The sequence below is a fragment of the Mycobacterium sp. IDUB_28 genome (genome assembly GCF_055419285.1).
Window position 1 is genome coordinate 113,354 of the sequence record NZ_JBVAXK010000004.1, and the last position, 54,212, is coordinate 167,565.

61 protein-coding genes, 4 tRNA genes and 1 pseudogene (2 of these 66 running past the window's edge) are annotated in these 54,212 nt (G+C 65.4%); 33 read left to right on the forward strand and 33 right to left on the reverse strand.

Annotation, left to right across the window (positions count from 1 at the left end; genetic code table 11):
- The 6 genes from ACZYZ9_RS09965 to ACZYZ9_RS09990 form a co-directional block, all read left to right on the forward strand.
- Window positions 1-23, forward strand: the final stretch of a protein-coding gene (locus tag ACZYZ9_RS09965; RefSeq protein WP_463826104.1) for a WXG100 family type VII secretion target. The gene continues 268 nt to the left of window position 1, outside the view; 23 of the gene's 291 nt are visible here — the last part of the coding sequence; the start codon falls outside the window, past its left edge; the stop codon is at window positions 21-23.
- The gene (locus ACZYZ9_RS09970; protein WP_463826105.1) at window positions 20-307 is read left to right on the forward strand and encodes a WXG100 family type VII secretion target; all 288 of its coding nucleotides are present in this window, start codon (window positions 20-22) and stop codon (window positions 305-307) included. Before ACZYZ9_RS09965 ends, ACZYZ9_RS09970 begins: the two co-directional genes overlap by 4 nt.
- A 3-nt stretch (window positions 308-310) precedes the next feature.
- Window positions 311-1,771 (forward strand): HNH/ENDO VII family nuclease, encoded by a 1,461-nt coding sequence (locus ACZYZ9_RS09975; protein WP_463826106.1) that lies wholly within the window; start codon window positions 311-313, stop codon window positions 1,769-1,771.
- A 55-nt stretch (window positions 1,772-1,826) separates the two neighbouring features.
- Window positions 1,827-2,258 (forward strand): ankyrin repeat domain-containing protein, encoded by a 432-nt coding sequence (locus ACZYZ9_RS09980; protein WP_463826107.1) that lies wholly within the window; start codon window positions 1,827-1,829, stop codon window positions 2,256-2,258.
- Between the two features lie 79 nt (window positions 2,259-2,337).
- Entirely contained in the window at window positions 2,338-2,736 is a 399-nt protein-coding gene (locus ACZYZ9_RS09985; protein ID WP_463826108.1) for a YbaB/EbfC family nucleoid-associated protein, read from the forward strand.
- Window positions 2,737-3,104: 368 nt separating this feature from the next.
- A complete protein-coding gene (locus ACZYZ9_RS09990) occupies window positions 3,105-4,364 on the forward strand; it encodes a DUF5631 domain-containing protein (RefSeq protein WP_463826109.1) in 1,260 nt (419 codons plus the stop codon).
- Window positions 4,365-4,378: 14 nt separating this feature from the next.
- On the opposite strand, the gene ACZYZ9_RS09995 is transcribed toward ACZYZ9_RS09990, so the two are convergent.
- Together ACZYZ9_RS09995 and ACZYZ9_RS10000 are read right to left on the reverse strand one after the other, a co-directional pair.
- Entirely contained in the window at window positions 4,379-5,497 is a 1,119-nt protein-coding gene (locus tag ACZYZ9_RS09995) for an IS110 family RNA-guided transposase (protein ID WP_463826110.1), read from the reverse strand.
- Between the two features lie 535 nt (window positions 5,498-6,032).
- A complete protein-coding gene (locus ACZYZ9_RS10000; protein WP_463826111.1) occupies window positions 6,033-6,263 on the reverse strand; it encodes a helix-turn-helix domain-containing protein in 231 nt (76 codons plus the stop codon).
- Between the two features lie 286 nt (window positions 6,264-6,549).
- On the opposite strand from ACZYZ9_RS10000, the gene ACZYZ9_RS10005 reads away from it, so the two are divergent.
- The 3 genes from ACZYZ9_RS10005 (at window position 6,550) to ACZYZ9_RS10015 (ending at window position 7,749) form a co-directional block, all read left to right on the forward strand.
- The gene (locus ACZYZ9_RS10005) at window positions 6,550-6,933 is read left to right on the forward strand and encodes a DUF2510 domain-containing protein (protein WP_463826112.1); all 384 of its coding nucleotides are present in this window, start codon (window positions 6,550-6,552) and stop codon (window positions 6,931-6,933) included.
- 28 nt (window positions 6,934-6,961) lie between these two features.
- Window positions 6,962-7,315: a DUF732 domain-containing protein gene (locus tag ACZYZ9_RS10010; RefSeq protein WP_463826113.1), complete on the forward strand. Its 354-nt coding sequence runs from the start codon at window positions 6,962-6,964 to the stop codon at window positions 7,313-7,315.
- Between the two features lie 227 nt (window positions 7,316-7,542).
- Window positions 7,543-7,749: a hypothetical protein gene (locus ACZYZ9_RS10015; RefSeq protein WP_463826114.1), complete on the forward strand. Its 207-nt coding sequence runs from the start codon at window positions 7,543-7,545 to the stop codon at window positions 7,747-7,749.
- 313 nt (window positions 7,750-8,062) lie between these two features.
- On the opposite strand, the gene ACZYZ9_RS10020 is transcribed toward ACZYZ9_RS10015, so the two are convergent.
- The 5 genes from ACZYZ9_RS10020 to ACZYZ9_RS10040 all read right to left on the reverse strand — a co-directional run bounded on the left by ACZYZ9_RS10020 (window position 8,063) and on the right by ACZYZ9_RS10040 (window position 13,457).
- The gene (locus tag ACZYZ9_RS10020) at window positions 8,063-8,743 is read right to left on the reverse strand and encodes a hypothetical protein (protein ID WP_463826115.1); all 681 of its coding nucleotides are present in this window, start codon (window positions 8,741-8,743) and stop codon (window positions 8,063-8,065) included.
- A 34-nt stretch (window positions 8,744-8,777) separates the two neighbouring features.
- Window positions 8,778-9,098, reverse strand: a complete 321-nt coding sequence (locus ACZYZ9_RS10025; RefSeq protein ID WP_463826116.1) for a hypothetical protein — start codon at window positions 9,096-9,098, stop codon at window positions 8,778-8,780.
- 346 nt (window positions 9,099-9,444) lie between these two features.
- Window positions 9,445-11,631, reverse strand: a complete 2,187-nt coding sequence (locus ACZYZ9_RS10030; protein WP_463826117.1) for an AAA family ATPase — start codon at window positions 11,629-11,631, stop codon at window positions 9,445-9,447.
- Between the two features lie 883 nt (window positions 11,632-12,514).
- Window positions 12,515-12,733 carry a hypothetical protein gene (locus ACZYZ9_RS10035; protein ID WP_463826118.1) on the reverse strand — a complete coding sequence of 73 codons (219 nt, stop codon included), beginning with the start codon at window positions 12,731-12,733 and terminating at the stop codon, window positions 12,515-12,517.
- Window positions 12,734-12,914: 181 nt separating this feature from the next.
- A complete protein-coding gene (locus tag ACZYZ9_RS10040; RefSeq protein ID WP_463826119.1) occupies window positions 12,915-13,457 on the reverse strand; it encodes a hypothetical protein in 543 nt (180 codons plus the stop codon).
- Window positions 13,458-13,860: 403 nt separating this feature from the next.
- On the opposite strand from ACZYZ9_RS10040, the gene ACZYZ9_RS10045 reads away from it, so the two are divergent.
- Window positions 13,861-14,508, forward strand: coding sequence for a helix-turn-helix domain-containing protein (locus ACZYZ9_RS10045; protein WP_463826120.1), 648 nt, complete (start codon window positions 13,861-13,863; stop codon window positions 14,506-14,508).
- Entirely contained in the window at window positions 14,492-15,622 is a 1,131-nt protein-coding gene (locus ACZYZ9_RS10050) for a tyrosine-type recombinase/integrase (RefSeq protein ID WP_463826121.1), read from the forward strand. Before ACZYZ9_RS10045 ends, ACZYZ9_RS10050 begins: the two co-directional genes overlap by 17 nt.
- A 36-nt stretch (window positions 15,623-15,658) precedes the next feature.
- On the opposite strand, the gene ACZYZ9_RS10055 is transcribed toward ACZYZ9_RS10050, so the two are convergent.
- The 3 genes from ACZYZ9_RS10055 to ACZYZ9_RS10065 all read right to left on the reverse strand — a co-directional run bounded on the left by ACZYZ9_RS10055 (window position 15,659) and on the right by ACZYZ9_RS10065 (window position 16,763).
- Window positions 15,659-15,748: transfer RNA gene (locus ACZYZ9_RS10055), tRNA-Ser, on the reverse strand.
- 29 nt (window positions 15,749-15,777) lie between these two features.
- Window positions 15,778-16,245 carry a nucleoside deaminase gene (locus tag ACZYZ9_RS10060; protein ID WP_463826122.1) on the reverse strand — a complete coding sequence of 156 codons (468 nt, stop codon included), beginning with the start codon at window positions 16,243-16,245 and terminating at the stop codon, window positions 15,778-15,780.
- Window positions 16,242-16,763 (reverse strand): tRNA adenosine deaminase-associated protein, encoded by a 522-nt coding sequence (locus ACZYZ9_RS10065; RefSeq protein ID WP_463826123.1) that lies wholly within the window; start codon window positions 16,761-16,763, stop codon window positions 16,242-16,244. The genes ACZYZ9_RS10060 and ACZYZ9_RS10065 overlap by 4 nt, the downstream gene beginning before the upstream one ends.
- Before the next feature lie 76 nt (window positions 16,764-16,839).
- On the opposite strand from ACZYZ9_RS10065, the gene ACZYZ9_RS10070 reads away from it, so the two are divergent.
- Entirely contained in the window at window positions 16,840-17,799 is a 960-nt protein-coding gene (locus tag ACZYZ9_RS10070) for a prephenate dehydrogenase (protein ID WP_463826124.1), read from the forward strand.
- Here ACZYZ9_RS10070 and ACZYZ9_RS10075 read toward each other — a convergent pair.
- From ACZYZ9_RS10075 to ACZYZ9_RS10095, 5 genes are read right to left on the reverse strand one after another with little or no spacing between them, the layout of a single operon-like run.
- Window positions 17,762-18,316 carry a putative glycolipid-binding domain-containing protein gene (locus ACZYZ9_RS10075; protein WP_463826419.1) on the reverse strand — a complete coding sequence of 185 codons (555 nt, stop codon included), beginning with the start codon at window positions 18,314-18,316 and terminating at the stop codon, window positions 17,762-17,764. The two genes, ACZYZ9_RS10070 and ACZYZ9_RS10075, sit on opposite strands and share 38 nt — an antisense overlap.
- Before the next feature lie 46 nt (window positions 18,317-18,362).
- Window positions 18,363-19,097, reverse strand: coding sequence for an ABC transporter permease (locus tag ACZYZ9_RS10080; RefSeq protein ID WP_463826125.1), 735 nt, complete (start codon window positions 19,095-19,097; stop codon window positions 18,363-18,365).
- On the reverse strand, window positions 19,094-19,762 hold the full coding sequence (locus ACZYZ9_RS10085) for an ABC transporter permease (RefSeq protein ID WP_463826126.1): 669 nt from the start codon (window positions 19,760-19,762) through the stop codon (window positions 19,094-19,096). The genes ACZYZ9_RS10080 and ACZYZ9_RS10085 overlap by 4 nt, the downstream gene beginning before the upstream one ends.
- On the reverse strand, window positions 19,762-20,853 hold the full coding sequence (locus ACZYZ9_RS10090) for an ABC transporter ATP-binding protein (RefSeq protein WP_463826127.1): 1,092 nt from the start codon (window positions 20,851-20,853) through the stop codon (window positions 19,762-19,764). The genes ACZYZ9_RS10085 and ACZYZ9_RS10090 overlap by 1 nt, the downstream gene beginning before the upstream one ends.
- Entirely contained in the window at window positions 20,850-21,779 is a 930-nt protein-coding gene (locus ACZYZ9_RS10095) for an ABC transporter substrate-binding protein (protein WP_463826128.1), read from the reverse strand. Before ACZYZ9_RS10095 ends, ACZYZ9_RS10090 begins: the two co-directional genes overlap by 4 nt.
- Window positions 21,780-21,851: 72 nt before the next feature.
- On the opposite strand from ACZYZ9_RS10095, the gene ACZYZ9_RS10100 reads away from it, so the two are divergent.
- The gene (locus ACZYZ9_RS10100; RefSeq protein ID WP_463826129.1) at window positions 21,852-22,220 is read left to right on the forward strand and encodes a LapA family protein; all 369 of its coding nucleotides are present in this window, start codon (window positions 21,852-21,854) and stop codon (window positions 22,218-22,220) included.
- Here the strand turns inward: ACZYZ9_RS10100 and ACZYZ9_RS10105 are convergent.
- Window positions 22,217-23,263, reverse strand: a complete 1,047-nt coding sequence (locus ACZYZ9_RS10105; RefSeq protein WP_463826130.1) for a phosphotransferase family protein — start codon at window positions 23,261-23,263, stop codon at window positions 22,217-22,219. The genes ACZYZ9_RS10100 and ACZYZ9_RS10105 overlap by 4 nt on opposite strands.
- A gap of 76 nt (window positions 23,264-23,339) precedes the next feature.
- A complete protein-coding gene (locus ACZYZ9_RS10110) occupies window positions 23,340-23,948 on the reverse strand; it encodes a histidine phosphatase family protein (RefSeq protein ID WP_463826131.1) in 609 nt (202 codons plus the stop codon).
- A 49-nt stretch (window positions 23,949-23,997) separates the two neighbouring features.
- Between ACZYZ9_RS10110 and ACZYZ9_RS10115 the strand changes: the two genes are divergently transcribed.
- Genes ACZYZ9_RS10115 through ACZYZ9_RS10135 form a run of 5 tightly spaced genes read left to right on the forward strand, consistent with a single transcriptional unit; the run spans window position 23,998 to window position 28,725 of the window.
- The gene (locus tag ACZYZ9_RS10115; protein ID WP_463826132.1) at window positions 23,998-25,065 is read left to right on the forward strand and encodes a phosphotransferase family protein; all 1,068 of its coding nucleotides are present in this window, start codon (window positions 23,998-24,000) and stop codon (window positions 25,063-25,065) included.
- 1 nt (window position 25,066) lies between these two features.
- Window positions 25,067-25,831, forward strand: coding sequence for an SDR family NAD(P)-dependent oxidoreductase (locus ACZYZ9_RS10120; RefSeq protein ID WP_463826133.1), 765 nt, complete (start codon window positions 25,067-25,069; stop codon window positions 25,829-25,831).
- 16 nt (window positions 25,832-25,847) lie between these two features.
- Window positions 25,848-27,155, forward strand: coding sequence for an acyl-CoA dehydrogenase family protein (locus ACZYZ9_RS10125; protein ID WP_463826134.1), 1,308 nt, complete (start codon window positions 25,848-25,850; stop codon window positions 27,153-27,155).
- A complete protein-coding gene (locus tag ACZYZ9_RS10130; RefSeq protein WP_463826135.1) occupies window positions 27,152-27,754 on the forward strand; it encodes a TetR/AcrR family transcriptional regulator in 603 nt (200 codons plus the stop codon). The genes ACZYZ9_RS10125 and ACZYZ9_RS10130 overlap by 4 nt, the downstream gene beginning before the upstream one ends.
- On the forward strand, window positions 27,754-28,725 hold the full coding sequence (locus ACZYZ9_RS10135) for an NADPH:quinone oxidoreductase family protein (protein WP_463826136.1): 972 nt from the start codon (window positions 27,754-27,756) through the stop codon (window positions 28,723-28,725). The genes ACZYZ9_RS10130 and ACZYZ9_RS10135 overlap by 1 nt, the downstream gene beginning before the upstream one ends.
- 70 nt (window positions 28,726-28,795) lie before the next feature.
- On the opposite strand, the gene ACZYZ9_RS10140 is transcribed toward ACZYZ9_RS10135, so the two are convergent.
- Entirely contained in the window at window positions 28,796-30,670 is a 1,875-nt protein-coding gene (locus tag ACZYZ9_RS10140) for an alkyl/aryl-sulfatase (protein WP_463826137.1), read from the reverse strand.
- Window positions 30,671-30,822: 152 nt separating this feature from the next.
- Here ACZYZ9_RS10140 and ACZYZ9_RS10145 point away from each other — a divergent pair, with 152 nt between their 5' ends.
- Entirely contained in the window at window positions 30,823-31,299 is a 477-nt protein-coding gene (locus ACZYZ9_RS10145) for a lipoprotein LpqH (protein WP_463826138.1), read from the forward strand.
- On the opposite strand, the gene ACZYZ9_RS10150 is transcribed toward ACZYZ9_RS10145, so the two are convergent.
- From ACZYZ9_RS10150 to ACZYZ9_RS10165, 4 genes are all read right to left on the reverse strand, one after another.
- Entirely contained in the window at window positions 31,283-32,806 is a 1,524-nt protein-coding gene (locus tag ACZYZ9_RS10150) for a sensor histidine kinase (RefSeq protein ID WP_463826139.1), read from the reverse strand. The two genes, ACZYZ9_RS10145 and ACZYZ9_RS10150, sit on opposite strands and share 17 nt — an antisense overlap.
- On the reverse strand, window positions 32,784-33,488 hold the full coding sequence (locus ACZYZ9_RS10155) for a response regulator transcription factor (protein WP_463826420.1): 705 nt from the start codon (window positions 33,486-33,488) through the stop codon (window positions 32,784-32,786). The genes ACZYZ9_RS10150 and ACZYZ9_RS10155 overlap by 23 nt, the downstream gene beginning before the upstream one ends.
- A gap of 155 nt (window positions 33,489-33,643) precedes the next feature.
- The gene (locus ACZYZ9_RS10160; protein WP_463826140.1) at window positions 33,644-33,799 is read right to left on the reverse strand and encodes a DUF6131 family protein; all 156 of its coding nucleotides are present in this window, start codon (window positions 33,797-33,799) and stop codon (window positions 33,644-33,646) included.
- Between the two features lie 10 nt (window positions 33,800-33,809).
- Window positions 33,810-34,073, reverse strand: coding sequence for a hypothetical protein (locus ACZYZ9_RS10165; protein ID WP_463826141.1), 264 nt, complete (start codon window positions 34,071-34,073; stop codon window positions 33,810-33,812).
- Window positions 34,074-34,432: 359 nt separating this feature from the next.
- On the opposite strand from ACZYZ9_RS10165, the gene ACZYZ9_RS10170 reads away from it, so the two are divergent.
- Window positions 34,433-35,260 (forward strand): hypothetical protein, encoded by an 828-nt coding sequence (locus ACZYZ9_RS10170; protein WP_463826142.1) that lies wholly within the window; start codon window positions 34,433-34,435, stop codon window positions 35,258-35,260.
- A gap of 8 nt (window positions 35,261-35,268) precedes the next feature.
- Here the strand turns inward: ACZYZ9_RS10170 and ACZYZ9_RS10175 are convergent, their stop codons facing one another.
- Window positions 35,269-36,207, reverse strand: a complete 939-nt coding sequence (locus tag ACZYZ9_RS10175) for a class I SAM-dependent methyltransferase (protein ID WP_463826143.1) — start codon at window positions 36,205-36,207, stop codon at window positions 35,269-35,271.
- Window positions 36,208-36,336: 129 nt separating this feature from the next.
- Here ACZYZ9_RS10175 and ACZYZ9_RS10180 point away from each other — a divergent pair, with 129 nt between their 5' ends.
- Window positions 36,337-37,371, forward strand: coding sequence for a phosphotransferase family protein (locus tag ACZYZ9_RS10180; RefSeq protein WP_463826144.1), 1,035 nt, complete (start codon window positions 36,337-36,339; stop codon window positions 37,369-37,371).
- 234 nt (window positions 37,372-37,605) lie between these two features.
- Here the strand turns inward: ACZYZ9_RS10180 and ACZYZ9_RS10185 are convergent.
- Window positions 37,606-38,646, reverse strand: a pseudogene (locus ACZYZ9_RS10185) (DUF5933 domain-containing protein); the annotation flags it as partial.
- Window positions 38,647-38,735: 89 nt separating this feature from the next.
- Here ACZYZ9_RS10185 and ACZYZ9_RS10190 point away from each other — a divergent pair.
- On the forward strand, window positions 38,736-39,119 hold the full coding sequence (locus ACZYZ9_RS10190) for a YchJ family protein (RefSeq protein WP_463826145.1): 384 nt from the start codon (window positions 38,736-38,738) through the stop codon (window positions 39,117-39,119).
- A gap of 15 nt (window positions 39,120-39,134) precedes the next feature.
- On the opposite strand, the gene ACZYZ9_RS10195 is transcribed toward ACZYZ9_RS10190, so the two are convergent.
- Both ACZYZ9_RS10195 and ACZYZ9_RS10200 read right to left on the reverse strand, forming a co-directional pair.
- Window positions 39,135-39,207: transfer RNA gene (locus ACZYZ9_RS10195), tRNA-Arg, on the reverse strand.
- A gap of 32 nt (window positions 39,208-39,239) precedes the next feature.
- A tRNA-Ser gene (locus tag ACZYZ9_RS10200) sits at window positions 39,240-39,331 on the reverse strand.
- Window positions 39,332-39,414: 83 nt separating this feature from the next.
- Between ACZYZ9_RS10200 and ACZYZ9_RS10205 the strand changes: the two genes are divergently transcribed.
- Both ACZYZ9_RS10205 and ACZYZ9_RS10210 read left to right on the forward strand, forming a co-directional pair.
- Window positions 39,415-40,485: a histidinol-phosphate transaminase gene (locus ACZYZ9_RS10205; protein ID WP_463826146.1), complete on the forward strand. Its 1,071-nt coding sequence runs from the start codon at window positions 39,415-39,417 to the stop codon at window positions 40,483-40,485.
- Window positions 40,482-40,943 carry a DUF4334 domain-containing protein gene (locus ACZYZ9_RS10210; RefSeq protein WP_463826147.1) on the forward strand — a complete coding sequence of 154 codons (462 nt, stop codon included), beginning with the start codon at window positions 40,482-40,484 and terminating at the stop codon, window positions 40,941-40,943. Before ACZYZ9_RS10205 ends, ACZYZ9_RS10210 begins: the two co-directional genes overlap by 4 nt.
- Here the strand turns inward: ACZYZ9_RS10210 and ACZYZ9_RS10215 are convergent.
- Window positions 40,925-41,527: a TIGR03086 family metal-binding protein gene (locus ACZYZ9_RS10215; RefSeq protein ID WP_463826148.1), complete on the reverse strand. Its 603-nt coding sequence runs from the start codon at window positions 41,525-41,527 to the stop codon at window positions 40,925-40,927. The two genes, ACZYZ9_RS10210 and ACZYZ9_RS10215, sit on opposite strands and share 19 nt — an antisense overlap.
- A 23-nt stretch (window positions 41,528-41,550) precedes the next feature.
- Here ACZYZ9_RS10215 and ACZYZ9_RS10220 point away from each other — a divergent pair, with 23 nt between their 5' ends.
- Complete coding sequence (locus ACZYZ9_RS10220) at window positions 41,551-42,375, forward strand: crotonase/enoyl-CoA hydratase family protein (RefSeq protein ID WP_463826149.1); 825 nt, start codon at window positions 41,551-41,553, stop codon at window positions 42,373-42,375.
- Here ACZYZ9_RS10220 and ACZYZ9_RS10225 read toward each other — a convergent pair.
- A complete protein-coding gene (locus ACZYZ9_RS10225) occupies window positions 42,362-42,742 on the reverse strand; it encodes a hypothetical protein (protein ID WP_463826150.1) in 381 nt (126 codons plus the stop codon). The two genes, ACZYZ9_RS10220 and ACZYZ9_RS10225, sit on opposite strands and share 14 nt — an antisense overlap.
- 39 nt (window positions 42,743-42,781) lie before the next feature.
- Between ACZYZ9_RS10225 and lipE the strand changes: the two genes are divergently transcribed.
- Window positions 42,782-44,023: a lipase LipE gene (gene lipE / locus ACZYZ9_RS10230; protein ID WP_463826151.1), complete on the forward strand. Its 1,242-nt coding sequence runs from the start codon at window positions 42,782-42,784 to the stop codon at window positions 44,021-44,023.
- Between the two features lies 1 nt (window position 44,024).
- Here the strand turns inward: lipE and ACZYZ9_RS10235 are convergent, their stop codons facing one another.
- The 3 genes from ACZYZ9_RS10235 to ACZYZ9_RS10245 form a co-directional block, all read right to left on the reverse strand.
- Window positions 44,025-44,174: a hypothetical protein gene (locus ACZYZ9_RS10235; protein WP_463826152.1), complete on the reverse strand. Its 150-nt coding sequence runs from the start codon at window positions 44,172-44,174 to the stop codon at window positions 44,025-44,027.
- Window positions 44,175-44,735: 561 nt separating this feature from the next.
- Complete coding sequence (locus ACZYZ9_RS10240) at window positions 44,736-45,155, reverse strand: Hsp20/alpha crystallin family protein (protein WP_463826153.1); 420 nt, start codon at window positions 45,153-45,155, stop codon at window positions 44,736-44,738.
- 166 nt (window positions 45,156-45,321) lie between these two features.
- Window positions 45,322-45,408, reverse strand: a tRNA-Ser gene (locus tag ACZYZ9_RS10245).
- A 33-nt stretch (window positions 45,409-45,441) separates the two neighbouring features.
- On the opposite strand from ACZYZ9_RS10245, the gene ACZYZ9_RS10250 reads away from it, so the two are divergent.
- Window positions 45,442-46,419, forward strand: coding sequence for an NAD(P)H-quinone oxidoreductase (locus ACZYZ9_RS10250; RefSeq protein ID WP_463826154.1), 978 nt, complete (start codon window positions 45,442-45,444; stop codon window positions 46,417-46,419).
- A 2-nt stretch (window positions 46,420-46,421) separates the two neighbouring features.
- On the opposite strand, the gene ACZYZ9_RS10255 is transcribed toward ACZYZ9_RS10250, so the two are convergent.
- The gene (locus ACZYZ9_RS10255; protein WP_463826155.1) at window positions 46,422-47,351 is read right to left on the reverse strand and encodes an FHA domain-containing protein; all 930 of its coding nucleotides are present in this window, start codon (window positions 47,349-47,351) and stop codon (window positions 46,422-46,424) included.
- Window positions 47,352-47,423: 72 nt separating this feature from the next.
- A complete protein-coding gene (locus ACZYZ9_RS10260) occupies window positions 47,424-48,620 on the reverse strand; it encodes a cysteine desulfurase-like protein (protein ID WP_463826156.1) in 1,197 nt (398 codons plus the stop codon).
- 129 nt (window positions 48,621-48,749) lie between these two features.
- On the opposite strand from ACZYZ9_RS10260, the gene ACZYZ9_RS10265 reads away from it, so the two are divergent.
- The 6 genes from ACZYZ9_RS10265 to ACZYZ9_RS10290 all read left to right on the forward strand — a co-directional run.
- Entirely contained in the window at window positions 48,750-50,765 is a 2,016-nt protein-coding gene (locus tag ACZYZ9_RS10265; protein WP_463826157.1) for a DUF6541 family protein, read from the forward strand.
- A gap of 86 nt (window positions 50,766-50,851) precedes the next feature.
- Window positions 50,852-51,322, forward strand: coding sequence for a bacterial proteasome activator family protein (locus ACZYZ9_RS10270; protein ID WP_463826421.1), 471 nt, complete (start codon window positions 50,852-50,854; stop codon window positions 51,320-51,322).
- 3 nt (window positions 51,323-51,325) lie between these two features.
- Complete coding sequence (gene wzt / locus ACZYZ9_RS10275) at window positions 51,326-52,153, forward strand: galactan export ABC transporter ATP-binding subunit Wzt/RfbE (protein WP_463826158.1); 828 nt, start codon at window positions 51,326-51,328, stop codon at window positions 52,151-52,153.
- Window positions 52,146-53,060: a galactofuranosyltransferase GlfT1 gene (gene glfT1, locus ACZYZ9_RS10280; RefSeq protein ID WP_463826159.1), complete on the forward strand. Its 915-nt coding sequence runs from the start codon at window positions 52,146-52,148 to the stop codon at window positions 53,058-53,060. Before wzt ends, glfT1 begins: the two co-directional genes overlap by 8 nt.
- The gene (wzm, locus tag ACZYZ9_RS10285) at window positions 53,057-53,887 is read left to right on the forward strand and encodes a galactan export ABC transporter permease subunit Wzm/RfbD (RefSeq protein WP_463826160.1); all 831 of its coding nucleotides are present in this window, start codon (window positions 53,057-53,059) and stop codon (window positions 53,885-53,887) included. Before glfT1 ends, wzm begins: the two co-directional genes overlap by 4 nt.
- Before the next feature lie 104 nt (window positions 53,888-53,991).
- Window positions 53,992-54,212, forward strand: partial view of a PE family protein gene (locus ACZYZ9_RS10290; protein ID WP_463826161.1) — the beginning only. Its footprint extends 1,591 nt past the window's final position; only the first 221 of its 1,812 coding nucleotides appear in the window; it begins with the start codon at window positions 53,992-53,994; the stop codon falls past the right edge of the window.

Consider the following 54,212-nt stretch of genomic DNA (forward strand, 5'->3'; position numbering starts at 1 on the left):
TCGTCGAAGCGGACCAGCCATGAAATACACGGTCGATACTGACGAGCTGGCTGACTGGGTTGACCAGCTGAAGAGCTTCGACGCGAAAGCCGAACACGTTCTGGCCGACGTCGATGCCCTGGTCGCCAGACTGCACCTGGATTGGGAGGGGCAGGCGGCGCTGGCGCAGCAGCAGAACCACGAGCGTTGGGTCTGCGACCTCAAGACCATGCGGGACGCGGTGGTGGAAATCCAGAAGCGTGCGGCAAGGGCGCACAAGAATTACGAGACGATTGTGGCGACGAATCAGCGGATGTGGAACTTCTAGCCTATGGCTCCACGCACTGTTGATCCCGAAGAAATCAAGGCCGCTGGCGGCGGGCCCTTCATCCAGCTCTACGATGGGCTGGCCGGTGATGTTAACGCCTTGGCCAGGGTCCTGTCGGGCTTGGGCGGCATGGCCGGTTCCGACAAACCCGGCCGCAAGTTCTCCCAGGGGTTCGACCCGGCACTCGGCGGCCGCGGCGGCGAATACGGCGGTATGGAGTTCGCCAGCGACACCATCAACGGCTCATCGGCGATTATCGAGCTGATCACTGCCACGGTCGCCAACCACGCCGAGGGCGATGCCCAATCAGCTTTCGACCCTCAAGAGTCTGCTATGGCGTTCGGGCCTCTGGCCAAACCGACGTTTCTGTGCCCGAACGTTCCGAAGGCTTACGGCGGTGACGACAGCAACCCGCCGACCGGTTGGAGCTTGGTCGTCAACTACCTCGAGGGCGAGGTATGGCCAAATGGGAATCCCGGAAAGTTGCGACAGGCCTCGGCAGCGCTACGTGGCTGCGCCAACGCGTTCAACTCGCGCCAATCACTGGTAGACCAAGCCGTTGGCGCATTCCGCGCCCACACCTCACCCGACCTGGCTGTCGCTGCCGACAAGATCGCTGAAATGAAGGGCCAGCTGGCCGACGTCGGCGCCACGATGACCGATCTGGCCAACGCGTGCGACGACTACGCGCACAAGATTGACGACGCCCACAAGCAAATCACCGATGCCCTCAAAGAGTTGCTTGCGTGGACGATTGCCATCGAAGCCGTCGCCGGAATCGCCGCGTTCTTCACTGCCGGCGTCGCTGAGATCCCGGGTCAGGTCGTCGAGGTCGCACGCGTGGTCGCGACCGCCAGCAGGATCCTCGAAATAATCCGCGCGCTCGCTGCAGCAGTCGAATCCATGGGCACGATAGGCCCGGCGATGATGCGCATGGCTGCTGGCGGAACCCGGATGCGCGCGCTGATGGAGGCGCCGGTCCTGCTGGCCACCTTCGAGGGCAAGATGGCCTCCCTCCGGGAAGCAATGGAAGCGGCATCCAGAAATCAATACACACGACCAACGCTGCGGGAATCCACAAAGCAGATAGTCCGCGGTGCGGCAACGGTCGAAGAGCGCGACGGCGTCAAGTACTACGTGTCAGCGACTGACAGGGATGTGTTAATTCCGGTTTCAGGGGCATATCCGGAATCAGTCACGAAGCTGCCGATTCAGAACAATCCGAAGAGCGGCAAGCCGGAGTATTTCGTCGACGCCGCGACGGGATTGAAGTACCCGGTGAACCCGACGGCGCAGTTCGGGCACCAACCGGGCCAAGAGTATTGGCGGTTACGCGACCAGGCCATAGGTGAAGGTTGGACGCGCAAGCAGTTCATCGAGGAGTTCAACAAGCCAGAACATTTCTGGATCGAAGATGCACCAGGTAATTACAGTCACCGATACGAAGTGCCGCGGGCCAGATGATCGCGAATGCCGACCGCCACAATGAGGATCAGTGAACACTGAAGGACGACACTCCATGAATGTGCACGACCGTGACCGCGCTGGACGTACGCCGCTGCACTACGCGGCCGTCGACAAAAAACTTGACGACGTCAAGGCGTTGATCGCTGCGGGCGCCGAAATCGACGCTCGCGAGGACACAGGTGACTACACTCCGCTGATGTTCGCCGCGCAAAAAGACGACAACATCGAAGTCATCCAAGCCTTGGTGGAAGCCGGAGCAGATCTGAACCTCACCAACCGGAAAGGCGAAACGCCGCTGTTCATCGCGACGGCCTCGCCGGGCTACAACGGCACGCGAGGCGCCGACATTATCCGCTACTTGCTCGACCACGGCGCGGACCCGTATATCGCCGATGAAAGGGGCGCCACGCCAGTCTCATTCGTCAAGCGAGTCGAGGACAAATTCGGGCGCCGTGCCGCTTTCGGCTCTCTCCTCGACGAATAATGCGCAGATACATCTGCATCTCCTGCGCCTCACTGCCTGGTGAAGCCTCACCAGGTGATCTTTCTGCCGGGAAATGCCCGTGGATCTAGACGATTACTTCAACCCCTCCGAACTCGCTGACCTGTTCGCCGCAGTGGAGGGGGAAGCACAATCCGACGCTGGTCTGGTCACCGTCAGGATTGACAGCAAAGGCCGTGTCCGAGAGGTCACTCTGGATCCGAAGCTGAGCGGCGCTGACATCGATCAGCTCGCTATAGCCATCACTACAGTGTGCGGCAAGGCTTTTGATAACCGCACTGACCGCCTCGTCGATGTCCTTGATGACTACGAGCGCCGGCACGAGCTGCCGCCTGATGTGCTGAGCTTCCTACGCAACTCGGTCTCGAGCCTGCGTCCTACCCCTGCGGTTATCGACCAGGGTCCTGGTACCGATGGTGACGACGAAGACGGTCCCGTTCTCCAGTCGCTATTGCGTTAACAACCGAGAAACGGCTTCGGCTCTATGCTGGACTTGGTGTGTGGTGAGCTAACCCACAAGCAGTCCGGCATGACGTCGACGGCCTGCCTGGGTGTTGCGGCAGCAGAGTGGCCGTAGTCGTCGACCGTGGAACGTAGCCGGGGTGCCGCTGGATCACCTGCACCTGCGTGTCGGTCGGGATGCCCAAGACGCGCACGTGTGTCACCGCGGGTAGTCGGCCGGCCCGTCCCCTTTTCCACTGTCGCCGGCAAAATGCATACACAGCACCGCCCTCCCAACTGCCACGCGCCGAATAAGTGTGGATAGGGGCTAGGGGCGGGGCATGTTGGCCCGGCCAGTTCGGTAGCGAGGGCCGTTACTCTTAGCCGGTGGGGATCCTCAGTCGGGTAACGGCGCGCCAGCGACTGCGCCGGGCGACCGAGGAGTCCTTGACAGTACCCACGTTCAGCGCACCACTCGACTGCACACCGTGGGTGATCGGTGGTCTGTGGCCTTTGGAGTTGTCCCGCCGCGGTGTCGAAACCGATGCTCTTGCAAGCTATCTGAAGGCCGACCTGCATCGGATAGCCACGTCGGCTAACGACGATCTGCGAGCCATCGGACGGGCGGGAATGGAGTATTCGGCACGGCGCACCGCCGAAGCTCGAGTGATTGACCAAGCCCGCGCCCTGGCGGTGCGGCGGGTCGAGTCGACGAGGCGTCAGCTGCGTCAGCACGGGCCGCCGATGGATCCGCAGCCCAACCCCGGTCGTCCACCGACTCACGGTCCGGGCCGCGCCGATCCGGGTGCGACTCAGATTCTCCCGGCGGTGGTGCCGCGGGCCGCTGACATGGAGACGACGCAGGTCATCCCCACGGTCCGGGATGTGCCACCCGCGACCGATGCGGAGACCACGCAAGTCATCCCGGTCGTCCAGGACGCTCAACCCGTCTCCGGATCTGCCCCGGAGGTGCCCGATTCCGCCGAACTACCCCAGGACGACATCGAGCAGCGGTTGCAGCGCCTGCTCATGTTCGTCGTGCGCCAAGAACCCCGGCTGCCCTGGGCGGTCGGCGAGCGCGCCGACGGCACCGCGGTGGTCGTCACCGACATCGCACACGGGTGGATTCCCCCGGGGATCTCGATTCCCGAGGGAATGACGCTGTTGCTACCCGCCCTTCGGGGCGGCGGGGTTGTCGAGTTGCTGGGCGACACCACCCACACCGCGACCTATTTCCCGGGGGACGACGCCACGGGTGCGGTGGGCGAACCGGGTGCCGTCACCGCTTCCCTGCAGCCGCGAGAACTGCCGCCGGTCGCAGATCTGGGATGGGAGCTGGGGGTCGCCACACACTGGCGCGAAGGACTACCGCGATTAGCACATACGTTGGCCAAGGCCGCCGCGGCCGGGGACGACATCGTCGAGCAGGAAATCAACTTGCTGCGGGTGCACCTCGACACGGCTCGGTATCAGCTGCTGGCCCAGTACCCCGACATCAATCCCGCGGCGCTGATCAACTGCATGCTGCTAGCAGCGACCGAAGCCAGTGTGACGTCCGACGCGATCACCGCTAACTACCACTTTGCGTGGTTCCAGGAAGTCAGCGCAGCAAAGGGTGGCGAACCGGGTCCGGCGCGAACCAACTGAGCGGCCGCACCGGCTCAAACCGCCCCTAGTTTCCCTAGAGCCGTTGCCCACTCGTCATTGATCCGCTCTAGTTCGGGAAGGCGTTGAAGTTCTCCCGGTGCAGCTGGCCGGTTGGCGTAGTCAGAGCGGAGCCGGGTGAACACGCTGCGCACGATGCGTCGTTGCAGGCGGCGCCTGGCCACTGGCTTCGAGTCGTGCGCCTCTTCGCGGCGTCTCCGGTAATACACCTGACCCGGGTTGGGGTGGCTGATCTGCACCACCGCGATGCGATACAGGGCGGTGTTGAGCTGACGGTTTCCTGACCGGACCCCTTTCACCCGTACGCGACTGCCGCCCGAGGACCGTGGAACCGGCGCCAATCCGGCGTAGGAGGCGAACGCGGCCTCGCTGCGGAACCGGGACAGGGCCGCGGTCTCGCCGATGATCTTGGCCGCCGTCAACTCCGCGCAGCCATAAATCGTGAGCAGCGACGAAGCCACCGGTCGCACCCGCGCGGCGATGCGCCGTTCCAGGGCATTGATCTCCGCGGTGAGGAGTTTGATCTCGCCGAGCTCGGCCCGGGCCAATTCGGCGACCAACCCGGGTTCGGTCGTCAGCCAAGCGCTCAGGGTGATAACGGTTTTCGCCCGGCGCAACGATTCGGCCTTGGGTGCCTGCCCCGGGTCCAATTCGTGTATCCGCCACAACAACCGACACGTCGTCGCGGACTGCTGCTTCAGAAGATCTTCGCGGCGATCCACTAGGAGCTTCAGCTCGCGCGAGATCTCGTCGTGGCTGGCCACCGGCAGGTCCGGTTCCCGCAAGAACGTCCGGGCCACGGCCAGCGCGTCGATGGCATCGGATTTGCCCCGGACGCGGGCCGAGGCCCGGGTGTAGGCCATCAGGTGCGGCGGTACCCGCACCACCTGCTGGCCCGCGGCGAGCAGGTCCCGTTCCAGACGACCCGACAGATTCCGGCAATCCTCGACGGCCCAGACCAGGTCGATGCCGAAGGTTTTCCGAGCCCAACCCAACGCCTTCATATTCCCAGGCGTGGTTGCCACCACGGTGAGCTCGCCGAGCTTCAGACCCGCCGGATCAACTCCAACGAACGTATTGGTTTTCTTGTGGGTGTCCACCCCAATGACCACCATGCCTACCCTGCCTCCCGCCGCCGACCAGCAAATTCGGCCGACCTCAAAGCCGGTCGTCGGCATAGTCGGACGACGCGTGCACCCAGGACCCGACAGCGTGGTCGGTTAGCATCACTCGCCGTGGCCAGCACAATTGCGGCATTACTCCTCGTTGGCCGGGCCCCAGGTGTTGAGGGTGTCGGCCGAGGTCCGAAGGCCCGTACCGACGAGCCGCGCGGCGCATATAGTTTCGCGCCTGGCCCGCCCTTCACTCCGCGCGACCGGCACTACGGTGTGGAGCTCGGCCCAGAGGGGCGGCACAACTTCGGAGAACCCAGACGGACGGTGATCAGGACTACTTGATCGTAGGCCCGTTTGTAAGGATTGTCGGTGCCGAATATCGGGTGACCGACACCGTGGCGGCAGCGACGAACACCACGGTCGAGCGCCTGTACTGGTCTACGTTTCGACAACCCCGGACTCTCCGGTCGCCGCGGACCCCGCCCGGACTTCGCTATAACGTTGCGCACAACCCCGCGAGTGCAGCAGCCACAGGTCACGCCAGCTGGGCGATCACGATCTCCAGAGTCGTGCCGATGGCCGCGGCGACGTAGCGCAGTTCGATGACATCCAGTCGGCGTTCCCCGGACTCGTACTTGCTGACGAATGATTGGCGAACATCGAGGCGATCGGCGACCTCGGATTGGGTGAGCCCAGCTTCTCGGCGCAGCTTCCGCAGCAGCGCGCAAAGCTGCTGGTACTGCTCCGAGTAGATGGATTTCTCCACCCGGCCAGCGCACCTTGCACCCCGGAATATCCCAATTTAGGATATTTGTTCTGCAGGGGGTGGAAGGGCTGAAGTGCGGTCAGGTGATCCAGGTGCGGGGCTGTCAACCTAGGTTCTTCCGATGCGCCATGAAACCAGTCCCGATCGCGACTGTCTGGTCCGGGGCGGCCCCACGCTGGTCGCCGGTGACAACAAGACACCCTGGGTACGAGCGATTCTCGCCGACCGGCATGCAGTTCCCGCTAAACCCCACCGCCTATCCCCAGTCCAACATCGGAAAGCTTCTGTGACGAGCCGGAAGTCTGGCTGGTACCCAGACCCCAACGACGAACAATCGGAGATTTACTGGGACGGCGGCAGCTGGCACGGCCGCCGCAAGAAGCGAGACCAAGACACCGCCGCAGCAAAGGACCAAAGGCAGGCCAATCCGTCGCAATCTGGGACAACTCCGCGCACTCTCTCCTCGTGGTGGCAGGGGTTGACCAGTACCGATCAAAAGCTCGCCATCATCGCGATCATCGTGGCCGTCATTGCCGTCGGAGTTGTTGCCTCCAAGTGCTCGCGGGATAGTCAACGCGAGAAAGACTGCCGGGCAGCAATGACGTCGGAAGGTTATCGGGGCCCCCAGTTGGAGGAGGCCATCAAGTTCTGCGTCAATTCCGGAAAGTAGTCGCTGTCGTCGCCAAAGGAGGCAACTCATGAAGCTCATGATCCCGGTGATCGCCGCCGTTACCGCCGCGTTGCTACTGACGCCTACCGCCAGCAGCGAGCCCTGCGGCGACGACTGCGGCAACCCCTACTACGACCCCAACGACCCGGTAAACGCGCAGTTCTTGGCGGCTGTCCGGGCTGCGGGGATACCCGGGGTTGCGCACGGGTTGATCAGCGGGGCCCGCAGCAGCGTCTGTACCGGCCTGGACGGCGGGCGAACTTACGGGGAAATCGCTGCCGAACTACAGCAGTACTCCCGGTACACCCCCGCGCAGGCCCACACATACATCGCCCAGTCGGTAGTCAGCTACTGCCCGAACAACGCGGGCAAGGTGCCGTGATTACCTTCAAGCGCTCGGTGATCTTAACCCTGGCCATGTGCTGGATGACGGGTTGCTCCTCGTCGTCACCGGAGTCGTCCAGCCCGCATCTCACCGGGACCATGAACGACTGGTCGAGCGCCGTCTGTCGGACTACTCCGTTGCCGATGCGACGTGGACCCGCAATGGCCGGGGCAACGAGCCCACTGTCGTGCACCGGCGCGGCGCAGACCGCCAACGGTGGGCGGATGACGGTTCCGATAATGATCGGGACTTACCAATCGGAATCGGTGCTGCAAAGCGATCTCGGTGGACTCGGTGGCTACGCCGTGGGCAACGACGGCACCAGCTTCGTCGTCTTTGGCTCAGTCTCGACCGCCGCGGCCTGGGCCCAACAATCCCAGTCCGCAATGTTCCAGCCCCTGCAGAGATACGGCTTCACGCTTCACCCGTGACGAACCAAGTGCTCAAGATTCCGCGTTGAAAACACCGTGACCGTCACCCATCCCATGTGGCGGTGTCCCCGGAGTGGCACCGTCATCCATTGGATCGGAGCCACCGCGCACATGAACCGGTGCGGGGTCGGCAAACCGGATCCGAAGTCTTCGGGAACGAGAACCCGACGGGAAAGGTAACAGGCCGCAACGGACTAGTTCCCGACGCAAAACGAGTTCCCGCTCGATATCCGACAAGGGGCTGAGCGTCACATTCGTGTCCAACCGATTCCTATTTCGATTCCATATACGCAATCCCTAACCCCCCGGACCATCATCTGCCGTCCTCGGTTTCCACGTCGTCCTCGACATGGACCATGCGGACCTGCCCGGCAGTCGCGCTCTGCCGGATGTCCGCGGGAGCTTCACCCCGCAGGGCGGCCTTGAATTGCGGCCACTGCTCCCTCGGAATAAACGTTTTGACGACCTCGATGATGCGGTTCATGTCGGCGAGGATGCGGGCCATATCCGCACCTTCTTCACGTGCATCGATCAGGGTCTGAAGCTTCTCGGCGGCCCGCAGGCCGGTGTCGATGCTGACGTCCACCGCATCGTCGACCAGGCGGCGGAAGGCCTTGTTCATCACGACGTCGTAGTACGCCATGGGCGTCAGTGCGGTGGCCAGGCCGTTGACGAAGTCAACTTGGACTTCGTGGGCGCGGCGTTCAACGATCTCGCGGTAAGTCGCGCGGGCCACCTGCTGGACAGGGAAGTGGCGGGCGGAGTGGTTGCGGATCGAATCAATAGTGACCGGGGAATCTGCGTAGTCCTGGTCGCCCAGGGCCCGCAGCACCATGGCGTAGCTGTGCCCAATGGCCAGCAAATCGTTGACTGTCTTGCGCACCTCGCCGCTCCTGCAGACGCGGCAACGAGGTTCTATATGCAATCCGTTAATTTCGGAGTCGGGCGTCACTGGCTTGTCGTCGTCGTCAGCGACCAGTTGTGTCAGGTACATGACTACATCTCCAATCCGGAATCGGGCACTGGTGTTATTTACCTGAAGTTCGGTTCAGCGGAGTAGCCGCAATCTGCGGACCGACCGGTCTGGCGCGATTCTTATACTTGCTCATATCGCCCGCCGCGTTCCAGGCGAATTCGATCGATCTGGTATCAGGGACCTGGTCGATGTGCGGATCAGCCCATAACGCTTGAATGATCGAGACCAAGACCGAGTTGTCGGGTGGTGGAAGCGAATTGCGGTGTTCATTCAGGTCACTAAGCACTTCTCTGATGTCGACAGTCCAGCCGGTACCTTGTTTGCGGATGAATTCCTTGGCGATGGCGACGCGGGCGTCAATCGCAGTTGACATATCTTCGTCCTTCCTTCGGGGTGTCTGACTTAATAACTTCCGCTCCGTAGATTCGAAGGGGGACGCGTACCTTTTTGGTACTTCCCTGCACTTATGTCGAAGGCCGCGATCGGTGTTTACAGGGCTGAGATTTAAGATTCTCTGGCAATCATGGCGAGGTTCGGCGGCACGAACTGTGGTGCCGTCGTGGAGCGCGCCTGACTCCGAGCGCCGGCCCGTGGTGGTTGGTACTTCATCTCTTACCGTCGGTATGTCGGTAATACATGTCCACATGTCCACTTCGTCCGACCCCTGAAGGGTGGTCGGCCTGGACGGACTGTCCGGAATCTGGACTTCGCAGTCGGATTTAATCTGGACGCTTGGACGAGTTGGGTTCTGGTTGCTGGCTGCCGGGAACGTACCGCGAGCGACTCTCCGTGCCGGCGTTTTTGATAAACCCTCCGTTAAACAGGTGCTTTAAGGCTGTGTAGACGCTGGATCGGTGAACGTGGCGGTCTTCTGCCAAGTCAACGACTTGCCGTGCAGTGAACCCCTCCGGGGGTGCCGAATTCCAGATGATGTCCAGAACCACCTGTTGGGAGTTAGCCGAGGGTCCATCGAGTCCAACCTTCTTCTTGGACATCACAAGCGTCTTGCGCTCGTCTTCAAATCTCGAAGGCATCAACTTTGGCGACACGACGTGAGGCACGAGGCTGAAGGGGTGGTCACATCCGGCGGCGACGTCCTTGTGCTTCTCACAATGGATTTTCGCCGCCAGCGCGCCCCCCTCCATCCGGAGGTCCGACCAGACCGCGCCGTCCCATGCGTTTGACCCTCGACCTGCGTTACCGTTCCGGGCCGAGTGGTGCACACCCAGCACGGTGCAGTTGGCCGCCGCCCGAATCTGTTCTGCCGCATCAATTGCTATGCCCTGCGCCGTGGCTGAATTCTCTTCAAGCCCCACTGTGCAGCGTGCCCGGGTGTCCAGGACTAACAGGTCTGCATGGATGTCCCGAACAATCTGGATCGCTTCCGAGACGTCTGTTCGATTACCGAGTTGAATCGCCGACGGGAGGATAAATAGCTGGTCTTCTAGCGCAGCCGGGTCGAGACCCATGGCTTCACACCAAGCCAGAATGCGGGGTTCCAGACCGCTCGCCCCCTCGGCCGCCACGTAGACGACCTTCCCGGCCTTCGGAACAATAAAATCCCCAAACGGTTTGCCTGCGGCCAGCGCGCAGCTCATAGCGACGGTGGCAAAGGACTTATAGCAGCCGGGTGGCCCAGAGAGCTGAGTGAGGGTGTCCCGGTAGAGCAGTCCATCGATCAGCGGTTCCACTGGCGGCAGCGCCCGAAGTTTATTGAGACTGAGTAGGCGCTCTCTCAGGTGGATACGGCCAAGGCTGGAAGTTTGTTGCTGGTCATTAGGCGGCCCTACGGCTTGGTCAACTGAACAGTCGTGCGTATGGTTCCCCAGCTCCGCGCAGACTTGTATATCTTCGAAGGTCGCCACCTTGCCGACAGCCCACCGGTACCCGCCGCCGATTTCATCGGGGTGCAATTCGCGGAAATTGCCCACGGTATTGCACCAGTGCCTCAGCGCATTCTGCAGCGCTTGGAGTGACCTAACTAGGTCATCTTCGGTGATGCAGCCGAGCCGGTGCGCGGCCGCTAGTCGGACGCAGCGGGTCAATGCCCATTGGTGTCTGCCGGCGCGGGGACGGTCAGACTCCTCTCGCCACGAGCGCACCATGGTAGTTACGTAGGCACAGCTGGCGTGTGCAAATGTCCAGTTGTCTGAAGGGCTTACCACCTGGCCCGCCACAGGCTCATCGGAGTCGATCGGCGGTGCCCACTCATCAAGGAAATCTTCGACCCGATCGACCGTCAGCGGTCCACCGACATCGCGCACGGCATACACCCGGGCCGGGCTGGCAGGGTTCTTCCAATTCGTTGTGCCTGGTACCCGCAGGATGCGGGAGAGGTCCGAAACATTGTCTATTCTGGCTGCGAAATCGCTGGCCACCCTAGTAGCTAGACGACCAAAACGACGGCTGAGCCGGTATGCCCGACCTCGTTTTTCGTCTGTGTCCAGTTCCCCGTCTTCGATTGGCCATACCGGCTGAAGGCCGTGTCCGGAATGAATCTTTAACGTCGGCCGGGTGCCGACCAGGCCTGCTAACGCGGATACAAATTCTTCAGCCTTTTCGAGATCCGGGAATGCCCCGTCTTTGACGTCCACATCCAGGTAGAGCGCGGCCCATCGAGACACTTCCCGTTCCCGACCGCGGCCTTGCTTCTGCCGCGCGGGACCCGCGATCGGGTTCACCGAGAACCAGGTGCAAGCGGTCTCGTCCAACGACCCCACCTGGGCGCTTACGCGAGCCGACTCGACTACGGACGAAGTGAATATACCGCCGACCGGCTGGTGGCAGATGGCCGTAAACTCCTTGTCGGTCCGACCGAGGCAATTAAGGAGATCGTCCAGATCGAGGTGGATACCTGCCTCGTATGCGATCAAATCATTGGTGGGGCAGCTATTTTCGGGCGTCACGGTGTTTCCCGTTCCAAACCTGGGACTGGTTCGGCAGTTAACGGTTGATCACAGTCACCTCCAAGCACGACGAGTATGGTGACCTGCCGGTCACCGAATGGAGCTGGACCCGGAGCGGCATGCTCGGGAAGGACCTCGCGAAGTTGCACGTCCGGACCGGCGACATCGCTCCGCGGCTCACCCATGATCTCGACTCCGCCGCTCCTGGTCGGCGATCCACGCTTCGATCACCGCGCGCCGGTAGTAAACCCGGCGGCCGACCCGGAAGTGCGGGGCGAAGGACCCCGTGGCTCTGCCCTTTTTCTGGCTGCTACGCGGGACGCGGAATTCGATCTCGACGTCTAAGGGGGTTAATACATCTGAACTTGTCTTGGACACCTTGGTCCTCTCACCCGGTCCTGGGCGACCGATGCCGAGCGAAGATTTTCTTCGTTCTCTGTTTCCGGTCCGTGGAGGTCCACAAACACAGGGCGGTGCACAGATGAATCTCTAGTGACCCTCGCTTGCTGTATGTCGGCTCCGACGCAGCAGTACGACTTTCCACTAACCGCTGTGCCGGCCGCGCCCGTCAGACTTGCGTCTCGCTTGGGGCCCGCCTTGAAGTGCCAGGCAGCCCGGTGGCGCGCGGCACCCGAGGACCGTGGGCTACGCCCCATTAGAAAATGGCTCCGGCCCAACCCCGATCGTCCTCGGGATCGACGGGTGAGATGCAGAAGCACGTGCCGCGCTTATGAATGACGGTCGCCCCGTCATCGGCAAGGAATCTGATGTGCTCCCACCCGATCCCGAGCTCGCATCGGGCTCGATCCGCGTCTTGATCATGACCGGGCGACCAGTGCTGTACGTGTAATCGGCCCATTCCTCGTCAACGTCGTCTTCTTCATCACGCACGGCAAACGGTGCCGAAACACAGGTCCCAGTAGATTTCGATCACGCTCTCCTGCAGGCTGCGCGGTTCAGCTGGATCGAGCAGACCGAGGCCGGCTAGTTCAGCGAGCCGGTACTGCGTCTTTGCCAGAGTCGTGGTGGCCCTGGCATGATGATATTTTGCCCGATCGGCGATGTCGCTTACGTCTCGGTTGAGGGGCGGCGGCTGTGGCATGTCGGACCTCTACTTTGCGCTCGGAGTGTCGGGGTCGCCGTCTTCATTGACTACCACTTCGGTGGAGGGCATCCCGCTACAACGCGGGCACGTTTCCTTCAGCAACTCTCTGGTGTCTTTGGCCTGGGGCTGCAGTGCTCCTTGGTCATCGCCGAAGGAACCCAGCGATGTAGGGACGGTTTCAGTCATTTCGACACCGATCCACAGCGGCATGGACCATCTCGTGGGTTACGAGCTCGCCATCGATCAGCATCTGGGCCACCTCGCACACGGCGGGCCACAGCGCTTCCATCTCTTCGATCCATCCGGCCTCCCACGCCCGTCTGATCGTGTCAGACCCGTAACGCAAGCAAAGTTCGTCAATCCGGCTCTCATATTTCTCTGTGTCGCCGTCGTCGTTGTCGAACTGAGCGTTCTCGAAGGCTTGCCCGAAGTCGTCGACCTCATCGTCGTGCTCAACGGTCCACATCGCCTCGGCAACCAGTCCAGCAAGAGTGACGAAAGGCTGTTCGTCCGCTGGCGTGCGGTGCCAAGTGCCACCCGGTGTGTCGGCACTGGTGTCATCCCGCGACCAATCCACGGCGCCCAACCAGATGCCGCGCAGGATGCCCTTCTTGAGCACGACCGCAACCGCATGGCCTGCCTCATGGTGTGCATGGCGAGAGGTGCTCTCCGCGTCGAGAGCGGCGATTACCACTGGGTCGACTGCGTATTGGTTTGTCATGTCTGGTTCTCCTGAGTTGTTGTGTCAGCGTGGCTGCGGACGAAATCCATTCCAGTGCTTCGTATTCGAGTTACGATCGTTGTTCTCGTTTTGTGAATCAAGCGGATCCAGCTAGTCGCCGGTGCGAACATGCACGGACTCGGCGATCCACTGCTCTACGTCGACCCAGCGATAGAGCACTCGTCTACGCCCGGCACGGACAAACTGTGGGCCATCTCCCCGATATCGCATTTGGGCCAGGGCCGCCGGTGTCGTGTGCAGCGCCTTGGCGACCTCCGTAGGGGTTGCAAGTTCCGGGATCATTCGGCCACTCCGTCATTCTTCTGGATTTCTGGTAACGTCACCATTAGTACTGGGGTTGGTCCGGGCTGTCAAATTTCGTGATATCTAGTAGGCTGAAACGATGGGTTCGGAAGGTGCTGAGGGTGCCGCGCATTTGGCGTCCGTGATCGGGCAGAACGCACACCGCCTTCGTAAAGACGCGGGTTTGACGCTCGAGAAGGTGAGCATCGCGGCGAAGGAGTGTGGCCTCAGATGGTCCGAATCACGGGTAAAGGACTTCGAGGCCGGACGGGTCGCCCCTAGCCTCCCGACGCTGATCGCGGTCGTCTTCGCCCTCCAGCGCGCAGGCTGCACGGGCGCTACCCTCGCCAGGTTGCTGCACGCTGAAACGCGGATCCAGATCAATGATTTTCTGGTGCTGTCGCACCAGGATTTGGCAAACCTGGTGAGCAGTCGACCGTTGTCACCGCGATTGGTGACCGCGGCGATCGCCGCCTCGTTCGACGCACAATTGGCATCAGGGGTAGTGGCGGAGGGCGGGATCCCGTCATGGAGCGCAACCGAAGCTAGGACGAGCAGGTCTCTCGGTATTGATGCGGACGACCTCACGAAGTTGTCTGCGGCATTATGGAATAGGGCGTTTCTTGAAGAACGTGACCGGCGGGCCGGTGCCGGAGCCAACCCGCAAAAGCGTGGTCAGGTCAGTCGGCAGATGCTGAAGGAACTTCGTGCAGCGATAGAGGCAATCCCGGATGGCGACGGTCAATAGCTACAACACCGCCCAGGGCAAGCGCTGGCGTGTCCGCTATCGCACCCCCGACCACAGGTCGACACAGAAGCGTGGGTTTAGAACGAAGCGCGATGCCGAATTATTTGCCGCCGCAATTGAAGTCACGAAAGCGAGAGGTGAGTATATCGCCCCATCACTAGGCCGGGCCACAGTGGCAGAACTAGGAACGGATTGGTTGACGCGCAAAAAGCAACACACTGCACCGTCCCACTATCGGATGCTCGAATCGGCTTGGCGGATACATGTTTCACCGCGGTGGGGATGGGTCGCTGTTGCCGATGTCGACCTACTCAGCGTCGAGGCCTGGGTCGCCAAGCTGAGCGGTCAGGGCGCTGGTGCCACGACAGTGCTCCGAGCGTATGGCGTGCTATCGGGCATTCTCAACGATGCCGTGAAATCCAAGCGGCTGTCAGCGAATCCAGCCAAAGGCCCGGAGAACCTTCCTCGCAAGACGAGTAAACGCCACGTGTACCTTTCAGCCGATGACGTCTACCGGCTCGCCGACGAGTCCGGCCAACATCGAACGCTTGTGCTCGTGTTGGCCTATACCGGCATCCGGTGGGGAGAAGCGGTAGGCCTGCGGGTTCGGGACGTCGAGTTCCTGCGTCGTCGGTTGAGCATCAACGAGAACGCCGTCCAGCTAGGCATTGCCCACGCCGTAGGTCCCGCGAAGGGACGCAAAGCACGGTCGGTTCCGGTACCCGAGTTCGTGCTTAACGCACTGGCGGCACAATGCGGATCCAAACAGGCGGGTGACCTCGTCTTCCCAAACCACGATGGCGGATACCTTCCGCGACCGAAGTCGTCCGGGGGTTGGTTCGCTTCAGCCGTCAGTAAAGCGAAAGTCCAGAGAATCACTCCCCACGATCTCCGACATTCCTGTGCGTCGCTGTCTGTGTCGGCCGGGGTCAACGTCTTGGCACTGCAGCGGATGCTCGGGCACACATCAGCAAAGGTCACGCTCGACACGTACGCGGACCTGTTTGACGACGACTTAGATGCCGTAGCGATTACGCTAAATAGCAGGTATTCGCGCGAAAATGTGGCCAAAATGTGGCCACGCGGCACTGCCGAGCCCATAAAGCCAACTTAGAAAACGCCTCCACCTGCTGCAACAGGTTTCCGGCTTTGGCGGTGGCGGAGGGATTTGAACCCTCGGACGGTTTTAGCCGTCACACGCTTTCGAGGCGTGCTCCTTAGGCCGCTCGGACACGCCACCGCCGAGCAGCTTACCGAACTATCCGCGTCTCACCCCAATCGCTGGCGAGCGAAGAATTCCTCGAGCGGCGCGGCGCACTCGTCGGCAAGCACTCCCCCGCGGACCTCTGGGCGGTGATTGAGTCGGCGATCACGGACTACGTCCCACAGCGAGCCGACTGCGCCGGTCTTGGGCTCCCAGGCGCCGAACACCAGCCGGCCCACCCGGGCCAGCACCAACGCACCGGCGCACATGGTGCACGGTTCGACCGTCACCGCAAGGGTCGCGCCCGCCAACCGCCAGCCGTCGCCCAGAACCGCAGCGGCCGCCCGTAACGCCAGCACTTCGGCGTGCGCGGTGGGATCACCCAGTGCCTCGCGCGCATTGACGGCCTGCCCCAACCACGTGCCGTCCGGACCCACCACCACCGCGCCGATCGGAACATCGTGTGGACCGGCCGTCGCAGCCACCGCCAACGCGGCCCGGATCAACAACTCGTCGGAAACGGGAACTTTCACCGACCGAGACGGTCGATCACCGCAGAAAGCTGCTCCGCGAACCCCATCTCCCGGGCAATCCGCCCCAACTGCTCGTCGGCGTAGAGATCGGTCTCGTCGAGGATCACGCCGAGCACCGCCTCGGGCAGTCCGACGTCGGACAGCAAGCCCAGGTCACCCTCGGCGAACGGGTCGGCATCCTCGAGGTCATCCGGATCGATATCGGCGTCCAGGCTGTCCAGCACCTCGTCGGCGATGTCGTAATCCAGGGCCGCGGTGGCGTCCGACAGCAACAACCGGGTCCCCGAGGGGGCCGGGCGCACGATGACGAAGAACTCGTCGTCGACGTCGAGCAGCCCGAACACGGCGCCGGAGCTGCGCAGTTCACGCAACTCGGTCTCGGCCGCCGACAGACTGGTCAGCGATTTGGCACCCATCGCCGAACAATGCCACCGTCCTTCTTCGCGCACGACCGCAACGCCGAAGCCGTCCGGAACGTCCGAGGACGGGCCTGCTGCTGAAGCCCGTTGTGCTCCCATGGGCGCTTACGCTAGTCCCCGACCTGTCTCCCTGGCCAGACGAAGCCCGGTCGGGCGGTTGTGCCAACCTTGGACTGTGAGTGGGACACCGGTTTGTGTACTCGGCCTGGGTCTGATCGGGGGGTCGATTGTGCGGGCCGCCGCGGGCGCGGGCCGCGAGGTCTTTGGTTACAACAGGTCCGTGGCGAGCGCCGCGGGCGCTCGCGCCGACGGATTCGATGCCAGCACCGACCTCGGCGACGTGTTGAGGCGCGCAGCGGACAGCAATGCGCTGATCGTGCTGGCCGTCCCGATGCCCGCGCTGCCGAGCATGCTCGCCCATATCAAGGCGCTGGCCCCCGACTGCCCGTTGACCGACGTCACCAGCGTCAAGACCGCGGTGCTCGACGAAGTAGCCAAAGCCGGCCTGTCGGACCGGTTCGTCGGCGGGCACCCGATGACCGGTACCGCGCACTCGGGATGGGCCGCCGGACACGGCGGGCTGTTCAACCGGGCGCCGTGGGTGATCAGTGTGGACGACCACGTCGACCCCGCGATCTGGTCGACGGTGCTGACCCTCGCCCTGGACTGCGGCGCGGTAGTGGTGCCCGCCAAGTCCGACGAGCACGACGCCGCCGCCGCCGCCATCTCGCATCTGCCGCACCTACTTGCCGAGGCGCTGGCCGTCACCGCGGCCGAAGTGCCGTTGGCTTTCGCGCTGGCAGCGGGCTCGTTCCGGGATGCGACCCGGGTCGCGGGCACCGCCCCGGACCTGGTGCGCGCCATGTGCGAGGCCAACACCAGCCAATTGGTGCCGGCGACGAGCCGGATCATCGAGTTGCTCGGCCGCGCCCGCGACTCGCTGGCAGTCAACGGCTCGGTCGCCGACCTGGTCAACCAGGGTCACGCCGCGCGCACCCGCTACGAGAGCTTCCCGCGCTCCGACATCGTCGCCGTCGTCGTCGGCGAAGAGAACTGGCGTCAGCAGCTGGCCGCGGCCGGCCGAGCCGGTGGCGTGATCAGATCCGCTCTGCCAACCCTGGATAGTCCACAATGAACCCGTCGGCGTCAACGGTCACTGTGGTGTTGGCCACCGGCGACCGAAGTTTGATGCCGTCCAGTCGGCCCTCGCTGGCGTAGCTCACGGTCGCCGCGTCAACCGACATGTCCGGCACGTTGACATAGACCATCGGCAACGCGATCACTTCCGCGTTCTGGTGGATGCCGAGACGGCGGATCGGCAGCGCGTTGAAGAACGGACTGAACACCAGGTCGACGTCGAGGGCGCCGTTGTAACCGGCCCGCTTCTCGCCCTGATGGTCGGTCACCAACCACATGTTCTCTTCGTCACGTGCGATGGCGAGCTGGCGCTCCCGCTCGGCCAGCGTGACGGTGAGCCCGAGCCGTTTGGTGGCCCCCGACTCGTCGGTCTGCAATTCGTAGTACGCACCGAACGCCGGACTGGTTTCGGTAGCCGCGGCCACAATGCGGCCATTGGCTTTGATTCGCTTGCCGGACAACTGAATTCGTACTGATTCCATGCGCGAACAATCCTGGGCACGCCAGGTCAACATCGCCGTCAAAGCGCGCGAAGGTTCCGAAGGGGCTGCGTTCACCCTTCTACCGTAGGACCTCCGGGGGAGCCGCGACACGTTTGTCACCAACTGCGGTGTCAATTCGGTCGGTGGGCCTGCTCAGCCGCCCGCTGCCCGGGGCGGAGGCCCATGCCGCGACCGCCAGCAGGCCGTCCAGGAACAACGCCAGCGCAGCCACCAGCACCGCACCGACCAACGCCGTGTGATATTGCCGCTCCTGGATCCCGTCGATCAGATAACGGCCCAGTCCCCCCAGGCTCGCGTACGCCGCGACCGTCGCGGTCGCCACCACCTGCAGGGTGGCGTTGCGCAGTCCGCCCAGGATCAGCGGCAGGGCATTGGGTACCTCGACGCGCAGCAGCACCTGCGATTCGGTCATGCCCATCGCGCGAGCGGCATCGACCACCAGCGGGTCGACGCTGGCGATGCCGGCATAGGTACCGGCCAGCAGCGACGGGATGCCCAGCAGCATCAGCGCGACGATCGGTGGCCCCAGCCCCAGACCGAACATCAGTACACCCAGCAGCAGTACGCCCAGCGTCGGCAGCGCCCGTAACCCGTTGACCGCACCCACGATCAGCACCTGCCCGCGGCCGGTGTGCCCGATGATCAGCCCGACCGGGATGGCGAGGACCGCCGATGCCGCCACCGCCAGGGCGGTGTACTCGAGGTGCTCACCGATGCGGGCGGCCACCCCGGTGGGGCCGGCCCAGTTGCCGGCCGTCGTCAGGAACGACCAGGCCTGTCCGATGAAGTTCACCGGGCACCACCCACGATCGGCCCGGTGATGCGACGATCCCGCTCCCACGGGGTGAGCAACCGGCCGCTCACGGCGATCAGCGCGTCGACGACCACCGCCAGCACGAACATTGCGATGATGCCGGCCACGATCTGATCGCTCTTGTTGGTCTGGAATCCAGCCGTGAACCACGTGCCCAGACCGCCGATGCCGATCACCGAACCCACCGACACCATCGCGATATTGGTCGCCACCACCACCCGCAAACCGGCCACCAGGACCGGGATAGACAGCGGCAGTTCAACTTTCACCAACCGGGCGATCGGCGCATAGCCGACTGCGATCGCCGCGTCGCGCACCGGGCCCGGCACCGCGTCGAGCGCCTCGAGCACGGCGCGCACCATCAGCGCGGTGGTGTACGCACTCAGCGCGACCATCACGTTGGTCTCGTCGAGAATTCGGGTGCCGATGATCAACGGCAGCACCACGAACAGCGCCAGGGACGGGACGGTGAAAATCACGCTGGCCGCCGCGGTGGTCAACCGCCGCGGAATCGGGGCGCGCTGCACCGCCAACCCCAGCGGCACCGCGATCGCCAGCCCGATCAGCACCGGGACCAGCGACAGTCGCAAGTGGATCACGGTGAGCGCCAACGCGGAGTCCAAGTGCGTCAGCAGGTAATGCATCAGACCCGCCGGAGCGCTTCGGCCGCGGCCAGCACATCGGTGGCCAGGACGCCGCCGATCACCCGGCGTGCCTCATCGACGGTGACACCTACCGACGCCGGCGAGGACAGCGCCGCATCCAGCGCCTGGCTGAGATCGCCGCCGCGGTGAAACACCGACCCGACCGACGTCATGGCGTGGGCCAGCGGTAGCCCGTCGCGGTGCCGGCGCAATCCGTCGGCGTCGAGCCAACCCTTCGGTGTCCCGTCGTCGACGACCAGGACCCAGCCGTTCGGCGGTTCGGCACGGGCCAGCTCGCCGGTGGTGATCAGTGCGATGTCATGCACGGGCAGCCCGGTCGCGTCCAGGAGTTGCAGCCAGCGGTACCCCCGGCCGGTGCCGATGAATTTCGAGACGAACTCGTTGGCCGGCCGTGCGAGCAACTGCGCCGGCTCGGCATACTGCTGCAGCACGCCACCGGAGCCGAACACCGCGACCCGGTCGGCCAGCCGCAGCGCCTCCTCGATGTCGTGTGTGACGAAGACGATGGTCTTGCGCAATTCGCCTTGCAGCCGCAGTATTTCGTCCTGCAGGGTGTGCCGCACCACCGGGTCGACGGCAGAAAACGGCTCGTCCATCAACAGGATCGGCGGGTCGGCGGCCAGGGCGCGCGCCACCCCGACGCGCTGCTGTTCCCCGCCGGAAAGCTGGGCCGGATACCGGTTCGCGAGTTGGGGATTCAGACCGACGCGTTCGAGCACCTCGTAGGCGGCGGCGCGGGCGGCCTTGCGCGACTGCCCGTTGAGCACCGGCACCGTCGCGACGTTGTCGATCACCCGCTGATGGGGCAACAAACCCGCGTTCTGGATGACATAGCCGATCCCGCGGCGCAACTGCACCGGGTTGACCGCCGACACGTCGGCACCGTCCACGGTGATGGTGCCCGAAGTGGGCTCGATCATCCGGTTGATCATGCGCAGCGCCGTGGTCTTGCCGCAGCCCGACGAACCGACGAAGACGGTGAGCTTGCCGACAGGCACGTCCAGGGTCAACCGGTCGACGGCAGTGGTGCCACCGGCGAATTGCTTGCTGACATCGTCGAATCTGATCATCGGCTGCCGATGGGGTGATCGAAGCCGTTGTCCTTCAGCCAATTTCGTGCTGCTTGATCCGGGTCGACGCCGCCGTTGCCGGATACGGCTGCGTTGAGCTGGGCGATGCCCTGGGTGGTGAGCTTGGCCGACACCGCATCCAGGATGTTCTTGAGCCGGTCGGACTTCTGCCGCGAATTCACCAGCGGCACAATGTTGCCAGCCAGAAAGTTGTGCTCGGGATCCTCGAGCACCACCAGATGATCCTGCAGCACGGCCGGGGAGGTGCTGAAGATGTTGGCGGCCGTCACGGTGCCCTCGACCAGGGCACGCACCGTCACCGGACCGCCACCGTCGTTGATGGTCACGAAATTGCCTGCGCTGATGTCGAGTCCGTATTTCTGCTTCAGTCCCGGCAGTCCGGCCGGGCGGGTGGCGAATGCCGACGGCGCCGCGAACCGCACCTCGGCGGAATGCGCGGCCAGATCTGCGATGGTTTTGAGGTGCCACTTCGCCGCGGTCGCAGCGGTGACGGTGACAGAGTCGGTGTCGGAGGCCGGCGCCGGGGCGAGGATCGACAGGTCCCCGGGCAGGCGTCGGTACAGCTCTAATTCGACGGCGTCCAGGACCGTCGCCTTGGAGTTTGGCTCGATATAGAGCAGCAGATTGCCGACGTACTCCGGCACCAGGTCCACGGAATGGTCCTTCAGGGCCGGGATGTATGTCTCGCGACTGCCGATACCCATCCGCCGTCCGACCTGAAAACCATTGGCCTGCAACGCTTGCGCATAGATCTCAGCAACGATCTCGGACTCGGGGAAATCGCCGGACCCCACTACGATAGACGTCGGGCCGCCCGCACCCGACCCGAAGGGGTCCGGATTGCTGCAGGCAGCGACCAGGCACAGCACTGCCGCGACAAGTGCTACGCGGCGCAGCAGTCTCACCGTGCCGACACTATCCAAGTTTTCCCGCGTGGTTTGGTTTCAATCCGCGTGGAAGGGGAGAAAGATGTAGACATGAGCAGCAACCCTCCCGGCTCGGCGCCCTTCGACAAGAAGGCGCCCGGTGAGCCGCCGGCGCTAACCCCGGAAGAGCGATCCCGTCCGCTACCCAAGGACAGTGCCTCCCGGTTCACCCGCGCCGGCGCTCTGTGGACGTCGCTATTCATGGGCTTCCTGGTCCTGATCCTGTTGCTGATCTTCGTCACCCAGAACATCGAGCCCGCGTCGTTTACCTTCCTTGGCTGGCATTGGAGCCTGCCCAAGGGGGTGGCCCTGCTGCTGGCGGCTGTCGCTGGCGGACTGCTCACGGTGGCCGTCGGCACCGCGCGCATCTTGCAGTTGCGCCGCGCGGCCAAGAAAAACCTGACCGCCGGCATCCGCTAACTCAGCCGGGCGATCTCCGCCAGTCCGCGAGAGATAAGCGGCGCCACCACTTCGGGTGCGTCGTCGACACTGTCCCGGCCGTCGGCCTGCTCAGACATCCGCCGCCGGAAATCGATACCGGCGGCGATGATGGCCAGCTTGAAGTAGGCCAGCGCCATGTAGAACTCCCACGGTCCCAGCGAACGCCCGGAGACCAGTGAATACCGGTCGGCCAGTTCGTCGGCGGTGGGCAACAATGGCGACGTCCACGCCGCCTGCGTGTCGATGATCAGGTCCAGCGCGGGGTCGCGGTAGACGCACATCAGGGCGGCGTCGCTGATCGGATCGCCCAGCGTCGACAGCTCCCAGTCCACCACCGCCCGAACGATGGTGGGATCGTCGGCGTCCAGGATGTTGTTGTCAATCCGGTAGTCGCCGTGCACGATCGAGGTCCGACTCTGCTGCGGGATAGCTTGCTGCAGAGCCGAATGCAGCCGCGAGACGTCGCCGTCGCGGCGGTCGTCGGGCAGCCGGACCAACTCCCACTGCGAACCCCACCGTCGCACTTGGCGTTCCAGGTAACCGTTCGGTTTTCCGAAGTCGCCCAACCCGACTGAGGCCGGGTCGACGTTGTGCAGGTCGACCAGGACCCGGATCAGCGCGTCGACGCACCCGTCGATGGCGCGGCGGCCGAGCGACTCGAGTTGGGTGCGCCGCCGCACCACCTGCCCGGCAACGAATTCCACGACCTGAAAGGGTGCGCCCAGCACCGACTCGTCCTGACACAGCCCGATCGTGCGCGCCACCGGCACCGGGGTGTCCTGCAGCGCGGCCACCACCTTGAACTCGCGGTTCATGTCGTGCGCGGAGGGGGTCAGCCCGTGCAGCGGCGGGCGCCGCACCAGCCAGCTCGTCGCGTCGTCGTAGACGCGGAAGGTCAGATTGGAACGTCCACCGGAGATGAACTCGCCACGCAGCTCACCGTCGCGTGCGATGCCGAGCGAACACAGATACCCGTCCAGCGCGGCCAGGTCCAAGCCGTCGAGGCGGTCCACCGAAGTCACCGAACTTGTTTACCACGCCTCACCATTGCCTATTGGTTCACTCCTCCGCAGGCCGCACCCAGCCTGCATCGTCGTATCACCACCGCTGATTCCGCGGCAGCAAATCCCACACGTGCTCGGTGCCGTTGACCGCCGCGACGGTCGCCTGGCCGGTCCGGGAGAACAACAGCCGGCTCACCGAGGCGTAATCGATCGGGAACGACAACAACCGAGCCGTGCCCAGCACCTCGTGCAGCACCACGTTGATCACGCCGCCGTGGCTGAACGCCGCGACGGTCTCCTCCGGGTCGGCCGCAGCGACCAGATCGTCGATTGCCGACCGGACCCGGGCGCGAAACGCGTCCTCGTCGACGCCACTGGGCAGGTGGCCCTGGGACATGCGCGCCCACTCGTCGGGGAACTCGGTACGAATCTGCTCGACCGGAATGTAGGACTGCAGGTCGCGGTCATACTCAGCCAACCGGTCGTCGATATCGACCTTCAGCTCGCGGGCCTGCGCGACGGGATCGGCGGTCTGGATCGCGCGGCGCTGCGGACTGCTCACCACCCTGGCGATCGGAAATCGGGCGAGCGCCTCCGGCAGCCGTGCCACCTGCTGAAATCCGGTCTCGGACAACTCCGGATCAGAACCTTCGCCGTGATCGCTACGCAGCGGCAACGCGTGCCGGACCAGGAGCAGTTGCATGGCTCAACCCTTACACGATGGCACTGGCCGCTTCGGTGCAGCGCGGAGAATGCTATTCTCCCTACGGAGATTGGGGTGTGCGGTGACGGCGAGCAGAACTGAATTGGACACCGGCGTGCTGGGTCGTTGGCTCGATACGAATCAGGCGCCCGGCCATGGGGTGGAACCGGTGCTGGAGCAGCTGGGCGGTGGCTCGCAGAACACCCTGTACCTGGTGCAGCGCGGTCCCGAGCGCATGGTGCTGCGCATGCCCGGCCCGCGCGCCGACGCCGCGCGTATCGACGGACTGTTGCGCGAGATCCGGTTGGTGCGCGCGCTGAACGGCACCGACGTGCCGCACGCGGAACTGATCGCCGCCGACGAGACCGGATCGGTGCTCGGCATGCCGTTCTACCTGATGCGCGCGATCGACGGGTGGAGCCCGATGGACGGCGGCTGGCCGGCGCCGTTCGACCACGACCTGACTGCCCGGCGTGAACTGGCGTTCCAACTGGTCGAGGGCGCCGCACGGCTCGGACGGGTGGACTGGCGCGCGCAGGGTCTGGACGGTTTCGGCCGCCCGGACGGTTTCCACGAGCGGCAGGTCGACCGGTGGCTGAGCTTTCTCGACGCCTACAAGGTGCGCGACTTGCCGGGCCTGGACGAAGCGTCGGAGTGGTTGCGCCGCAATCGACCCGCGCATTACCCGGCCGGCATCATGCACGGTGACTATCAATTCGCCAACGTGATGTTCGCGCACGGAGAGCCGGCCCGGCTGGCCGCGATCGTGGACTGGGAGATGACCACGGTCGGTGACCCGTTGCTGGACCTGGCCTGGGCATTGCTCGGCTACGACGGTGAGCAACCCCGTTCGGACGGCTTCTATCTGGATATGCGGGGCATGCCGACCCGCAGTGAGCTCTTGCAGCACTACGAGTCGATCAGCGGATTGTCCACCGAGAACATCGACTACTACCTGGTACTGGCGAACTGGAAGCTGGGCATCGTGCTGGAAAAGACATATGCGGCCGGGGTGCGGACCGGAAAAGTCGATCCGAAGATCAAAGACGCGTTCGGGGCGATGATCCCCCAGCTCATCGCCACCGCGGCAGAGCTGGCGCGGTCGAGCGGGAGGTGAAATGAGTTACGCCGAACAGCTTTTCGACCTGACCGATCGGGTAGTGCTGATCACCGGCGGCAGCCGTGGCCTGGGCCGCGAGATGGCCTTCGGCGCGGCGCGATGCGGCGCCGACGTGGTGATCGCCAGTCGCAACATGGACAACTGTGTGGCTGTCGCCAAAGATATCGAGTCCCAGACCGGTCGCACCGCCCTGCCCTACCAGGTGCACGTGGGCCGCTGGGACCAACTCGACGGGCTCGTCGAGGCGACGTACGACGCTTTCGGCAAGGTCGACACGCTGATCAACAACGCCGGCATGTCGCCCCTGTACGACAAGCTCACCGATGTCACCGAGAAACTGTTCGACTCGGTGATCAACCTCAATCTCAAAGGGCCGTTTCGCCTTTCAGCACTGGTAGGGGAACGGATGGTGGCTGTGGGCAGTGGTTCGATCATCAATGTGAGCACCGCCGGGTCGTTGCGTCCGACACCCGACATCGTTCCGTACGCCTGCGCCAAAGCCGGGCTCAACGCGATGACCGAGGCGCTGGCGAAGGCGTTCGGCCCGTCGGTGCGGGTCAACACACTGATGGCCGGGCCGTTCCTGACCGACGTCAGCAAGGCGTGGAATCTGGATCAGGCGACGCGCAACCCGTTCGAGCACCTTTCCCTCAAACGTGCCGGCGATCCGACTGAAATCGTCGGTGCCGCACTGTTTCTGGCCTCCGACGCGTCGAGTTTCACCACCGGCTCGATCGTGCGGGCCGACGGCGGCATCCCCTAACGAGAGGAAGATTCGTATGTCGTGGGACTTTTCCACCGAACCGGAATTCGAGCAGAAGCTGCACTGGGTGCGCGACTTCGTCCGCGACGAAGTCGAACCGCTGGAAGTGTTGTTCCCGGGCTGCGAATTCCTGCCACTCAACGAGGAGCGGCGCCGGATCGTCGATCCGCTCAAGCAGCAGGTTCGCGACCAGGGGTTGTGGGCCCCGCATCTGGGGCCGGAGCTGGGCGGCCAGGGCTTTGGCGCCGTCAAGCTGACGTTGATCAACGAGATCCTCGGACGCAGCCCCTGGGCGCCGATCATTTTCGGCACCCAGGCGCCCGACACCGGCAACGCCGAAATCATCGCGCGCTTCGGCACCCCCGAACAGAAGGACCGCTACCTGCAGGGTCTGCTGTCCGGGGAGATCTTCTCCTGTTTCTCCATGACCGAGCCGCAAGGCGGCGCCGATCCGCGGGTGTTCACCACACGGGCGGTGCGTGACGGCGAAGACTGGGTGATCACCGGACGAAAGTTCTTCTCCTCCAACGCATCGGTGGCATCGTTCTTCATCGTCGTCGCCGTCACCGACCCCGATGTGCCGGTCCACCACGGTGCGTCGACCTTCTTGATCCCGGCCGGCACCCCGGGACTGACCATCGAGGCCAACCACCACCTGGTCGGATCGGACCCGCACGAGCCGGGGCATTCCCTGGTCCGTTACGACGACGTGCGGGTCGGGCCGGAGGCGCTGCTGGGCGAGGCCGGACAAGGCTTCCTGATCCTGCAAACCCGGCTGGCCGGTGGTCGGCTGCACCATGCGATGCGGTCGCTCGGCGTTGCCCACCGCGCGGTCGAGATGATGTCGCGCCGCGCGAAAAGCCGCTTCACCCAAGGCAGTCTGCTCGCCGACAAACAACTGGTTCAGGAGTTCGTCGCCGACTCCTACACCGAGTTGATCCCGTTCCGACTGACCGTCCTGCACGCGGCGTGGTTGATCGACACCGGGGACGAGCGGGCCGCCCGCGCCGAGATCGCGGCCTGCAAGATCCTGGCCTCGCAGGTACTGAAGTCCATTGCGCTGCGCGCCATTCAGGTACACGGCGCACTGGGACTCAGTGACCAGCTGCCGCTGGTGAACGCGTTGCTCGGTGGGATCGCACTCGGCCTGGCCGACGGACCCACCGAGGCGCACAAGGTGAACCTGGCGCGGATGCTGCTCAAAGGCTACGACGCCGAAGACGGTGAGTGGCCCAGCGAGATGCTGCACGTGCGCCGCGAGGCCGCGCTGAAGAAGTACGCCGACCTGATCGATCGCGTTCCCGCGCTGCCCGATTCGCCGTGAACACCAGAGCCGTGGCGGCCGTCGAACGCGCTCTCGACGACCGGCAACGCGGCGCCACCGAGGAAGTGGAGCGCATCCTGGCCGCCGCAGTGCGGGTGATGGAACGCGTCGCACCGGATCCGCCCCGCGTCAGCGACATCGTGGCCGAAGCGGGCTCGTCGAACAAGGCGTTCTACCGCTACTTTGCCGGGAAGGACGATCTGATCCTGGCCGTGATGGAGCGTGGGGTGGGGCTGGTGGTCTCCTATCTCGACCATCAGATGGCCAAGGAATTGCGCCCACAGGACAAAGTGACCCGTTGGATCGAGGGGACCCTGGCCCAGGTCGCCGATCCGCACCTGATCAGCATGAGTCGCGCGGTCACCGGGCAGCTGTCCAGCTGGCACGTCGCCGACCAGGAGCTGATGCGGCCACTGCGCGACCTGCTCGTCGAACCGGTCACCGCGCTGGGCAGCGCCGACGTCGATCGCGACGTCGAGGCCGTCTACGGTTGCACGGTGGCGATGATGCGGCGGTACGTGGGATCCTGCGACCGGCCGGGCCATGCGGACATACAGCACCTTTCGCGGTTCTGCCTGCGCGGGCTCGGGGTCGGTTGATGCGCGCGATCGTCTGCCGCGCGTACGGCCCGCCCGAAGACCTGGTGCTGTCCGACATGCCGGACCCGGTTCCGGCGCCTGGTCAGCTGTTGGTGCGGGTGCACTCGGCGGCGGTGAACTTTCCGGACGTGCTGTTCGTCGCCGGCAAATACCAGATCAAAATCCCGCCACCGTTCATACCGGGCAACGAGATTGCCGGCGAAGTGGTAGCGGCCGGCCCCGGTGCGGCATCGCGTCCGGGACAACGGGTGTTCGGCACGACGTTCGGAGCGTTCGCCGAACTGGCGTTGCTGGAAGAAGCTATTGCGGAACCGATTCCCGATGGCGTCGACTTCGATTCCGCAGCGGCGTTCGGCGTGACATACCGCACCGCCTATCACGCACTGCGTTCGGTGGCCGAGGTGACGACAGGTGATTGGGTGGTGGTGCTCGGCGCGGCCGGTGGGGTGGGCCTGGCTGCTGTCGATCTGGCGGTGGCGATGGGGGCACGCGTGCTGGCGGCGGCGTCGAGTCCGGCGAAGCTGGCGTTGTGCCGGGAGCGCGGCGCCGAAGCCACCGTCGACTACGACAACGAGGACCTCAAGCTGCGTATCCGCGAACTCACCGGGGACAACGCGCGCGTCGTCCTCGATCCCGTCGGGGGATCGTATGCCGAGCCGGCCCTGCGCGGTCTCGCCCGGGGTGGCATGTTCGTCACGCTCGGCTACGCGGCAGGCTCCATCCCGGCCATTCCGCTCAACCTGGTGATGCTCAAAAACGTGACGGTCCGCGGCATGGAAATCCGCACGTTCGCCGACGATTACCCACAGCAGTGCGCGCGCGACATCGCTGAGCTGTCAAAGTTGTTCGCCGACGGCAAGATTCGTCCGTACATCGGCGCGCGGTTCCCGTTGGCCGATACCGCGGCCGCCTTGCGCTACGTCGCCGACCGCAAGGTGCTGGGCAAGGTGATCATCGACGTCGCCGACTAGGCGTTGACCCTGCGGCTATGGCGGTGAGGTTCGAGTAGCCCACGCCACCAGCGCAGGATGACAAGCGTTGTTACGGCGTGACGATATTGAAATTCGGGTCGGGCGCATCGAGGACCTCGATCAGCGACTGCAGCGCCGTCTGGTCACCGGACAGTTCCAGGCCCGGCGACGTGAAGTCACCGGTCGCGACCAGCAGCAGTCGAATCTTATTGGCCAGCTTGACCGTAACGTTCGCAGAGGCGGGATCGGCGGACACCTGGCGATGTACCAGCACCCCGTTGCGCAGGGCCAGCCGATAATTCGTGTTCGAATCGGCGAACGTGACGTCGATGGACAGATCGAGGTCCCAGCTGCGCGGACCGTTCACCCGGATGGCCAGGCCGTCGAAGACCTGCTCGGGCGTCAACTGAGACAACAGGGTCGGCGAGGTGACCTGGCCGGCGGTGCCGAATTTGCCGACCCGCAATTCGGTGGCGCCACTGAGGAAGAAATTGCGCCATGTCGCATTCTCCGCGCCGTAGCCCAACTGTTCCAACGTGTCCGCATACAGCTCCCGCGCGGGCCCGTGCTGCTCGTCGGTGAACATCGCGTGGTCGAGTAGCGTTGCCGCCCAGCGAAAATCACCGGAATCGAAGGCCGACCTTGCCAGTTCCACCACCCGGTCGATGCCACCGAGCGCCTCGACGTAGCGGGGTCCCAGCGCCTCGGGCGGATGTGGCCACAGCCGGCCGGGGTTGCCGTCGAACCAGCCCATGTAGCGCTGGTAGACGGCCTTCACGTTGTGGCTGACCGAGCCGTAGTAGCCCCGCGCATGCCAAGCGTGCTCCAAAGCCGGCGGCAGCTGGAATATCTCGGCGATCTCGACGCCCGTATAACCCTGATTGAGCAACCGCAACGTCTGGTCGTGCAGGTAGGCGTACAGATCGCGTTGCAGCGACAGGAACTCGATGATGTGCTCCCGCCCCCACGTCGGCCAATGGTGGGAGGCGAACACCACCTCGGCGCGATCGGCGAAGGTGTCGATCGCTTCGGTGAGATACCCCGACCAGGCGCGTGGATCGCGGACCAGTGCCCCGCGCAGCGTCAGCAGGTTGTGCAGGTTGTGGGTGGCGTTCTCGGCCATGCACAGCGCACGGAATTGCGGGAAATAGAAGTGCATTTCGGCCGGCGCCTCGGTGCCGGGCGCCATCTGGAACTCGATCTGCACCCCGTCGATGGTGTGCGTCTCCCCCGTGGTCCGGATATCGATCGTCGGGACGATCAGGGCCACCTCGCCGGTCGAGGCAACCTGTCCGAGACCACACCCCACCTGCCCCAGCGGACCCCGGTCCAACAACGCGCCGTACATATACGTCGCCCGACGCAGCATCGCCGGACCGGCGTACACGTTCTCCTGCACGGCATGTTCGGTGAAGCCTTCGGGCGCCAGGATGGCCACCTTGCCGGCGTCCACGTCGGCCTGCGAGGTGACACCGAGTACACCGCCGAAGTGGTCGGCGTGGCTGTGGGTGTAGATCACGGCGACGACGGGCCGGTCCCCACCACGGTGCGTGCGGTACAGCTGCAGCGCCGCAGCGGCGGTCTCGGTAGAAATCAACGGATCGATGACGATGACACCGGTGTCGCCCTCGATGAAGCTGATGTTGGAGATGTCCAGTCCGCGGACCTGATAGATGCCCGGCACCACTTCGTAAAGGCCCTGTTTGGCGGCCAGTGTCGATTGGCGCCACAGGCTGGGGTGCACCGACACCGGTGCCGAGTCGGTCAGGAATGAATAGGCGTCGTTGTCCCACACCACCCGGCCGTCGGCGGCTTTGACCACGCACGGTGACAGTGCGGCAATGAATCCGCGGTCGGCGTCGTCGAAATCCCTTGTGTCGTGCCATGGTAGGGAATGTTTGCCATGCGCCGCTTCAATGGTTGCGGTCGGGGGTTTGTGGTCCACCGTCTCCACCTTGCCACTAGTGCGATTCCACCGGAAGAGCCCGCATGCAGTGCCGATTTTCCTGAGTTGCTAGACCTCAGCTCCGGTTAAGCCGCATACTGCCGAAGCGGTCTTCAACCACGAGGGTCGCTACGACGAGCAAAGGAGCTCAGGTGAAGCGTGGACTGACGGTCGCGGTGGCGGGGGCGGCCATTCTGGTCGCGGGTCTTTCGGGGTGTTCGGATGACAAGCCGAAATCGAGTGGTGGATCCTCCAGTTCGGCTGCAGCCAGCGGAGGCGCCAGCGCCTCCGGGACCAAGGTGCTGATCGACGGGCAGGACCAGCACGTCACCGGCACAACTCTGTGCACCACGGCGGGTGGCACCGTCAACATCGCGATCGGCGGATCGGCGACCGGCATCGGCGCGGTCCTCTCCGACGCCAATCCCCCTGAGGTGAAGTCGGTTGCGCTCGGCAATGTCAACGGCGTGTCGCTCGGGTACGCCCCCGGCACCCCGGACGCCAAAGCCGAAGCCACCAAGAACGGCAACGCCTACAAGATCAGCGGCACCGCCACCGGAGTGGACATGGCCAACCCCATGGCACCGGTCAAGAAGTCCTTCGAAATCGACGTCACCTGCTCGGGCTGACGGGCTGAGCTGAGGACGCGGGCGGTTGCCGACCATCAACCGGCAACCGCACCGCGAACTCGGTACGACCGGGCGAGCTGTGCACGGTGATCATCCCGTTGTGCGCTTTGACGACGGCGGAGACGATCGCCAGGCCCAGCCCGGTGCTGCCGCCCTTCCGGGAACGCGAGGTATCGCCGCGCACGAACCGCTCGAACACCTCGGTCTGCTGCGCCGCCGGAATGCCGGGCCCGTTGTCGATCACCTGCAGCAGCGTGTGCGTCGGCTCAATGCTCAACCGGGTGGTGACGACGGAGCCGGCGCCGGTGTGCACGCGGGCGTTGGCCAGCAAATTCGCCAGTACCTGGTGCAACCGCGCCTCGTCGCCGATGACCACCACCGGTTCGGGCGGCAGATCCAGTTCCCATTGGTGATCCGGGCCGGCGATATGGGCGTCGCTGACCGCGTCGACGGCCAGCCGGGACAGATCCACCGGTTCGCGTTCCAGGGGTCGGCCGGAGTCCAGCCGCGCCAGCAGCAACAGATCCTCCACCAGGCGGGTGATCCGTTCGGTCTCCGATGCGACTCGGCTCATGGCGTGCGCCACCGCTTCGCGGTCGTCCCCCATCCGCTGCGCCAGCTCGGTGTAACCACGGATCGCGGCCAGCGGGGTACGCAGTTCGTGACTGGCGTCGGCAACGAACTGGCGCACCCGGGTCTCGCTGGCCTGCCGCGTCGACAGTGCAGCGGAGATGTGGTCGAGCATGCGGTTGACCGCCGACCCGAGCTGGCCGACTTCGGTGTCCGGGTTGGCGTCGGGCTCGGGCACCCGCACCGGCAATTCGACTTCGCCCCGGTCCAGCGGCAGGTCGACGACCTCGGTCGCGGTCTGCGCGACCCGTCGCAGCGGCGCCAGCGCCCGCCGGATGATCATCACCCCGGCGGTGGTCGCGGCGACCAGCGCAACGAAAGTGAGCACGCCGAAGATGACCAGCATCCGTAGTTCGGTGGCATCGATGTTGGCCATCGACAGGCCGGTGACGATCACGTCGGCCCGGTTTCGGCTCGGAGCCGCCACCACCCGGTAGCGGCCCAGTCCGTCGAGGTCCAGCGTCACCGGCGAGCGGCTACCGGCAATCTGTTCCAGTTGGTGTTTCGCGGTCGCGGACAGCGCGGCCCGCGCACCGCTGCTGGTCAGGTATCCGGCGTCCACCGTGGTGCCGTCGCTGACCGCGGCGGCGACCATGCCGGCCGGCTGGCCCGGCGCGTCGAGAAATCTGGGTCCGGGCCCGGTTTTGACGTAGCGGGGTTCGTGACGGCGCGGCGGCTCGGGGTAGAGCAGCGAGGAGCGGTAGGAGGTGCCGCTGAGCTGACTGTCGAGTTGGGCCAGCAGGTGGTGCCGTAACGCGAGTTCGGTTGCCGCGGTGATGCCGACGCACACCATGGCCAGCACAGCCACCTGTCCGACCAACAGCCGCAGCCGCAGCGACCAGACCCGGGGCCGTCTAGCGCGCCGGCTTGAGGACATACCCCGCGCCGCGCAATGTGTGGATCATGGGTTCGCGACCATTGTCGATTTTCTTGCGCAGATAGGAGATATAGAGCTCGACGATGTTGGACCGACCGCCAAAGTCGTAGCTCCACACGCGGTCCAGGATCTGCGCCTTACTCAACACCCGCTTGGCGTTGCGCATCATGAAGCGCAGCAGCTCGAATTCGGTGGATGTCAACGAGATCGGCTCGCCGGCGCGGGACACTTCGTGGCTGTCCTCGTCAAGGACGAGATCGCCCACCACCAGCTGGGCGCCGCTGTCGACCGTGGTGACGCCGGTGCGCCGCAGCAGCGCACGCAGCCGCAGCACCACCTCCTCGATGCTGAACGGTTTGGTGACGTAATCGTCTCCGCCAGCGGTCAATCCGGCGATTCTGTCCTCCACCGCGTCCTTGGCCGTCAGCAGCAGCACCGGCAGGCGCGGATTCTCTTCGCGCAACTTGCGCAGCACTTCCAGGCCACTCATGTCGGGCAGCATCACGTCGAGGACCACGACGTCGGGACGTTCGGTGCGAGCGGTAGCGAGGGCGGTCGTGCCGTCCCCTGCGGTGGCGATATTCCAGCCCTCGTACCGCAGGGCCATCGACACCATCTCCGCGAGAACAGGTTCGTCGTCAACCACCAGCACGTTGACCGGTTGGCCGTCGGCGCGGCACATGACCACGCGCTCGGTGGAAGTTCGGGGGGAGGCCACGGCTTCCAGTATCCGCACAACCCACTAGGGCGGCGCTATGGCCGCACTGTGTGTCGGCTGTGAAACAAGACGGTCGCGTGACCGCACCAGCGATCACGCGACCTTCGGGAAATGACTGATTAGTACCAGTTGCGCCGTCCGGCTACCGGCCGGCCCACCGAACCCATGGCCCACATCACCGCACCGATGACCAACAGCACCACGCCCAGCATCGCCAATAAATGCACGTTGAAGACAAATCCCAGAATGAGCAAGATAGCGCCCACGACAATCATGATGATTCCTTTACATAGAAGGGATGTGGTCAATTGCTTGCATCGCACTCGGCTGCGGTAAACGCGGGGTGCGGCAGTCAGTTACTTTCGGATTTACTCCCATGTAATTCAGCGGACCCGCAATCACCGTTACCGCAACGGTTCCCGCTGACGCACAGCTGGTGGCCTCGCCTTTGAAGTAGTCGCGCTGCCAGGCCGCGAGGACTCCGATGAGCAGCCACACCAGCACAATTGCACCGAGAATTCCGCGACCGCGCACCATAATTTCCTCCATTGATCCCGAAACCAATTTCTGTGTGATGAGCGTTACCCGTTGGACCTGTGTCTAAACATAAAAGGCGGCGTGGCGGAGTACTATCCGGACTGCTCGGCAAGCCGCCTGGCAGCCCGCCTTTCGACGCGCGAGACAGCACGCGTCGGTCGCCAGCCCAGGTAATTCGGTGACGCCGATTTCAGGCAGCCAATTGGCACGGACACGCACCGACGGATCGCTCCCAGATTCCAGCCAGCTCATGATCACGTCCGCATAGCGCGCACCGGTCTGCGGATAGGCACAATCCGGCTGCGGGGTGCGGAGGAACTGCTCGGTAACATGTCCCGACAACCATTGCGGCCAAGGAGGTTAACGGCACCGTGCCCGATACGTTGTTCGCGGATGTCTCGGAATATCAAGTGCCGGTGGACGACTCGTACCCCTACCAGGTGTTGTCGTTCCGGGTCTGCGACGGCACCTATCGGGACCACAACTTCGCGCGCAATTACGCCTGGGTGCGTGCGGCATTGGACAGTGGGCGAATGACATTCGCGATCATCTACACCTATGTACGCCCGAACTGGTCGGCCAACGCCGACACGGTGCGCTCGATGATCGAAGCTGAGGGCGGGTTGCACCCGCGGGTCGCTTTGATGCTGGACGTCGAATCGGGCGGTAATCCGCCAGGTGACGGCTCGAGCTGGATCAACCAGTTGTATTGGAACCTGGCCGATTACGCGGGTTCGCCGGCCCGCATCATCGGCTATGCCAACGCCTACGACTTCTACAACATGTGGCAGGTGCGACCGGCCGGACTACGGGTGGTGGCTGCCGGCTACGGATCCAACCCCAACCTTCCCGGGCAGGTCGCACACCAATACACCGACGGGCAGGGGTACAGCCCCAACCTGCCGCAAGGCGCACCGCCGTTCGGTCGGTGTGACATGAATTCCGCGAATGGACTGACACCGCAACAATTTGCCGCCGCGTGCGGCATCGTGACGAACGGAGGACCGCTGATGGCGCTCAGCGATGAGGAGCAGACCGAACTGCTGACCAAGGTGCGCGAGATCTGGGATCAGCTGCGCGGACCGCAGGGCGCCGGCTGGCCGCAGCTGGGGCAGGACAGCCAGGGCCAGAACCTCACCCCGGTCGATGCGATCGCAGCGATCAAGAAAGATCTGGAACAGGCCGGGCCGACGACGTAGCGAATTCATCACCGCCGCAACGCTGCAACGAACAGCGTCGGCGGAATCGAGTGATCGAGATCGTCCGGAACGCTGCGACCGTAGCGGGCCAGCAGCTCGGCGAAGGTGGTCGCCGACGCGTCCCAGCCGCGCTCACGCAGCCAGTCGGCGACGGCGGTTCTCTCTTCGGCGTACCACAGGTCGTCGTTGTCGTTGACTTCAACGTTGGCCAGCCGCGCCGCGGTGGCGCGCATCTGCGCCATGTCCGCGCGCTGGCGTCGTACCAGGTCCGGATCCAGGAAGCCCGGCCCGGGCACGTTCGTCGCCAGCTGACTGCCGGCCGGACTCAGCACATCGATGCGTTCGAACAACAAATCCTGCGCCCGCGCGGGCAGGTAACGCACCAGGCCCTCGGCCGACCACGCGGTGGCCAGCTGTGGGTTGAAACCGGCGTCCCGCAACGCTTTTGGCCAGTCCTGTCGCAGGTCGACGGCAATGCTCACCAGTTGCGCCGCGGGCTGCGCACCGTGCTCGCGCAGCGCGGCAGACTTGAAGTCGAGCACCCGCGGCAAGTCGAGTTCGTACACGACGGTGCCGTCGGGCCAGTCCAGCCGCCACGCTCGGGAGTCCAGGCCGGACGCCAGAATCACCACCTGCCGAACACCGGCGTCAGCCGCGCCCAGGAAGAACTTGTCGAAGAATGCGGTGCGCGTTGCCATGAAGTCGACCATCAGCCGCACCCGGGCGAGCACCTCGGGTTCCACCTCGACCGCGCCGGAAAGCACCGCCGGGTCGGCATAGACGTTCCACATTCCGGAGCCGGCCGCGTCGAGGAACACCCGCGCGAACGGGTCCTGGATCAGCGGGTCGGCGCTCTCGGTTTCCGCGGCGCGCGCCGCAGCCACGCCCAGGGCGGTGGCGCCCACACTTTCGGTGATATCCCAGGAGTCATTGTCGGTGCGCGGCACGAGGACGATTGTTCCAGCCGGTTGCGCCTCGGGTGGCGGGCCGAGCATCCCCTACGCTTTTTGCCAGACGATCGACAGGCTGCAGAGGGAGCGGGACGTGTCAAACCGGTGCACTGCGCAGGCCGGCGCATGAGCGGCGTCGACTTGGCCGCCGTCGGCCGCTGGATGACAGATCAGGGGTTGGGTGAAGGTCCGCTGCACGACGTCGTTCCGATCACCGGCGGCACCCAGAATGTGATGCTGCGCTTCACCAGGTCAGGCCGGTCCTACGTGTTGCGCCGCGGCCCAAGGCACCTGCGCGCCCGCAGCAACAGCGTGATTCTGCGCGAAACCCGGGTGCTTGCCGCGCTGGCCGGCTCGGACGTGCCCCATCCGCACCTGATCGCGACGTGCGCGGACACCAGCGTGCTGGGGGACGCGGTGTTCTACCTGATGGAGCCGATCGAGGGCTTCAACGCCGGCGAGGGTTTGCCGCCGTTGCACGCCGGGGATCCCGCGGTGCGCTACGGAATGGGCCTGTCGATGGCGGATGCCCTGGCCAAGCTCGGCGCGGTCGACCACGTCGCCGCCGGGCTGGCGGATTTCGGCAAGCCGGACGGTTTTCTGGAACGGCAAGTGCCACGCTGGCTTTCGGAATTGGCGTCCTACCAGGAATACGACGGCTACCCGGGACCGGACATCCCGGGCATCGACGAAGTCGCCCGCTGGCTGGAAGCCAACCGCCCGACCACCTGGCAGCCCGGCATCATGCACGGTGACTATCACGCCGCCAACGTGATGTTCTCCCTCACCGGCCCCGACGTGGTGGCCATCTGCGACTGGGAGATGTCCACGATCGGCGACCCGCTGCTGGACCTCGGCTGGCTGCTGGCCACCTGGCAGCAGGACGACGGCTCATCGGTTTTCGGTCATGCCCTCGGCCAGAGTGACGGCTTGGCCAGCACCGATGACCTGGTGCGGCGCTATGCCGCCAACACCACCCGCGACCTGTCGCACCTCACCTGGTACACGGTGCTCGCGTGTTTCAAGCTCGGCATCGTGATCGAGGGCACGCTGGCGCGGGCCTGTGCCGGCAAAGCCGAGAAGGCGGTCGGCGACCAGCTGCACGCCGGGACGGTGCACCTGTTCGAACGTGCGCTGGGGATGATCGCAACCCGGCCCTGACCGGGTTGCGTCGCCGGCGGCAAAGAAAGCGGCGTAGAACCCGACGCTGAAAGCCACCGTCGCCCCGCCGATCAGCGAGCCGAACACCAGTGGATACTGCGCCATCACCGGCGCCAGGAACCGGCAACACAACAGCAGCGCCGCCAGCAGCGCCGACCCGGACGCCACCAGCCCGGTGCGCGACCAACGGTTGCCCTGCGCACGCATCGCCGACTCCACCGTCAGGCACAGCACGGCACCGGCCACCAGGTCCACGCCGTAGTGATAGCCGAAGCCCAGCGTGGCCGCGATGGTCCCCAACAGCCAGGTGGTGCCGCCCCACCGTAGCCAGCGCGGCCCGCGGCGGGAGTGGATGAAGGTCGCCAGCGCCCAACTGGTGTGCATCGACGGCATGCAGTTGCGTGCGGTCAGGTCGTCGAACGCGATCGCCCGCGGCGTGCGGATCTGCGGCAGTGCATGCGGCCAGTAGTCGCCCACTTGAAAGCCCTGGCCGGCCGGGCTGAACGCGAATTCCGGGCCGACCACCGGGAACAACACGTAGATCAACGGCCCGACCAGGCCGAGCACCAGGAACGTTCGCACCAGGAAGTGCCGCGGCCAGCCCGCGGAGTTCACGTGGCGTAGTTGGTAGACCACGACCACCATCGCGGCCAGCGGCAACTCGATGTAGACCCAGTGCAGCACGGCGGTGAGGATCGGCCCGCTCGCCTCGAACAGCCAGCCCATCACCCACGACGGTTGCCCGAGCGCGTGATCGGCCAGGTAGGCGTACTCGTCGAGGACGGTCGGCCGGACCATCGCCGTGATGCGCAGCCAGGTGTCGCCGACTTTGGTCGCGATGATGACCAGGAATCCCAGCGCGATCCCACGCAGCGCGGTCGCCCGCTGGGCGCCGGTCCAGCGCTGCCAAGCCACCAGGACCAGCCCGGTGAGCACGATCATCGGGCCGTTGCCGAACGTCACCGCGGCGCCGCGCACCGCACGTTCGGCGGCGAACACCACGTCGAGCCCCGCGGCCAGCGACAGCGCCCAGATCCGGCAGCGCAACGACACCCCGACGACGCCGATGCACAGGCCGACCCACGACACCGTCGTCGACTTCGGGGTGGCGACATAGTCGCTGATCAAGCTGTGCAACGGCCCTTGGAACCCAGCCGTGCCGGCCACGATCTGCAGGACTACCAGCAGCGATACCCCCACCGCGACGACGGCCGGGACCCAACTGTGGGTCCACCGGGCCCACAGTGGCACCCGGCGCGCGTCGTCAGTGAACACTCGTCGGATATTAGGTGTCCGTCAGGCATCAGAACAGGTAATTCCGGTATCAGATATCGGCGGCCGGCAGCGCTGACTACTTTGGACGGGTGAGCGAACTGCTCGGTCCGCCGTGTCCATGCGGCGGCGGCGAGGGTTATCTGGTGTGCTGCGGGCCGCTACACCACGGTGAGCGGCAGGCCCGGTCGGCCGAGGAATTGATGCGGTCCAGGTACTCGGCCTACGCCCACGGCGACGCCGATTACCTGTTCCGGACCTGGCACCCGCGGACCCGGCCGCCCGATCTCGTCCTCGATCCCGGGGTCACCTGGATCGGCCTGCAGGTGACCGAAAGCTTCCACGAAGACGACGAGCACGCGGTGGTGGCGTTCACCGCCCGGTTCGAATCCGCGGGACGGGTCGAGGAAATGCGCGAACGCAGCCGCTTCCAGCGGCGGGCGGGGCGATGGTGCTACGTGGACGGTGACGGATGAATCAACCAAAGAGAGCGCGCCCGAAGGGATTCGAACCCCTAACCTTCTGATCCGTAGTCAGATGCTCTATCCGTTGAGCTACGGGCGCCTGCGATATTCAGTTGTCCAGCTGGTCCTGCGTGGCGGAGGCGAGAGGATTTGAACCTCCGGTTCCCTTTGAGGGGAACAACTCATTAGCAGTGAGCCCCATTCGGCCGCTCTGGCACGCCTCCATGGCCTTCCAAAGGGTACCCGACCCCGGAAACCCGGAGCCGCCGGAGGCATAGCGTACACAGCCGCGTCATATGCTGTCGAAATGACCGCCCGCCTGCGGCCCGCGCTGGCCGGGCTGCCCGTTTACGTTCCCGGCAAGACCGTACCCGGGGCGATCAAGCTGGCCAGCAACGAAACGGTGTTCGGCCCGCTGCCCAGCGTCCGGGCCGCCATCGAGCACGCGACCGCGCATATCAACCGCTATCCCGACAACGGCTGCGTGCAGCTCAAAGCCGCGCTGGCGCGTCATCTGGGCCCCGACTTCGCCCCCGAACACGTGGCTGTCGGCTGCGGTTCGGTCAGCCTGTGCCAGCAGTTGGTGCAGATCACCTCCTCGGTGGGCGACGAGGTGGTCTTCGGCTGGCGCAGCTTCGAGCTGTACCCACCTCAAGTGCAGATCGCCGGCGCCACGCCGATCCAGATCCCGCTGACCGACCACACCTTCGACCTGGACGCCATGCTGGCTGCCATCACCGATCGCACCCGGCTGATCTTCGTGTGCAACCCGAACAACCCGACGTCGACCGTCGTCGACCCCGACGCGCTGTCCCGCTTCGTGAAGGCCGTGCCGCCGGACATCCTGATCGTCATCGACGAGGCCTACGTGGAGTACATCCGCGACGGCATGGCCCCGGACAGCCTGGGTCTGGTCCGCGCGCACGAGAACGTCGTGGTGTTGCGCACGTTCTCCAAGGCCTACGGGCTGGCGGGCCTGCGGGTGGGTTACGCGATCGGCCATCCCGACGTGATCACCGCGCTGGACCAGGTCTACGTGCCGTTCACCGCCACCAGCGTCTCGCAGGCCGCGGCGAGCGCCTCGCTGGAAGCCGCCGACGAACTGCTGGCGCGCACCGACGCCGTCGTCGCCGAACGGGTGCGGGTCAGCGCCGAACTCCGCGCCGCCGGGTTCACGTTGCCGCCGTCGCAGGCCAACTTCGTCTGGTTGCCGCTGGGCTCCCGCACCGGGGACTTCGTGCAGCAAGCCGCCAATGCGCTGCTTGTGGTCCGTCCGTACGGCAGCGACGGTGTCCGGGTCACAGTGACCGCCGACCCCGAGGAGAACGACGCGATGCTGCGGTTCGCCCGCAGCTGGATCAGAGGAGGACACCCATGAGTCAGGCGCGCAAGCAGTTCATTGAGTTCAAGGAACGTACCGATACGATCCCCGACGCCGAACTCGACGACTTCTGGGCAACACTGGAGCCCGCCACGCTGGACGGCATGCTCGGCGAGTGGAAGGGAGGCGAGTTCGTCACCGCCCACCGCGCCGTCGGCACGCTGGCCAAGATCAACTGGTACGGCAAGACGTTCAAATCGGTGCAGGACGTGCAGCCGCTCGTCTGCCTGGACGCCGACGGCATCAAATATTCCAACACCGAGCGGATGAAGGGCGAAGCCAGCCTGTGGCTGGAGGAGTTCCGCGGCGAAGTGACGGCCACGATGGTCTACGACGGGGCGCCCGTGCACGACCATTTCAAGAAGATCGACGACGACGCGGTGATGGGCATCATGAACGGCAAAGGCGTCGTGGACGACGGCCGCTACTACTACTTCTACCTCGAGCGCGACTGATCCCGGATGGGATCGCGCCCCGTGAAGGCGACCAGCCGGGCCAACGCGGGCGCGTCGTCGGGCACCTGTATCGGGTCGGCGAAACCGGCCTGGCGGCGCTGTTCGGGGCGGATGATCCGCTGCGCCAACCCCAGCACATACTCGGACAGCGAGTCCGGCGCATGCACGTCGTGCCCCACCGCGATCGCGTAATCCCAGCCGTGCACCAGGAATTCGATCGAGAACACCGCGACCGCGACCTGGGCGGGCATCGCGTTCTCACCGAGCGCGACATCGCCGGCCATCCCGCGTGTGTGCCACGCGTCCAGGGCCGGCCGGGCGGCGGCGACGACCAGACTCTCCACCGAATCGGTGTCGGCGGGCACGTTGATCTGAGCGCCGGCCATGCCGCCGAGCGTGGTGATCGAGTTCAGCAGATGCTTGGTCAGCGCTTTGACGTCGTACTCCCCGCACGGGGTCTGCTTGGTGCTGTCGTCGCGGCTGATGGTGTGCAGCACCTGTAGCAGCACCGCGAGGGTGGCTTCGGCGCTGTCCAGTTCGTCGGTGGGCGGCGAATCCGGTCCGGGTCGCAAATCTGAGGGCATGAGCGCCACGCTACGGTCTCGCTATGGCCGAAACATACGAATCCGTGTCCGTCGAGATCAAGGACCACGTCGCGCGGGTGACGCTGATCGGTCCCGGCAAGGGCAACGCCATGGGACCGGCATTCTGGGCTGAGCTGCCCGAACTGTTTCCGGCGCTGGACGACGACCCCGACGTGCGGGCAATCGTCCTGACCGGGTCGGGCCGAAACTTCAGCTACGGCCTGGACGTGCCGGCGATGGGCGGCTCGTTCACCCCACTGCTGTCCGGTGATGCGCTGGCCGGGCCGCGCGCGGTGTTCCACCGTGAAGTGAAGCGGATGCAGAACGCGATCACGGCTGTCGCCGACTGCCGCACCCCCACCATCGCGGCGGTGCACGGCTGGTGCATCGGCGGCGGCGTCGACCTCATCTCGGCCGTGGATATCCGCTACGCCAGCGCCGACGCCAAGTTCTCGGTGCGCGAGGTCAAGCTGGCGATCGTGGCCGACGTCGGCAGCCTGGCGCGGCTGCCGCTCATCCTCAACGACGGGCACCTGCGCGAACTCGCGCTGACCGGCAAGGACATCGACGCTGCCCGCGCCGAGAAGATCGGCCTGGTCAACGACGTGTATGCCGACGCCGACGCGACGCTGGTCGCAGCACATGCCACCGCCGCCGAGATCGCGGCCAACCCGCCGCTGACCGTGCACGGAATCAAGGATGTGCTGGACCAGCAGCGCACGTCGGCGGTCTCGGAGAGCCTGCGCTACGTCGCCGCTTGGAACGCGGCGTTCCTGCCGTCGAAGGACCTGACCGAGGGCATTTCCGCGACGTTCGCCAAGCGGCCCCCGCAGTTCACCGGCGAGTAACACACAGCCATAGGGCCGCAGCCAGCCATGCGCTCGACACCGCCAGCCCGGCGAACTCCAGCCAGCCGATCATGTCGCCGGCGCGGTGCCTGGTGTCGACGAGGTGGCTGACGGCATGCAGCACCCAGTGCGTGGTGGCGAAGGCCAGCGCCGGCACCCGCCAGGACGTCCACCGCAACGCGCCCAGCAGTAGTAGTCCCAGCGGGAACTCGAACGACGCGTTGTCGAGGATGTAGTGCGTGTTGCGGATGCCGAAGGCGCCCAGGGTGTCGAAGAAGATGCCGGGCGCCAACGCCATGAACAACCCCAGAGCCACCGAATAGAAGCCGAAAACGAGCAGAATCACCTCGACATAGCGTGTGCGCATGACCCTGAGGCTAGGCGCGCTTCACGTACCCTCACGAAGGTGGCGACCACCGAGACCCCCGACGGCAAGATCCGTGTCCCCGCCGATTTGGACGCAGTGACCGCCGTCGGCGACGAAGACCACTCCGGCGTCGACAGGGCCGCCGTGGAACGGATCTGGCGGGCCGCACGGCACTGGTATCAGGGCGGCATGCACCCGGCCATCCAGTTGTGCATCCGGCGCAACGGGCAGGTGGTGCTCAACCGCGCAATCGGTCACGGCTGGGGCAACGCGCCGACGGACGACCCGGACGCGGAGAAGATCCCGGTCACCACCACGACACCGTATTGCGTGTACTCGGCGGCCAAGGGCATCACCGCGACCGTGATCCACATGCTGGTCGAGCAGGGGGTCTTCGCCCTCGACGATCGCGTCTGCAAGTACATCCCCAGCTACACCAGCCACGGCAAGGACCGCACCACGATCCGGCACGTACTGACCCACAGTGCGGGCGTCCCGTTCCCCACCGGCCCGCGACCGGACCTCAAACGCGCCGACGACCACGAGTACGCACAGGAACAGTTGGGCAAACTGCGCCCGCTGTACCGACCGGGACTGGTGCACATCTATCACGCGCTGACCTGGGGTCCGCTGATGCGCGAAATCGTCTACGCAGCCACCGGCAAGGACATCCGCGACATCCTGGCCGCCGAGATCCTCAACCCGCTGGGCTTCCGGTGGACCAACTTCGGCGTCGCCGCGCAGGACGTCCCGCTGGTCGCGCCCAGTCACCCGACCGGCCGGCCGCTGCCGCCGCTGATCGCGGCGATCTTCCGCAAGGCGATCGGCGGCACCGTGCACGAGATCATCCCGTACACCAACACCCCGGCGTTCCTGACCACTGTGGTGCCGTCGTCCAACACCATCTCCACCGCCGACGAACTGTCACGCTTCGCTGAGATCTGGCGGCGCGGTGGCGAACTCGACGGCGTGCGGATCATGAGTCCGGAACGGATGTACGGCGCGGTGCAGCAATCCCGGCGGCTGCGGCCGGACTTCGCCGTCGGGTTGATGCCGGCCCGCTGGGGCACCGGCTACATGTTGGGCACCGACCGGTTCGGACCGTTCGGGCGCCACGCGCCGGCGGCGTTCGGCAATCTGGGCCTGGCCAACATCGCGATCTGGGCGGACCCGCAGCGCGGACTTGCCGCCGGCCTGATCAGCAGCGGCAAGCCCGGCCGCGACCCCGAACTCAAGCGCTACACCGCGCTGATGGACACCATCGCCGCGGAGCTGCGCTGAGTCACGCTCCGAGGAGCTGAGGATTGGCGTACCAGCTCGTCATGGGACTGTGGTCGCCGACGCGCGGGTAGTCGTCATCGGGCAGCGTCACCAGGTCATGTTGTTCCGCCCAGTCGACCGGGTCGGCTTCCAGCGTCATCACATCGATCATGTTCTGGCCTCCTCCTCGAACTCCTCGAACGTCGCGGGTGTGACAGTTGTGGTGGACGGGCCGCCCGCCCCGGTATGCGTCGCCCGACCTGGGCATCGGCGTGCTGGTCACCGGTGGGTGCCAGCTACGCCCATGATGTGGCCCGGGTCGCGGGCAGGCCCGCTGGTATGCGCGGTGATGGCATCACCTCCCTTCCCTGTGGATGCGGTTCACCGGGTAATGCCTGATTCGGCGCCCGGAGGACTGCGCTGCACGGCATCGATTCGACGCTCGGCCCCGCGCCGCGCGGAGGCCGTCAGCGGCCAAGACCGACCAGCACGTCGGGGCTCGTCGATGGCGCATCCGACGGCTGGTGGTGCCGGTGGCTGACAGAGCAGGCGTCGCTCGGCTGCGCACAGAATGGCGTCGACCTCGGCGATCAGCGCGATCAGCGACGAGTCGTCCGGGACCGGCGCCACGGTCGGTGGCGCCGGCGCGGTTGCGCGCGGTGTCTCCCGCGCGGCCCATGTGCTGCACTGCGACATCACTGACCCACTTTCCGTCAGCAATACGACCGGCCACTCAGGCGCTGAGAGCGTGCTGACCGTTTGTCCGGTTGACGGTGATCTTGCGCGGCTTGGCCTTCTCCGCCACCGGGATCTGCAGACGCAGCACGCCGGCGTCGTAGGAGGCCTCGATGCGGTCGGTGTCGAGATTGTCGCCGAGCACCAGCTGCCGGGAGAACACCCCGCGGGGCCGTTCGGCAGCCAGCATCTCCTTGCTCGACTCCACATCCGGGCGTTCGGCGCGGACGGTCACCACGTTGCGCTCGATGTCCAGGTCCAACGAGTCGGCGTCGATGCCTGGCAGGTCGAGTTCGACGATGAACTTTTCGCCCGCGCGCCAAGCGTCCATCGGCATCACCGTCGGACGCGCTGCGGTGCCCAGCGCCTGCTGAGTGAAGCGATCGAGATCGCGGAACGGATCGCTACGTACCAACATGGTCGCCACCTCCAACACTCCAATCATCATTGTTGTGGACAGGAAATCTGTGTCCGTAGACACACTTTTTATATAACTCGGGATGGAGTGTCTGGCAAGTGATGGAGCCAGAATTTTTTAGCCGGTCCGGTAGCCGCGCAAGGTTCCACCGGCGCCGGCGGACGAGCGGTGGCGGAGGGATTTGAACCCCCGGACGGTGTTAGCCGTCTCTCGCTTTCAAGGCGAGTGCATTAGGCCGCTCTGCCACGCCACCGTCGATAAGGGTAGCGGGCGGTAGCGTGGCCACATGCGTGCCATCGTCGCCGAATCCGCCGAACAACTGACCTGGCGGGACGTCCCCGACGTCACCGCCGGACCGGGTGAAGTGCTGATCAAGGTCGCCGCGGCCGGCGTCAACCGCGCCGACGTGCTGCAGGCCGCCGGCAAGTACCCGCCCCCACCGGGCGCCAGCGAGACCATCGGGATGGAGGTCAGCGGCACCATCGCCGATGTCGGTGCGGGTGTCTCCAAGTGGTCTGTCGGGCACGAGGTTTGCGCGTTGCTCGCCGGCGGCGGTTACGCCGAGTACGTCGCCGTACCGGCCGGGCAGGTGCTGCCGATTCCAGCGCGCGTTGACCTCATCGACGCCGCCGGGATACCGGAGGTCGCCTGCACGGTGTGGTCGAACCTGGTGATGACCGCCCGGCTGGGTCCCGGTCAGCTCGTGCTGCTGCACGGCGGCGGCAGCGGCATCGGCACCCACGGCATCCAGGTGGCACGCGCCCTGGGCGCCCGGGTGGCGGTCACCGCCGGCTCAACCGAGAAGCTGGACTTCTGCCGGGAACTGGGCGCCCAGATCATGATCAATTACCAGGACGAGGACTTCGTCGCGCGTCTGGCCCAAGAGACCGAGGGTGCCGGGGTCAACGTGATCCTGGACATCATGGGTGCGGCCTACCTGGACCGCAACATCGACGCGCTGGCCACCGACGGATGGTTGATCGTGATCGGCATGCAGGGCGGGGTGAAGGCCGAACTCAACATCGGCAAACTCCTGGCCAAGCGCGCCCGCGTCGTCGGCACCACGCTGCGCGCCCGTCCGGTGACCGGCCCGAACAGCAAGAGCGCGGTCGTCGACGCGGTCACCGAATCGGTCTGGCCGATGTTCGCCAACGGCGCGGTCCGCCCGATCATCGGCGCCCGGTTGCCCGTCCAGCAGGCCGGCGAGGCCCATCAGCTGATGGTGTCGGGCAAGGTGACCGGGAAGATCGTCCTGACCGTCTGACACTACGAGCCCGCCGACTCCTTGCGCGCGGTCACCGGGTACACCGTCGCCGTCCCGTGCCGCCCCTTGATCTGCACGATTTCACTTGGGCCCCAACTGAACTGGTCTACGACAGCAGCTTGCACACCGCTGGCCGCCAATACCGGTGCCCGACCCTCGCGCCCCGCCATCGAGGCCAACCGGAAGGCGACGTTGGTCGCATCGCCGATGACCGCGTCGGTCGACCTGGTCATCGCGGCCGTGGCGGCCACCCCCTGCACCACACCCCAGCCCATGCGAATCGGAGATCCATCCGGCGTGCGTAACGGCCACTCGGGCGCGAGATCGTCGACGAGCCGGTTCGCGGCGAGCGCGAAATCGATGGCCAACTCGGCGGCGTCGGGAAATCGGCGCACCTCCCAGACCGCGAACAGGGCGTCACCGGCGTAATGGCTCAGCGTGCCCTTGTGCGCGCGCAGCACACCGCCCACCCGGCGCCACAGTGTGTACAGGCTGCGCGCCATCAATTCCTCGTCGGTGACCTGCGAGATCGTCGAATAGTTGACGATGTCACCGACCACCATCACCATGGCGGACTTGCCGATCCGCGCCAGCGTGCTCTTCACCACCCGCCGGGGCACCCCGTTGAACCGCTCAGCGTGAAATGTCAGCAGCACATCGCCGATCTGGATCTCATCGGCCGGCCTGATCAGCAGCGCCACCGCTCGTTCCACCCGGACACCGTTGAGCGAGGTGCCGTTGCTGCTGGTGTCGATCAGGAACGCCTGGTCGGACTCGGGGTCGAGGCGGATCTCGAGATGGGTGCGGGAGATCTCCGGGTCGGGTATGACCAGCCGGCGGGAAGCCCTGATCCCGGCGCATTCCCGCCCGACGAACAGCTGATCGAAGATGGGCACGCGGCGCTCGGCGCCGGTTGCATCGATAACGGTCAAATGCCCCAACGGTTCATCGGATCCCGGCCCCGTCGGCGCACCGAACCTATTGTCAGACAACACGTTTCGGAATCAGCCCAACGACGCCAGAGCCCGCACCAGCTGATCGACTTCAGCCATCGTGGAGTAATGCGCCAGTCCCACGGTGACCGCGCCGCCGATGTCGTTGACGCCGAGCGCATCGAGCACCCGCGAGTTGGCGTTGGCCATCGCCAGGATGCCGTTGTCCGCCAACCGCTGAACCACCCGGTCTGCGGGCACCTCGTTGACGGCGAAGCTCACCACCGGGATCCGCGCCTCGGGAACACCGAGCAGGATCACCAGCGGCAGCGACCGCAGCGAAGCCATCAGATAGTCGTAGACCCGGTTCAGGTAGGCGGCCGCGGAGTGCATCGACACCGAGAGCCGCTCGCGTCGGCTGCCCCGGGCCGCCTCGTCCAGTGACGCCAGATATTCGATGCTGGCGACGACGCCGGCCAGCAAACCGAACTGGTGGGCACCCACCTCCAGGCGCGCCGGGCCGGTGGCGTGCGGATTGGTTGACACCGAACCGAAGGTGTTCATCAGCGACGCGTCGCGGAACACCATGGCACCGATCGGCGGCCCACCCCAGCCCACCGCGTTCACCGTCACCACATCGGCGTCGGTTTCCTTGATGTCGAACAGCCGGTACGGCGCGGCCGCCGAGTGATCGACCACCACCAGGGCACCCACATCGTGCGCCAACTTGGTCATCGCGCGCAGGTCGGTGGCCGTGCCCAACGTGCCGGACGCCGACGTCACAGCGACCAGCCGGGTCGATTTGCCGATCAGGCTCTCCCACTGCCACGTCGGCAGCTCACCGGTCTCGATGTCGACCTCGGCCCATTTGACCTTGGCGCCGTACCGGTGCGCCGCACGCAACCACGGCGCGATGTTGGCCTCGTCGTCCAGGCGGCTGACGATCACCTCGTAACCCAGGCCGGACCGCGCCGACGACGCTTCCGCCAGAGACGACAACAGCACCGCGCGGTCGGCGCCCAGCACCACTCCGCTCGGATCGGCGTTGACCAGGTCGGCGACCGCCTCGCGGGCCGCCTCCAGCACCGCGGCGCTGCGCCGGGCCGACGGGTGCGCCCCGACCGCAGTCGCACCGGACCGGCGGAAGGCTGTCGACACGGTGGTCGCGACGGAATCAGGGATCAGCATGCCGCCCGGCGCGTCGAAGTGCACCCACCCGTCACCGAGCGACGGGTGCAACCCACGCACCCGGGCGACGTCGTAGGCCATGCCAGCCACCTTAAAGTCCTCAAGAACATTCGCCGTTTTGCGAACGGATTGTCGGTAGCGGGTGCGCCATTGACGTTCCAGCCGTTACGGCTTCCCGAGTGAGGACACCCGGCCAGCCATACTAGTCGAGTGAGCTTGTGGTTCGGAACGCTGATCGCATTGATCCTGCTGATCGCGCCGGGTGCCATCGTCGCACGTATCGCGCAGTTGAACTGGCCGATCGCGATCGCGGTCGGACCGGCGCTGACGTACGGCGTGGTGGCGCTGGCGATCATCCCCTACGGCGCCCTCGGCATCCCCTGGAACGGTTGGACGGGCCTGGCGGCGCTAGCGGTCGTCTGCGTAGCGGCGACGATTCTGACGCTGCTGCTGGCCCGTTTCCGGGACAAACCGGCCGAGGCGTGCGCGGTCCAACCCGGCCCCGGCCTGCTGGTCGCGGCCGGAGTGCTGCTGGGGGTCGTGTTGATCGGCTGGGCGGCGTTCAGCGGCATTCCGCACTGGCAGACGATCCCCAGCACCTGGGACGCGGTCTGGCACGCCAACGAAGTCCGCTGGATCCTGGACACCGGCCAGGCGTCGTCCACCCACATGGGCGAACTGCGCAACGTCGAAACACACGCGCTGCTGTACTACCCGTCGGTGTTCCACGCGCTGGCCGCGGTGTTCTGCCAGCTGACCGGAGCGGCCGCCACCACCGGCTACACGTTGAGCTCGCTGGCCGCGGCCATCTGGCTGTTCCCGGTCAGCGCCGCGGTGCTCGCCTGGAAAGTGTTGCGCAGCCACACCACCGAGTGGCGCACCGCGGCGATCTCCGCGACGGCCGCCGCGCTGTCGGCGTCCTTCACCGCGGTGCCCTACGTGGAGTTCGACACCGCGGCGATGCCGAACCTGGCGGCCTACGGCGTCGCCATCCCGGTCATGGCGCTGATCACCTCGACCCCCGGCCACCGAGACCGCATCCCGGTGGCGGTGCTGGCCCTGGTCGGCGTCTTCTCGGTGCACATCACCGGCGGCATCATCGTGCTGTTGCTGCTGGGTGGCTGGTATCTGTTCGAGCTGCTCTGGCGTCCGGTTCGGGGCCGGCTCGCCGACCTACTGACGCTGCTGGGCGTCGGCGTGCTGGCCGGGCTGATCCTGTTGCCGCAGTTCCTGAGCGTGTCGCAGCAGGAAGACATCATCGCCGGGCACTCGTTCCTCACCTACCTGAGCATGCGGCACGGTCTGTTCGACGCGGTGTTCATGCATTCCCGGCACCTCAACGACTTCCCCTACCAGTGGGCGCTGAGCTTCCTGTGCGCTGTGGGCGGGCTGATCATCCTGGTCGACGGGATCAGGCGGAACCGCCGGGTCCTCAAACTCCCCTGGCGGCTGGCACTGCTGAAGGTGCCGTGGCCGCTGGCGGTCTGGCTGCTGCTGATCGTGATCAACGTCGACGCGGGCACCCCGCTCTGGGGCCCGTTCGGCCGGGTCGCCGGCGCGTTCGGTGAGTTCTTCTACAAAGACCCGCGCCGGATAGCGGCCGCGACGACCCCGCTGTTCACCCTGATGGCGGCCGTCGCGCTGGTCGCGATCGTCGGCGGAGTCGTCACGCTGGTCCGGCGTCGCGTTCCCCAAGCCATGCCGCCGGAACTGTGGCGGGCGGCCGCCGCGGTGGTGATCGTGGGCATCTGCGTGGCCGGTGCCTGGCACTACTTCCCACGGCACCGGTTCCTGTTCGGCGACAAGTACGACCAGATCATGGTCAATCAGCAGGATCTCGACGCCATGGCGTACCTGGCGACGCTGCCGGGCGCGCGGGACACCCTGATCGCCGATTCCAACGTCGACGGCACCGCCTGGATGTACGCGGTGGCCGGATTGCATCCGCTGTGGACCCACTACGACTACCCGGTGCAGATGGGCCCGGGGCCCAACCGCTACATCATCTGGGCCTACGCCCGAAAAGGCGACAGCGACGAGCGGGTCCCCAAAGCCATCAAAGCCCTCAACATCCGTTATGTGCTGGCCAGCGGCCCCACGGTGCGCGGGTTCAAGATTCCCGAAGGGCTAATCTCACTGGACAAGTCGCCGTACTGGACACTGATCTACGACAACGGCGGCGCCCAGATCTACGAATGGCATGACTACGCGGCGACGCACCGCTGACAGCACGCGTGAAGGACGGTGATGGGGTGAGCACGGGCCCGGAGGACGACGGTATCGAGGTCATCGGCGGTGTCGATCCGCGGTTGATGGCACTGCGTCAGGCTGAGGACGCCGACGACTCCGACGAACGCTCGCTGACCGACCTGGTCGAGCAGCCGGCGAAAGTCATGCGGATCGGCACGATGATCAAGCAGCTACTCGAAGAGGTGCGGGCCGCACCGCTCGACGACGCCAGCCGCACCCGGTTGCGCGACATCCACGCCACCAGCATCCGTGAACTCGAGGAGGGTCTGGCCCCGGAACTGCGCGAGGAGCTGGAACGGCTGACGCTGCCGTTCAACGAGGACACGCCCCCGTCCGACGCCGAGTTGCGGATCGCCCAGGCGCAGTTAATCGGTTGGCTGGAAGGGCTCTTCCACGGCATTCAGACCGCGCTGTTCGCCCAACAGATGGCAGCGCGCGCACAACTGGAGCAGATGCGCCAGGGTGCGCTGCCGCCCGGGATGGGCAAACAGGGCCACCCCGGCGGGGCGCACGGCACCGGACAGTATCTGTAAGCCGTGTCGAGCGGGCCGCACATCGAGACACGCGACGCGTGGGTCGAATTTCCCATCTTCGACGCGAAGTCGCGATCGTTGAAGAAGGCCTTCCTGGGTAAGGCGGGCGGCACGATCGGCCGCAACAGCTCCAACGTGGTGGTCATCGAGGCGTTGCGGGACATCACCATGTCGCTGGAACTCGGCGACCGCGTCGGCCTGGTCGGCCACAACGGTGCCGGGAAATCGACTCTGCTGCGCCTACTTTCGGGCATCTACGAACCGACCCGTGGCTGGGCGAAGGTGACCGGTCGGGTGGCGCCGGTGTTCGACCTGGGCATCGGGATGGACCCGGAGATCTCCGGCTACGAGAACATCATCATCCGCGGCCTGTTCCTCGGGCAGACCCGCAGGCAGATGCTGGCAAAGGTGAACGAGATCGCCGAATTCACCGAATTGGGCGATTACCTGTCGATGCCGCTGCGCACCTATTCCACCGGGATGCGGGTCCGGCTGGCGATGGGCGTGGTCACCAGCATCGACCCGGAGATCCTGCTGCTCGACGAAGGCATCGGCGCGGTGGACGCCGAGTTCCTCAAGAAAGCGCAGTCACGGCTGCAGAGCCTGGTGGAACGCTCCGGAATTCTGGTATTCGCAAGCCATTCCAACGAGTTCCTGGCTCGGTTGTGCAAGACCGCGATGTGGATAGACCACGGCGTCATCAAGCAGCAGGGTGAAATCGAAGATGTGGTGCGCGCCTACGAAGGCGAGGACGCGGCGCGGCACGTGCGCGAGGTCCTGGCCGAGACCCGCCGCAATGACCTGACCCAAAGAGCCTCTGGCGGTGAGTGATTCCGTCTTCGCCGTGGTCGTCACCCATCGGCGCCCTGAGGAACTCGCTCGCTCGCTGAACGCCCTGAGCGGTCAGACCCGGCAACCCGACAAGCTGATCGTCATCGACAACGACGACTCCGCAGACAGCCGGGTGCGCCGCCTGGTGGACAGTCAGCGGATTCCGCAGCTTTACCTCAACTCTGCCCGAAACCTCGGTGGCGCAGGCGGTTTCGCACTCGGCATGCTCCTTGCGTTGGCGCACGGCGCGGACTGGGTGTGGTTGGCCGACGACGATGGGTACCCGCACGGACCCGACGTGCTGCAGACCCTGTTGGCCTGCGCGGAAAAGTACCGGCTGGCCGAAGTGTCACCGATGGTGTGCAATATCGACGACCCCGACCAGCTGGCCTTTCCGCTGCGCCGCGGTCTGGTATGGCGCAGGCGGACAAGCGAATTGCGCACCGCGCCGGGTCAGGACCTGCTGCCCGGTATCGCGTCGCTGTTCAACGGCGCCCTGTTCCGGGCCTCGACGTTGGAAGCGGTCGGGGTGCCGGACCTGCGGTTGTTCATCCGCGGCGACGAGGTGGAGATGCACCGTCGGCTGGTCCGCTCCGGCCTGCCGTTCGGCACCTGTCTGGATGCGACCTATCTGCACCCGTGTGGATCCGACGAGTTCAAACCGATCCTGGGCGGGCGCATGCACACCCAGTACCCGGACAACCCGAGCAAGCGGTACTTCACCTACCGCAACCGCGGCTATGTGTTGTCCCAGCCGGGTCTGCGCAAGTTGCTGCCCCAGGAATGGGTGCGGTTCGCTTGGTTCTTCCTGGTGACCCGACGCGACCCTGAGGGTTTGCTGGAATGGTGTCGGCTGCGCCGCCTGGGGCGGCGCGAACAGTTCGGACGGCCCGGAGGTTCGGCATGACGTTCATCGACGCGGCGGCGCAGTCCAAGACGTTCGCCCGGGCCCGCGGCGATCTGGCCGCCGGCTTCCACCGCCGCGAACTCTGGTTGCACCTGGGCTGGCAGGACATCAAACAGCGCTACCGCCGCTCGGTGCTGGGACCGTTCTGGATCACCATCGCCACCGGCACCACCGCAGTCGCCATGGGCGGGCTGTATTCCAAGCTGTTCCATCTGGACCTGTCGGTGCACCTGCCGTACGTCACGCTCGGCCTGATCATCTGGAACCTGATCAATGCCGCCATCTTGGAGGGCGCCGACGTGTTCGTCGCCAATGAAGGGCTGATCAAGCAGTTGCCGACGCCGCTGAGCGTGCACGTGTACCGGCTGGTGTGGCGGCAGATGATCCTGTTCGCACACAACATCGTGATCTATGTCGTGGTCGCGATCATCTTCCCGAAGCCGTGGTCGTGGGCGGACCTCTCGGTCTTTCCGGCGCTGGCGTTGATCATGCTCAACGCGGTGTGGGTGTCGCTGTGCTTCGGCATTCTGGCGACCCGCTACCGCGATATCGGCCCGCTGCTGAACTCGCTGGTGCAGTTGCTGTTCTTCATGACGCCGATCATCTGGAACGACGACACGCTGCGCCACCAGGGTGCCGGCAACTGGTCCAAGATCGTCGAACTCAATCCGCTGCTGCACTATCTGGACATCGTGCGGGCACCGTTGCTGGGCGCACACCAGGAGTTGCGGCACTGGGCGGTGGTCGTGGTCCTGACGATCGTCGGCTGGGCGCTCGCGGCGATCGCGATGCGGCAGTACCGCGCCCGGGTGCCCTACTGGGTCTGAGCGTCAGATCGGCTTCGCCAAAACGCCGGACATGGTGTCGCTGCACCGGTTACGATCCGCCACATTGTTGCGGGGTGGGCAGAACACATCGGATTGGAGATGCGGTGTCCTACTTGGTCGCTGTCCCGGAAGCGTTTTCCTCGGCCGTCACCGGACTGGCCGACATCGGATCGGCACTCCAGTCCGCCAACGCGGCAGCGGCCGGCCCCACCACCCGCGTACTGGCCGCGGCCGCCGACGAGGTGTCTGAAGCGGTCGCGGTGTTATTCGGCGCACACGCCCAGGGCTACCTGTCGTTGAGCGAACAGGCCGCGGTTTTCCATAG

Bases quoted from the DNA above. Each gene is read 5' to 3' on its own strand.
- ACZYZ9_RS10010 (WP_463826113.1), top strand. From the start codon at position 6,962: ATGAAGCTCATGATCCCGGTGATCGCCGCCGTTACCGCCGCGTTGCTA.
- ACZYZ9_RS10065 (WP_463826123.1), bottom strand. From the start codon at position 16,763: ATGGGAGCACAACGGGCTTCAGCAGCAGGCCCGTCCTCGGACGTTCCG.
- ACZYZ9_RS10075 (WP_463826419.1), bottom strand. From the start codon at position 18,316: ATGTTGACCTGGCGTGCCCAGGATTGTTCGCGCATGGAATCAGTACGA.
- wzm (WP_463826160.1), top strand. From the start codon at position 53,057: ATGACGTTCATCGACGCGGCGGCGCAGTCCAAGACGTTCGCCCGGGCC.
- ACZYZ9_RS10225 (WP_463826150.1), bottom strand. From the start codon at position 42,742: ATGCGCACACGCTATGTCGAGGTGATTCTGCTCGTTTTCGGCTTCTAT.
- ACZYZ9_RS10180 (WP_463826144.1), top strand. From the start codon at position 36,337: ATGAGCGGCGTCGACTTGGCCGCCGTCGGCCGCTGGATGACAGATCAG.
- ACZYZ9_RS10020 (WP_463826115.1), bottom strand. From the start codon at position 8,743: ATGTACCTGACACAACTGGTCGCTGACGACGACGACAAGCCAGTGACG.
- ACZYZ9_RS10250 (WP_463826154.1), top strand. From the start codon at position 45,442: ATGCGTGCCATCGTCGCCGAATCCGCCGAACAACTGACCTGGCGGGAC.
- ACZYZ9_RS10150 (WP_463826139.1), bottom strand. From the start codon at position 32,806: ATGTCCTCAAGCCGGCGCGCTAGACGGCCCCGGGTCTGGTCGCTGCGG.
- ACZYZ9_RS10085 (WP_463826126.1), bottom strand. From the start codon at position 19,762: ATGCATTACCTGCTGACGCACTTGGACTCCGCGTTGGCGCTCACCGTG.
- ACZYZ9_RS10125 (WP_463826134.1), top strand. From the start codon at position 25,848: ATGTCGTGGGACTTTTCCACCGAACCGGAATTCGAGCAGAAGCTGCAC.
- ACZYZ9_RS09980 (WP_463826107.1), top strand. From the start codon at position 1,827: ATGAATGTGCACGACCGTGACCGCGCTGGACGTACGCCGCTGCACTAC.
- ACZYZ9_RS10135 (WP_463826136.1), top strand. From the start codon at position 27,754: ATGCGCGCGATCGTCTGCCGCGCGTACGGCCCGCCCGAAGACCTGGTG.
- ACZYZ9_RS10235 (WP_463826152.1), bottom strand. From the start codon at position 44,174: ATGATCGATGTGATGACGCTGGAAGCCGACCCGGTCGACTGGGCGGAA.
- ACZYZ9_RS10120 (WP_463826133.1), top strand. From the start codon at position 25,067: ATGAGTTACGCCGAACAGCTTTTCGACCTGACCGATCGGGTAGTGCTG.
- ACZYZ9_RS10160 (WP_463826140.1), bottom strand. From the start codon at position 33,799: ATGATTGTCGTGGGCGCTATCTTGCTCATTCTGGGATTTGTCTTCAAC.
- ACZYZ9_RS10155 (WP_463826420.1), bottom strand. From the start codon at position 33,488: ATGTGCCGCGCCGACGGCCAACCGGTCAACGTGCTGGTGGTTGACGAC.
- ACZYZ9_RS10260 (WP_463826156.1), bottom strand. From the start codon at position 48,620: ATGGCCTACGACGTCGCCCGGGTGCGTGGGTTGCACCCGTCGCTCGGT.
- ACZYZ9_RS09995 (WP_463826110.1), bottom strand. From the start codon at position 5,497: ATGGTGGTCATTGGGGTGGACACCCACAAGAAAACCAATACGTTCGTT.
- ACZYZ9_RS10035 (WP_463826118.1), bottom strand. From the start codon at position 12,733: ATGCCACAGCCGCCGCCCCTCAACCGAGACGTAAGCGACATCGCCGAT.
- ACZYZ9_RS10110 (WP_463826131.1), bottom strand. From the start codon at position 23,948: ATGCAACTGCTCCTGGTCCGGCACGCGTTGCCGCTGCGTAGCGATCAC.
- ACZYZ9_RS10220 (WP_463826149.1), top strand. From the start codon at position 41,551: ATGGCCGAAACATACGAATCCGTGTCCGTCGAGATCAAGGACCACGTC.
- ACZYZ9_RS10115 (WP_463826132.1), top strand. From the start codon at position 23,998: ATGCTATTCTCCCTACGGAGATTGGGGTGTGCGGTGACGGCGAGCAGA.
- ACZYZ9_RS10090 (WP_463826127.1), bottom strand. From the start codon at position 20,853: ATGATCAGATTCGACGATGTCAGCAAGCAATTCGCCGGTGGCACCACT.
- ACZYZ9_RS10240 (WP_463826153.1), bottom strand. From the start codon at position 45,155: ATGTTGGTACGTAGCGATCCGTTCCGCGATCTCGATCGCTTCACTCAG.
- ACZYZ9_RS10205 (WP_463826146.1), top strand. From the start codon at position 39,415: ATGACCGCCCGCCTGCGGCCCGCGCTGGCCGGGCTGCCCGTTTACGTT.
- ACZYZ9_RS10015 (WP_463826114.1), top strand. From the start codon at position 7,543: ATGACGGTTCCGATAATGATCGGGACTTACCAATCGGAATCGGTGCTG.
- ACZYZ9_RS10050 (WP_463826121.1), top strand. From the start codon at position 14,492: ATGGCGACGGTCAATAGCTACAACACCGCCCAGGGCAAGCGCTGGCGT.
- ACZYZ9_RS10215 (WP_463826148.1), bottom strand. From the start codon at position 41,527: ATGCCCTCAGATTTGCGACCCGGACCGGATTCGCCGCCCACCGACGAA.
- ACZYZ9_RS10040 (WP_463826119.1), bottom strand. From the start codon at position 13,457: ATGACAAACCAATACGCAGTCGACCCAGTGGTAATCGCCGCTCTCGAC.
- ACZYZ9_RS10045 (WP_463826120.1), top strand. From the start codon at position 13,861: ATGGGTTCGGAAGGTGCTGAGGGTGCCGCGCATTTGGCGTCCGTGATC.
- ACZYZ9_RS10270 (WP_463826421.1), top strand. From the start codon at position 50,852: ATGGCACTGCGTCAGGCTGAGGACGCCGACGACTCCGACGAACGCTCG.
- ACZYZ9_RS10210 (WP_463826147.1), top strand. From the start codon at position 40,482: ATGAGTCAGGCGCGCAAGCAGTTCATTGAGTTCAAGGAACGTACCGAT.
- ACZYZ9_RS10165 (WP_463826141.1), bottom strand. From the start codon at position 34,073: ATGGAGGAAATTATGGTGCGCGGTCGCGGAATTCTCGGTGCAATTGTG.
- ACZYZ9_RS09975 (WP_463826106.1), top strand. From the start codon at position 311: ATGGCTCCACGCACTGTTGATCCCGAAGAAATCAAGGCCGCTGGCGGC.
- ACZYZ9_RS09970 (WP_463826105.1), top strand. From the start codon at position 20: ATGAAATACACGGTCGATACTGACGAGCTGGCTGACTGGGTTGACCAG.
- ACZYZ9_RS10100 (WP_463826129.1), top strand. From the start codon at position 21,852: ATGAGCAGCAACCCTCCCGGCTCGGCGCCCTTCGACAAGAAGGCGCCC.
- ACZYZ9_RS10025 (WP_463826116.1), bottom strand. From the start codon at position 9,098: ATGTCAACTGCGATTGACGCCCGCGTCGCCATCGCCAAGGAATTCATC.